The organism is Glycomyces sp. NPDC050141, assembly GCF_055586545.1.
The window spans coordinates 56787-111591 of sequence record NZ_JBVJHZ010000017.1 but is presented as its reverse complement, the minus strand read 5'-3'; the positions used below and the strand labels follow the sequence as shown (position 1 = coordinate 111591).

33 protein-coding genes are annotated in these 54805 nt (G+C 70.1%); 10 read left to right on the top strand and 23 right to left on the bottom strand.

The window, feature by feature from the left end; translation table 11 throughout:
• Positions 1-138 precede the first annotated feature (138 nt).
• From ACZ60M_RS12705 to ACZ60M_RS12625, 17 genes are all read right to left on the bottom strand, one after another.
• Positions 139-741: a hypothetical protein gene (locus tag ACZ60M_RS12705; protein WP_465417566.1), complete on the bottom strand. Its 603-nt coding sequence runs from the start codon at positions 739-741 to the stop codon at positions 139-141.
• Positions 742-870: 129 nt separating this feature from the next.
• Positions 871-5193, bottom strand: a complete 4323-nt coding sequence (locus ACZ60M_RS12700; protein ID WP_465417565.1) for a family 43 glycosylhydrolase — start codon at positions 5191-5193, stop codon at positions 871-873.
• Between the two features lie 122 nt (positions 5194-5315).
• Positions 5316-9437 carry a beta-L-arabinofuranosidase domain-containing protein gene (locus ACZ60M_RS12695; protein WP_465417563.1) on the bottom strand — a complete coding sequence of 1374 codons (4122 nt, stop codon included), beginning with the start codon at positions 9435-9437 and terminating at the stop codon, positions 5316-5318.
• Between the two features lie 33 nt (positions 9438-9470).
• Positions 9471-12353 carry an immunoglobulin-like domain-containing protein gene (locus ACZ60M_RS12690; RefSeq protein WP_465417561.1) on the bottom strand — a complete coding sequence of 961 codons (2883 nt, stop codon included), beginning with the start codon at positions 12351-12353 and terminating at the stop codon, positions 9471-9473.
• Between the two features lie 117 nt (positions 12354-12470).
• Positions 12471-13505 (bottom strand): ABC transporter permease, encoded by a 1035-nt coding sequence (locus ACZ60M_RS12685; RefSeq protein WP_465417559.1) that lies wholly within the window; start codon positions 13503-13505, stop codon positions 12471-12473.
• Entirely contained in the window at positions 13502-14569 is a 1068-nt protein-coding gene (locus ACZ60M_RS12680; protein WP_465417557.1) for an ABC transporter permease, read from the bottom strand. Before ACZ60M_RS12680 ends, ACZ60M_RS12685 begins: the two co-directional genes overlap by 4 nt.
• Positions 14566-16131 (bottom strand): sugar ABC transporter ATP-binding protein, encoded by a 1566-nt coding sequence (locus tag ACZ60M_RS12675; RefSeq protein WP_465417555.1) that lies wholly within the window; start codon positions 16129-16131, stop codon positions 14566-14568. The genes ACZ60M_RS12680 and ACZ60M_RS12675 overlap by 4 nt, the downstream gene beginning before the upstream one ends.
• Positions 16132-16231: 100 nt before the next feature.
• Positions 16232-17218, bottom strand: coding sequence for an ABC transporter substrate-binding protein (locus ACZ60M_RS12670; RefSeq protein WP_465417554.1), 987 nt, complete (start codon positions 17216-17218; stop codon positions 16232-16234).
• Between the two features lie 102 nt (positions 17219-17320).
• On the bottom strand, positions 17321-18919 hold the full coding sequence (locus tag ACZ60M_RS12665; RefSeq protein ID WP_465417552.1) for a sugar ABC transporter ATP-binding protein: 1599 nt from the start codon (positions 18917-18919) through the stop codon (positions 17321-17323).
• Positions 18916-19935, bottom strand: coding sequence for a LacI family DNA-binding transcriptional regulator (locus ACZ60M_RS12660; protein WP_465417550.1), 1020 nt, complete (start codon positions 19933-19935; stop codon positions 18916-18918). The genes ACZ60M_RS12665 and ACZ60M_RS12660 overlap by 4 nt, the downstream gene beginning before the upstream one ends.
• Positions 19936-20044: 109 nt before the next feature.
• A complete protein-coding gene (locus ACZ60M_RS12655) occupies positions 20045-23473 on the bottom strand; it encodes a family 43 glycosylhydrolase (RefSeq protein ID WP_465417548.1) in 3429 nt (1142 codons plus the stop codon).
• Positions 23474-23566: 93 nt separating this feature from the next.
• Complete coding sequence (locus ACZ60M_RS12650) at positions 23567-26209, bottom strand: immunoglobulin-like domain-containing protein (protein ID WP_465417546.1); 2643 nt, start codon at positions 26207-26209, stop codon at positions 23567-23569.
• Between the two features lie 224 nt (positions 26210-26433).
• Complete coding sequence (locus ACZ60M_RS12645; protein WP_465417544.1) at positions 26434-28038, bottom strand: CocE/NonD family hydrolase; 1605 nt, start codon at positions 28036-28038, stop codon at positions 26434-26436.
• Positions 28035-28655 carry a TetR/AcrR family transcriptional regulator gene (locus ACZ60M_RS12640; RefSeq protein ID WP_465417542.1) on the bottom strand — a complete coding sequence of 207 codons (621 nt, stop codon included), beginning with the start codon at positions 28653-28655 and terminating at the stop codon, positions 28035-28037. Before ACZ60M_RS12640 ends, ACZ60M_RS12645 begins: the two co-directional genes overlap by 4 nt.
• Before the next feature lie 67 nt (positions 28656-28722).
• A complete protein-coding gene (locus ACZ60M_RS12635) occupies positions 28723-29073 on the bottom strand; it encodes a zinc ribbon domain-containing protein YjdM (RefSeq protein WP_465417540.1) in 351 nt (116 codons plus the stop codon).
• A gap of 69 nt (positions 29074-29142) precedes the next feature.
• The gene (locus tag ACZ60M_RS12630) at positions 29143-30168 is read right to left on the bottom strand and encodes a cation diffusion facilitator family transporter (protein WP_465417538.1); all 1026 of its coding nucleotides are present in this window, start codon (positions 30166-30168) and stop codon (positions 29143-29145) included.
• Positions 30169-30292: 124 nt separating this feature from the next.
• Entirely contained in the window at positions 30293-31255 is a 963-nt protein-coding gene (locus ACZ60M_RS12625) for a GlxA family transcriptional regulator (RefSeq protein WP_465417536.1), read from the bottom strand.
• A 71-nt stretch (positions 31256-31326) separates the two neighbouring features.
• On the opposite strand from ACZ60M_RS12625, the gene ACZ60M_RS12620 reads away from it, so the two are divergent.
• On the top strand, positions 31327-32157 hold the full coding sequence (locus ACZ60M_RS12620; protein WP_465417534.1) for an alpha/beta fold hydrolase: 831 nt from the start codon (positions 31327-31329) through the stop codon (positions 32155-32157).
• A gap of 164 nt (positions 32158-32321) precedes the next feature.
• Here ACZ60M_RS12620 and ACZ60M_RS12615 read toward each other — a convergent pair whose 3' ends face one another.
• The 3 genes from ACZ60M_RS12615 to ACZ60M_RS12605 all read right to left on the bottom strand — a co-directional run bounded on the left by ACZ60M_RS12615 (position 32322) and on the right by ACZ60M_RS12605 (position 38140).
• The gene (locus ACZ60M_RS12615; protein ID WP_465417532.1) at positions 32322-34379 is read right to left on the bottom strand and encodes a cellulase family glycosylhydrolase; all 2058 of its coding nucleotides are present in this window, start codon (positions 34377-34379) and stop codon (positions 32322-32324) included.
• A 302-nt stretch (positions 34380-34681) separates the two neighbouring features.
• Entirely contained in the window at positions 34682-36790 is a 2109-nt protein-coding gene (locus ACZ60M_RS12610) for an alpha-galactosidase (protein WP_465417569.1), read from the bottom strand.
• Positions 36791-36985: 195 nt separating this feature from the next.
• On the bottom strand, positions 36986-38140 hold the full coding sequence (locus ACZ60M_RS12605) for an ROK family protein (RefSeq protein ID WP_465417530.1): 1155 nt from the start codon (positions 38138-38140) through the stop codon (positions 36986-36988).
• A 241-nt stretch (positions 38141-38381) separates the two neighbouring features.
• On the opposite strand from ACZ60M_RS12605, the gene ACZ60M_RS12600 reads away from it, so the two are divergent.
• The 5 genes from ACZ60M_RS12600 (at position 38382) to ACZ60M_RS12580 (ending at position 45894) form a co-directional block, all read left to right on the top strand.
• On the top strand, positions 38382-40070 hold the full coding sequence (locus ACZ60M_RS12600) for a type 2 periplasmic-binding domain-containing protein (protein ID WP_465417528.1): 1689 nt from the start codon (positions 38382-38384) through the stop codon (positions 40068-40070).
• A gap of 74 nt (positions 40071-40144) precedes the next feature.
• Positions 40145-41128: an ABC transporter permease gene (locus tag ACZ60M_RS12595; protein WP_465417526.1), complete on the top strand. Its 984-nt coding sequence runs from the start codon at positions 40145-40147 to the stop codon at positions 41126-41128.
• Positions 41125-42066 carry a carbohydrate ABC transporter permease gene (locus tag ACZ60M_RS12590; RefSeq protein ID WP_465417524.1) on the top strand — a complete coding sequence of 314 codons (942 nt, stop codon included), beginning with the start codon at positions 41125-41127 and terminating at the stop codon, positions 42064-42066. Before ACZ60M_RS12595 ends, ACZ60M_RS12590 begins: the two co-directional genes overlap by 4 nt.
• Before the next feature lie 122 nt (positions 42067-42188).
• Positions 42189-44564 (top strand): sialidase family protein, encoded by a 2376-nt coding sequence (locus tag ACZ60M_RS12585; RefSeq protein WP_465417522.1) that lies wholly within the window; start codon positions 42189-42191, stop codon positions 44562-44564.
• Positions 44565-44646: 82 nt separating this feature from the next.
• Positions 44647-45894, top strand: a complete 1248-nt coding sequence (locus ACZ60M_RS12580) for a glycoside hydrolase family 27 protein (protein ID WP_465417520.1) — start codon at positions 44647-44649, stop codon at positions 45892-45894.
• Positions 45895-45957: 63 nt separating this feature from the next.
• On the opposite strand, the gene ACZ60M_RS12575 is transcribed toward ACZ60M_RS12580, so the two are convergent.
• Entirely contained in the window at positions 45958-46779 is an 822-nt protein-coding gene (locus tag ACZ60M_RS12575; protein WP_465417518.1) for a helix-turn-helix domain-containing protein, read from the bottom strand.
• Between the two features lie 52 nt (positions 46780-46831).
• Here ACZ60M_RS12575 and ACZ60M_RS12570 point away from each other — a divergent pair, with 52 nt between their 5' ends.
• Entirely contained in the window at positions 46832-48085 is a 1254-nt protein-coding gene (locus ACZ60M_RS12570; protein WP_465417516.1) for a Gfo/Idh/MocA family protein, read from the top strand.
• A gap of 49 nt (positions 48086-48134) precedes the next feature.
• Here the strand turns inward: ACZ60M_RS12570 and ACZ60M_RS12565 are convergent, their stop codons facing one another.
• The gene (locus ACZ60M_RS12565) at positions 48135-49157 is read right to left on the bottom strand and encodes a LacI family DNA-binding transcriptional regulator (protein WP_465417515.1); all 1023 of its coding nucleotides are present in this window, start codon (positions 49155-49157) and stop codon (positions 48135-48137) included.
• 338 nt (positions 49158-49495) lie between these two features.
• Here ACZ60M_RS12565 and ACZ60M_RS12560 point away from each other — a divergent pair, with 338 nt between their 5' ends.
• From ACZ60M_RS12560 to ACZ60M_RS12550, 3 genes are read left to right on the top strand one after another with little or no spacing between them, the layout of a single operon-like run.
• Entirely contained in the window at positions 49496-51163 is a 1668-nt protein-coding gene (locus tag ACZ60M_RS12560; RefSeq protein ID WP_465417513.1) for a type 2 periplasmic-binding domain-containing protein, read from the top strand.
• Positions 51160-52146, top strand: coding sequence for an ABC transporter permease (locus ACZ60M_RS12555; protein WP_465417511.1), 987 nt, complete (start codon positions 51160-51162; stop codon positions 52144-52146). Before ACZ60M_RS12560 ends, ACZ60M_RS12555 begins: the two co-directional genes overlap by 4 nt.
• Complete coding sequence (locus tag ACZ60M_RS12550; protein WP_465417509.1) at positions 52146-53045, top strand: carbohydrate ABC transporter permease; 900 nt, start codon at positions 52146-52148, stop codon at positions 53043-53045. Before ACZ60M_RS12555 ends, ACZ60M_RS12550 begins: the two co-directional genes overlap by 1 nt.
• 53 nt (positions 53046-53098) lie before the next feature.
• Here ACZ60M_RS12550 and ACZ60M_RS12545 read toward each other — a convergent pair whose 3' ends face one another.
• Entirely contained in the window at positions 53099-54760 is a 1662-nt protein-coding gene (locus tag ACZ60M_RS12545; protein WP_465417507.1) for an RICIN domain-containing protein, read from the bottom strand.
• Between the last annotated feature and the right edge of the window lie 45 nt (positions 54761-54805).

The following is a 54805-nucleotide window of genomic DNA, read 5'->3' as shown; positions in this document are numbered from 1 at the left end:
GCCATTCCGGAAAGAAAAAAAAAACCCGGAAGGGGAGAAAAAAACCCCCCCGAGAGGGGAGAACGAGGACGCCCCCCCCCTCCCCCCCCCCCCCCCCCCCCGCCCCCCCCCCCCCCCCCCCCCCCCCCCCGACTCGTCCTATTCGAACAGGGAGAGCGTGATGGTGGAGGTGTAGGAGCCGGGCTCGACGTCGGCCGGGACCTGGAGGGTCAGGGTCGCCCCGGCCTGCCACGAGCCGATCGCCTCGTCGCTGGTGAGCGCCATGGCCAGGAGCTCCTGGCCTTGCAGGCCGACGTTGTTCGGGGCCTCGTCGGTGTCGAGCGCCGGGGCGACGTCCGGGCCCACGGCGACGGCGCCGGAGCCGTCGTCGGCGAGGGTCGGCGACCAGCCGAGGTTCTCCGAGCCGATCGGTTCCTGGCCCGCGTCGCCGGTGAAGCTCGACGCCGTGCCCTCGACCCACCAGAACGCGCCGTCGGGGATCTCTTCCGCGGTGCGCGTGTCGGTCACGGTGACCGTCGGCAGCTCGCCGGTGAACTGGCGCACCGCGCCCGCCGAGCCGTCTTCCACCAGGGTCGCGCTCGTGCCGTCCACGCTCATGGCGAGGACGCCGGGTTCGAGGTCCTCGATGACCACATTCACGTCCACATCGGAGCCGGTGCCGACCTGGTCCTGGGCGAACGCCGCGCCCGCGACGCCCGCGAGCATCGCGCCGCCGAACGCGGCCACGGACACCCGTTTCACTGTTCCACGATTCATCTTCAGGGGCCTCTCTTCGATCAGTAGCGGGGGGCGTCCGTCGCCCTCCGCGCCGCGCCGGTCAGGCACCGGTGCGGCGGTGGCGGCGGCCCGGGGGCCGCCGCCGTGCGCGCCTCAGCCGCAGCTCGCGGCTGCGAAGGCGGCTTCTCGTACTGCGGCGGTGCCGTCCGCTGCCGTCGCGGTCACGCTGAGCGTGCCCGCCGCGATCTGCGCCGCCCTGGTGGTGAACCCGCTGGTCGACGTGCCGCCCGCGGCGAGCGACCCGATCGTCTTGCTGCCGTAGGGGGTCGAGACGACGAGCGACACCGGTCCCGTGCTCTGGTTCGCGACCGACACGGTCAGGACGACCTTGCCTGCCACGCACCGCGATCCGAGCGCCACCGCGAACGCGGGCCCGATGGGCTGCGGGGCGACGCTCGTCAGCGTCGGAGTGACGGGCTGGAACAGGCCGTCCGCGCCGATCTCGAGCCGGTCGATCGTGGTCTCGCGGTGGGTGCCGTCGCCGCCGGAGAGCGCGAACCGGTGGTAGGCGATGTACCAGTCGTCCGTGCCGGGCACGTTGATGATCGAGCTGTGGCCCGTCGCCTTGATGCCGAGCGAGGTGTCCTTCTGGAGGATCACGCCGCGGTAGGTCCACGGCCCGTCGAGGCTCGTCGCGGTCGCGTAGCCGACGCGGTAGTTCTCCGAGCCGGTGTCGTCGATCGAGTAGGTCAGGTGGTACAGGCCGTCGCGGTAGTTGAGGAAGACGCCCTCGCGGAAGTCGGTCAGGCCCGAGATCCGCTTGTAGGTGCCGGCCTTGACCGAGACCATGTCGTCGTTCAGCTCCGCGATGACGGGACTGCCGTTGCCCCATGCGATGAAGTACTTGCCCGACACGGGGTCGTGGAAGGCCGCGGGGTCGATCGCCTGGCCCGAGGTGACCGCCTCGTTGTTGAGGATCATCGCGGTCGGCTGCGCCGTGAACGGGCCCTCGGGGCTGTCGGCGACGGCGACGCCGATGGTCTTGCGGTTCAGCGCCGTGTTGTGGCCGCTGAAGTAGAAGTAGTACTTGCCGTCGCGTTCGATGATCGTGGGCGCCCACGCGTTGCCGCTGGCCCAGGGGACGTCTCCGTTCGCGCCGTCCAGGGTCAGGATGGGTTCCTCGGAGCGCGTCCAGTCGACGAGGTCCTTCGAGGACCAGACGTAGAAGTCCTTGCCGCCCCAACCGGAGTACCCGTCCGTGGTCGCGTAGATGTAGTACGTGTCGCCGAAGACGGCGATGTTCGGGTCGGCGTAGAGCCCCGGCAGGACCGGGCTGCTGACGATCTGGGCCGAGAAGGTCCAGGTCGTAGTCTGGCCGTCGGCCGTCACCGTGTACTCGACGGGTTCGGTCAGGTCCACGACCGAGCCGGACGCGGGCGAGGCGGTGGCGCCCGTCGCCGTCGTGAAGGTCGGCGCGAGTGCCGAGACGTTGGTGCCCTTGACGACCGGGAGGACCACGGTGTGGGCCTCGGTGTCGATGAGCGGCGCCGTCGCGAGCGCGGCGGGGTCGGCGAGGGACACCTCGGTGACCGCGCCGGTCGCGCCCGCCGCGTCGAGCACCTCGCCCGAGCTCAGGGCCCGGTCGTAGACCGCGAACGACCGGAACTTGCCCTTGAAGCGGGCGTCCTGCTCGTAGAGCGAGCGGCCGAGGTAGTTCGCCCAGGTCTCGCCGCCGGAGATGTCGCCGGGGTCCGCAGTGACGCCGGCCTTGGTCGCGACGAGCACGCCGTCGAGGTACAGGCGGGCCGTCTCCCCTTGGAGCGTGTAGGTCAGGTGCGCCCAGCGTCCTCTGGGGAGCGCCGAACCGGAGCTCGCCGTCTGCTCCGCGGAGTACGTGCCGGTGGTGATGCTCGTGCGGTACGAGCCGTTGCCGGTGGTGAAGAGGTAGCCCCGCCCGGCGCCCGCGGCGTCGGTGTTGCCCATGCCCCAGATGAAATAGCTGCCGGACTGCGCGGTGTCGACCCACACGTCGGCGTCGACGGAGATGTCGGTGAGACCGGCCATCAGGTCGTCGGGCAGGTCGACGTAGTCGTCCGAGCCGTCGAAGGTCAGCGCATCGTCGGACCAGCTGGCGCCGTTGATCGTGGCGTCCCGGCCGTTGCCCGAGACGTCGTGGAGCGTCGTCCCCTCGCCTTCGGTGAAGTCGTAGCGGACGACCTCGCCGTCCTCATTGGAGGATATCGGGGCGCGGCCCTCGTAGAGCCCTGCGAGTTCGGCGGCCGTCACGGGGATCACGGTGCCGTGGCGCGGGCTCGCGGGGAGGTCGTAGTTCGCCGCGACGGTCCAGCCGCCCGCGGCGATGTCGTCGGTGACGAGCGGGATGTAGCCGCGCCCGCCGTACTCGTCGACGAACAGGTAGTGCTTGCCGCCGCCGTTCACGTCGCCCGGGTTCGACTTGAAGATCGAGGGGCCCTCGACCGCGCTCGTCCCGGCGTCGCGGCCGATGCACGAGTCGATCATGGTCCACTCGTCGAGCGGGGCGCGCAGCGAGGCCGAGGACTCCTGGATGATGTCGGAGCACCCGGTCGTCCCGGCGCCCTCGTCCTTCGTGAAGCGGTAGTAGACGCCGTCGTCCAGCGTGACCGTCGAGTCGATGCGCGACGTGCCGTCCTGCCAGATCTGCGGCTCGCTGAACGTGGTGAAGTCGCGGGTCGTCGCGTACAGCATCCGGTTGTAGGTGCTGCCCGCGTGGGCGGTGTCGCTCGACTCGTACAGCTTCGAGGCCCAGAACACGACGTACGCGCCGAGCTCGGTGTCGTAGTACGCCTCGGGCGCCCACGTGTTGCCCGCCGTCTCGGGCGAGACGAGCACGTGCCGCTGCGCCGACCAGTTCACGAGGTCGTGCGACTCCCACACTTCGAGGTACCGGCTGCCCTGGCGCTGGGACGCGTCCCAGGTGGTGCCCGAGCCGATCGAGAGGTCGGTCGCGATGAGGTAGAAGGTGTCGCCCTCGGGCGAGCGGATGATGAACGGGTCGCGCAGGCCCTGCTCGCCGTACTGCGAGGACAGGACGGGGAGCCCGCCGTTCAGCTCGTTCCAGGCGAGGGCGTTGTTGCCGTCGCTCGCGGCGAAGTGGATGTTCTCGCCCGCGACGGAGTTCCCGGTGAAGTACGCGAAGGCGTACCCCTCGTACTCCTGCTGCTCGTGGGCGGCCCGCACGGTGAGGGCGAACGCGCGGGTCAGGCCGCCGACCGTCGCGGTCAGGACGACCTGCTGGTCGGCGGTGCCGCGGGTGACGGCGCCGGGCGCGACCGCACCATTAACCGAAGTGGACACGATGCCCTCGGGAGAGGCGGTCCAGGTGATCGCGTTGCCGTGGACGGCGCCGGCCTGGGGCAGCTCGATGTTGCCGCGGATGTCGTCGGCGTTCGGGATGGCGATGGCGTCGAGGTCGGCCTGGAAGTCGGCTTCGCCGGTCGCGGGCACCGTCGCGGTGAAGTCGCGGGTCGCCGTCGCGGCACCCTTTGCGGCCGTTGCGGTGAGCGTGACCTGGGCGGTGCCGCTCGCGGGGCGCGTCACCTTGCCCGTGGCCGAGATGACCGAGGCGTCGCTGGTGGCCCAGGTGATCGAGGAGCCGTTCGGCGCGGCCGTGGGCAGCGCGAGGTCGGCGGTCACGTTCGCGAGGTCGCCGAGCGCGATCGCGTCGAGGTCCCGCTGCGCCTTGGTCTGGTCGGACGGCTGGAGCGCCGCGACCTCGGTTGCGGAGAGCGCCGTGTCGTAGACGCGGAAGTCGCGGACGCTCCCGGCGAGGTACCGGTCGGCCGCGTAGTTCGAGCGGCCGATGTAGTTCGCCGTGGTCGTACCGCCGCCGATCTGCGCGGGAGTGACCGTGACGCCGGTGTTCTGCGCGACCTGGACGCCGTCGAGGTAGACCGTGGCGGTGTCCGTCGCGTCGTCGAGCGTGTAGGTGATGGTCTTCCACACGCCGCGTGCGAGGTTCGCGCCGCTCGTCGTGTTCTGCTCGCCCGACCAGTTGCCGGTCGTGATGGCCGTGCGGTACGCGTTGCCCGTCGAGAACAGGTAGCCCGTGCCGGAGCTGGAGGTCGCGGGGTTGCCGAGGCCGTAGATGAAGTACGGCGTGCCCTGCTCGGCCCGCACGAGCACCTCGGTGCTCACCGTGATCGAGGCGAGCCCGGCGAGGAGGTTGTCCGGGAGCTTGACGTGGTCGTCACTGCCGTCGAGGCGGATGCCCTCGCCGCCGGTGAGCGTCGCGCCCCCAGAGATCTGGGCGTCGCGGCCGTGGCCGGAGCTGTCTGCGGCGACCGTCCCGCTCGTCTCGTCGAGCGCGTAGTGCGCCACGAGGTGGTCCTCGGCCGCGGCCTGCGCCGGGGCGGCCCCCACCGCCGCGAAACCGAGTGCCGTTGCGGCGGCGAGGAAGCGGAGCGTGAAGCGGCTCGCTTGGGATGGCGCGTCCATGCGCTCTCCTTTGACGGGACGTGGCAACAGCGTTGTTACCGGTATCAGATACTAACGGGAGTGATGCTCGTGAAACAAGAGGTGCGGCCCGGCCCCCTTGTCGGAGGCCGGGCAGCCGGGGTTCAGCCGCAGGTGAAGGCGGCGTACGACGCCCCGATGTCGACCGTGGCGGTGCCGCCGACGAGCCCGACGGTGGCGGTGACGGTGCCTCCGGCGATCGAGGCCGCCCGGGTCGCGAACGTCTGCGACGCGGAGGCTCCGGCCGCGATCGAGGCGACCGTCTTGTCCCCGTAGGGGGTCTTGACGACGACCGCCAGCGGCGCCTCGGACGTGTTGGTCACCGTGGTGACGAGCTGGACCCTGCCTGAGACGCAGCGCGGCACCGCGGTGATCGCCGCTGAGACAGGAGGCGCGTGCACGATATGCACTGTGTAGACCGCGGTCGTCGCATGGTCCTGCGCGTAGGCGGTGAGGGTGACGTCGGTCGTCCCCTCGCCCACGGCGATCGTGCGCGGCAGGGTGTCGTCGATGAGGACGTCCCCCACGAAGACGAGCCCGCTGGGCGTTCCCGGCGACACGTGGAGGACCGTCTCCGATGCACCGGCGGGCACGGTCACGGTGTACTCGCGCACCGCCGGGTCGAACGCCGGAGCGATCTGGCCGCCGTCGAACGACAGGCTGGCGAGGGCCGCGTCCGTGTCGTAGTGGTCCGACGCGGTCGTGTAGACCCCGTAGACCCCTCCGACCAGGCTCGCACCGGTCCCCTGGAACCGCACGGTGACGACCGGGATGCGGTTCCCCGCACCGTCGAGCACGTACGCGCCGTTCTGGTCCCGCTTCCAGCTGTCCGCGGCCGCGATGCCGTCGAGCACCGCGCGCGGGATCTCGTCGTACTGGACGTACCAGTCCGTCGCGCCCTGCGCGTTCGTGACGGTCTCGTGCTTGAGGAGCACGTCGTTGACGTAGACGTCGAACGTGCGCCCGCTGTCGCCGCCGTAGTACCGCACCCCGAGGTAGTTCGCCTCGAGGCCGGGGTCGACGATCATGTCGTACTGGAACCAGGCGTCGGCGGCCTTCTCCGCGTGCCGGAACGGCTCGCCGCGCCAGACGCCCACAGAGGACTTGTTGAACGCGTAGTTCTTGTCGGCCTCGGAGTTGTTGTTGTCGAAGGACGTCAGCGCGTCGATCGTCGTCTCGTCCTCGCGCAGCTGCTCCTTGTCGGCGCGGATGAGCGCCTGCGCCTCCGCCGAGTCCGGCTCGACGAGCGTCACGTACGTCGCGTACCGGGCGTCGTAGAGGCTGTAGTACGGCTCGAAGGTGAGCGCGGCGGCGGCGTCGTCGACGCCGTGCAGCTTGAACCGCATGGTGTCGAGCCCGTTCAGGTTCTCGCCGTCCTCGATGCGTACGAGGTGCTGCGCGATGTCCGCCTTCCACTGCTCGGCGTCGTCGACCACGACGTTGCCGTTCAGGGACGGGTCGGCGGTGCCCATCTGCACGAGTACGCCTGCGGTGTAGGAGGAGTCGACGTTCTCGCGGCTGAGCTCCGCCGCGAGCAGTACGGGGCCGTAGGTGAACGCGACCCAGTTCGCGTTCTCCGTGGTGTCCTCGACCTTCACCTCGGCGGGGAGGGTGTACACGATCTCGTCGCCCGCAGCGACTGCGAAGGACAGGTAGCCGTCGGCGGCCGCGACCTCCAGGGCCTCGCCGTTCACAGTGAGCTGGGGCGTGCCCGCGACCCAGTCCGGCACGCGCAGGCGGAGCGTCGTGCCCTCCGCGACCGCGCCGCCGTCGAGCCCGGCGACGCTCAGCCGCACGGTGTCGTCGCGCGGCACGTCCGCCACCTGCGTCAGGAGCAGGTTCCGGTCGGCGTGCTCCAGTACTGAGGAGCGGAACTGGTTGACGTAGACCGAGTCCTCGTCGCGGAAGTAGAACGCCGTGCCGAGCTTCGTGAAGCTCTCGACGCCCGTGCCGTGGTCGCACCAGAACTGGTCGAACTTCGTCCCGAACACCTTGGCGTACCCGGCGGTCTGCGGCTGGAAGTACGTGACCATGCCGGTCTCGGGGTTTTGCGAGGCGAGGATCGTGTTGGTGAACGTCGACTCGTAGAAGTCGGCGTACTTCACGTCCTTCGTGACCGCGAACAGCGCCTCGCTGAGCTTGAGCATGTTGTACTCGTTGCACCCCTCCGATGTGGAGTTCTCGCCGTAGCCGGTGGTGACGCCGTTGTTCGCGTGCTCGTACAGCGTGTCCGCGCCGTGGAAGTGCTCTGACTGGCTGTTGCCTCCGTTGGCGTAGGTGTGGTCGTCGACGACCATCTGCCAGAAGTTCTCGGCCGCCGTGCGGTACATGCCGAGACTCGACTTCTCGGTGTCCGTGAGCTGGGCGTACAGGTGCGGGTTCTCCGTGAAGACCGTGTAGCGCTTGAGGGCGCCGACGAGCTTGGGGATGGTCGTGTTGGCGTGCTTGCCGTTCAGCACGTCCTGGCCCGCGGCGAGCTGCTGGAAGAGCGCCACCTCGTCGAAGTACTCGGCCGCGCGCTTGTGCGCCGGGTCCTCGGTGATGCTGTAGAGCTCGTAGAGCGCCTCGTTCATCCCGCCGTACTCGGTGTTCAGGATGACCGAGGGGTTCGACAGCGACGCGGCGTAGTTCCGCGTCCAGGTCCCGAACTCGGACGCGACCGCGAGGGCCTCGGACGAGACCTCCTCGGGCGCGTACTCGTACGCGTCGAGGAGCCCGGCGAGCACCTTGTGCAGGTTGTAGAACGGCACGAGGAGCCCGTCGCCGCCGCTCGGGAGCACGCTCTGGGCGAACGGGGCCACGTAGCCCGCGCTCGACGGGTGCGCCGCCGCGTAGGCGTCCTGGCTGCGCGCCAGGCCGTCCACGGCTTCGGTGAGCTCCGCGAGCAGGAGTTCGCGCGTCGCTTCGTCCTCTGTGGTCGCATAGGCCTGCGACAGCGCGGAGATGTAGTGGCCGAAGAAGTGGCCCTGGAACCGCGTGCCGCTCGACCGCTCCCAGCCGCCGTAGCCCGAGGCGGTCGTCGGGGTGAGCCCGGCCGTCGTATAGAAGGAGTAGAGGAACTTCCCCGAGTCGAGTTCGAGCAGGTAATCGCTCGTCTTCGCGTTGGCGTTCTGGAGGTACGGGTCCTCCACTGCGACGTTCTCGAGCCCCGCGTCCAGCAGGTGCATGGCGGCCTCCTCGTCGATCGGTTCCACGGTGACGGCGAACTCGCGGGTCGCCGTGCCGCCGCCGTACGTGCCGGTGGCGGTGAGCCGCACCGTGGTGGAGCCCGACTCCGGCGCGGTGACGTCGGCCAGGCTCCCGTCGATGCGGATCACGGCGGGGTTCGAAGACGCCCACGAGATGCCCGTGCCGCTCGCGCCTTGGAGGGGCACCGCGAAGTCGTAGGACGCCGTCGCCGCGAGGGCGACCGCGTCGAGGTCGGCCTGGGCGACCGTAGCCGGGTCGAAGCCGGGGTCGTGCGCCTGCGTGAGCGCGATGACGTCGTCGACCGAGGCGGTCGCGCTGTACAGCGCGTAGTCGTCGAGCAGGCCCGTGACGTGCGATCCGTTGTAGCGAGGGCCGTTGTAGCCGAGGGTCTTCACCGTGGTCGACTCCGACCCGAGCACCCCGGTCGAGGTGCCGCTCACCGGGTACTTCACCGTCGAGGTCTGCCGGACGCCGTTGCGGTAGAAGGCGACCGCCTTCGTCTCGCTGTCGTAGGCGGCGACGACGTGCGTCCACTCCCCCACCGGGAAGAACGCCGCGCGGTCGGCGTCGACCGCGACCTTGTACGGCTGGCCGGTGGACGGCCCGACCGACAGGACGAGCGGCGACGAGGCGCTCTCCGAGGTCAGGTACCAGCCGTCGGCGTTGTAGGCGTCCTTGCTCCACGCGAAGACCTGCTCGCCCGCCATCGCGGCGGTCGGCTTGTACCAGAACGACACCGTGAGGTCTTGGGGCTGCAGGTAAGCGGCCGTGCCGAGCCGGATGGCGCTGGAGCCGTCGAACCGGAACGCCTGGCCGCCGTCGAGGCCCTCGGCGTACGCCTCGGTGCCCTGCTGCATCGTGACGGCGGCGGCGTTGGCGCTCGTGTCGGCGAGCGAGCCGTCGAAGCGGAGGTCGAGGACCTTGGCGTCCGCGAAGGAGGTCGCCTCCGCCGCGGCGGCGGGCGCGAGCCCCGGGACGATCATCGCCAGGGAGGCGGCAACGGCGAGGCCGACGCCTCCCGCGCGGCGTATTGACATGCGGCGCATGGGGGTTCCGTTCTCTGAGGGGGGTCAGCCGCAGCTGGTGGCGGGGTAGGCGGCTTCGAGGGTGGCGCCGTCCGCGGTCGCGAGGACCTTCCCGGCGGCGATGCCGGCCTGCCGTGTCGTGAACACGACCGACGAGGTCGCCCCGGCGTCGAGGCCGGTGATCGCCTTCGCGCCGAAGTCGGAGGTCAGCACGACGTCCACTTCGGCATCGCCGACGTTCTGGGTCTTGACGACCACGGTGGCCTTGCCCGCGACGCACCGCACGGAGGCGACCACCGTGAGCGGCGCGGTCACAGTGACCTGGGCCGTGACGGGAGCGCGCGAGTCGTCCTGCGCGACACCGGCAACGGTGAACGTGCCGGGCTGCGCGTACTGCGCCGCGGCGATCGCGTCCCACACCACGGCGACGTCCTGCTCGGAGCCGTCGGCCTTGGTGAGGTGCGCGCCCGGCAGGACCGGCGCGGTACCGGCCTGAGTGGACACGTTGATCGCGTCGGCGCTGGTCACCGCGAGGTCGGGTGCGAAGGCCGCGAGCACGGTCTCGTACTCGTCGCGGGTCACCGGGATGACGGTGCCGTGGCGGGGCTTGCCGCCGTCGGCGTTCTCCGGCAGGTTCTCGCGCAGGGTCGACCCGACCGGCTCCCACGCGCTTCCGTTGGCGATGTCGTCGGTCGCGAACGGGATGTAGTAGTTCGGTCCGGCGTGGTACGAGGGCTGGTCGATGAAGAGGTACCACTCGTAGCCGTTCACATCGCCCTCGTTGGCGGGGAAGATGCTCGGGCCCTCGCCCTGGGTGAAGGTGCCGCCCGGCTCGCCGTTCGGCAGGCCCGTGGCGACCTGGTCCTTCACGAGCGTCCACTCGTCGGCCGCGCCCGTGGTGCCCGGCAGCGTGCCGGTGACCGTGGCGAGGAGGTCGGTCGACCGCTCCTGGCGGATGGTCATCGACGCCTCGTCCTTGATGAACCGGTAGAAGGTGTCGTCCACGCGGGCGACGGTCGCGTCGATGGTGCCGCGGCCGGTGCCGCGCTTGACGTCGACCCAGGGCTGCGCCTCGGAGAAGTGGACGAAGTCGTCGGTCGTCGCGTACATCATCCGGTTGTAGGTGACGGCCGTGCGCGCGGAGGCGTCGGTCGTGTCGTAGAGGTTCGAGGCCCAGTAGACGACGTACGTGTCCAGCTCCTCGTCCCAGTACGCCTCGGGCGCCCAGGTGTTGCCCGCGAAGTCGCTCGAGACTTTGACGTGGCGCTGCTCGGACCAGTGCACGAGGTCGTTGGACTCCCAGACCTCCATGTAGAGCGACCCGGTGCGCTGGGCGGCGTCGAAGCCGCCCGCGAGACCGGCGACCTTGAGGTCGGTGGCGAGCATGTAGAACCGGTCGCCTTCGGCCGAGCGGATGATGAACGGGTCGCGCAGGCCTTCGGTGCCCTGGGTCGAGGTGAAGAGCGGCTGGCCGTCGTTGAGGGTGTTCCAGCTGAGGGCGTCGTTGCCGCGCGAGGCCGCGAGGCTCACCTGCTCGGCGCCGTCGCCTTCACCGGTGAAGAACGCCCAGACGTAGGCCTCTTCTTCGGCGCCGGCGGAAGGCAGCGGCTGGACGGCCAGCGCGAAGTCGCGCGTGCGGACGGCGTCGCCGATGCGGGCTGTGGCCGTGACGACCACGGTGACCGGGTCCTCGCCTGCGGCGGGGCGGTCGACCACGAGGGTCCGGGTGCCGTCGGCCGCGCCGTCGCGCAGTGTCAGCGGTGCGCCTGCGGGGACGGTCCATTCGATCGCGGCGCCGTTCGCGCCGGTCGTGGGCACGGAGATGTTGGTGCGCACGTCGTCGGCGCTGGCGATCGCGACCGCTGCGAGGTCGGCGTCGGCTTTCTCGGTGTCGGTGAGGTCTTCGGGGACGAGCACGGTGTACGTCCGGGTCCGCGTTTCGCCTGCGGCGGTGAAGAGCGCGGTCAGGGTGACGCTCGCGTCGCCGGTTCCGGAGGCGGGGCGCGTCACTGTCGCTGCGCCGCTGTCGATCGCGATGGCGTCGTTGTCGGAGGACCAGGTGATGGCCGCGCCGTAGGCCGAGGTCGGCAGCGTGAAGTCGGTGTCTGCTGTCGACGGCAGGGTCACGGACGCGACGGCGCGGTCGAGTGCGCCGTCGGTGTAGAGCGCCTGCGCTGCGGCGGCGTCGAGGGCCGTGCCGTAGACCGCGAGGTCGTCGAAGTCGCCTGCGAAGAACGCGTCCTTGTAGGTGGAGCGGCCGAGGTAGGCGACGAGGCTGGCGCCGAAGCTCGAGACGTTGCGGGCGATGGTGTGCTCGGTGGTCTTCACGCCGTTGACGTAGAGGGTGAGTTTCCCGTTGGTGCCGTCGATGACGGTGGTGTAGAGGGCCGTGCCTGACGGGGTCTGCACGCCCGCGGTGGGCGTTCCGGTTGCGCCGGCGCCGATCTCGGTGCTCCAGGGCGCCGAGGCGTTCGCGGTGTTCGTGACGACGGACTTGACGTAGCCGCTCGGGTTGGCGGGGTTGAGCAGCCAGTACCCGCTGGAGAAGGAGGCGCCGGAGGCGACGGGGGCGCCGATGAAGGCGGCCGCGACGTTGGCGGGGCCGGAGCGGTCGGCGACCCAGGCGGAGACCGTGAGGTCTTGCAGCCCTGCGAGGTCGGCGGTGGGGATCTCGACGTACGCGGCGGTGCTCGTGGAGGAGCCGCCGGGGAGGGAGAGGACGCCGTCCGCGAACTGGGCGCCGGACTGGCGGAGGACGCCGTCGTTGCCGTTGCCGGATTCGTCCGCGATCGTGATGCCGTCGGCGGGCGCCTGGTCGAAGGAGTAGTGGAGGAGCGGGGCCGTGTCGGCGGCGTATGCGGGGGGCGTCGTGGCGAGGCCCAGGGCCAGGGCGGCGGTGACGCCTGCGGCGGCGAAGCGGAGTTTCACGGGGGGGGTGCCTCTCGTCGTTGAGATGGGCGGGGTCGGCGCGGGGCGCCGGGTGGTCGGTGATGGCCGCCGACACCTCACCCTGAGCCGGGTCGGGTGAGGCGTCGGCGGGTGCCGCTATTCGCGGCGTCGGGCGAGGACGGCGCGCTGGAGCAGCACGAACACCAGGAGGATGCCTCCGGTGATGATGGTGGTCGCCTCGGGCGGGATGCCGCCGTCGCGGGTGATGAGGACGTTCATGAGGCCGAGCACGAGGGCGCCGACGACCGAGCCGAGGACGAACCCGGCGCCGCCGGTGAGGAGGGTGCCGCCGATGACGGTGGCGGCGATGGCGTCGAGCTCCCAGCCGATACCGGTGATGTTCTGGGCGCTGCCGAGGCGGGCGGTGTAGACGACCGCGGCGAGGCCCGAGAGGGTGCCGCTGATGATGTAGACCCACATCTTCGTGGCCGCGACGGGCAGGCCCATGAGGGCCGCGGACTGCTCGGAGCCGCCGATCGCGTAGACGGTGCGGCCGGTGCGGGTGCGGTGGAGGACGAAGAACGCCAGCGCGACCACGGCGACGGCGATGATCACGCCGGGCGTGATGACGATGTCGTCGACTTTCGGTCCGTCGTAGATCTCGATCTGGGTGCCGAGGGAGCGCAGCGGCGAGTCGTCGGCGAGGCGTTCGGGCACGGTGCTGAGGATCGAGGCGAGGCCGCGTCCCAGGAACATCATGGCGAGGGTCGCGATGAACGGCTGCACGTGGAAGTACTGGACGAGGATGCCCGAGACGGTGCCGAACGCGGTGCCGATGAGGACCATGAGCGCCATGGCGAGCCAGGGGTTCCAGCCCGCGTTGACGAGCATGACGCCCGCGACGCTGCTGAAGGCGATGACCGCGCCGACCGAGAGGTCGATGCCGCCGGTGAGGATCACGAAGGTGAGGCCCACGGCGAGGATGATCAAGTGCGCGTTGTTGATGAGCAGGTTCGACAGGGTGTTGAACTGCACGATCCGCCCGTACGCGGCCTCGCCGTAGATGATCATGCCGATGAAGATGACGACGGCGGCCGCGGTGGGCAGCGTGTCGAGGTGCAGCGACAGGCGTTTGGCGAGGGCGCGGACGCCGGTGGGCCGGGTCGCGGGGTTGTGGGTGAGCGCGCTCATGCGGCGACGACCTCTCGCTCGGCCGGGCGGGCGGGGCGTGCCGCGCGGCGCTGACGGAACATGCGCCGCACCCGCTCCGACTGCAGGAGGCAGAGCACGACGATGACTACGGCTTTGAATGCGGGCGTCGCCGACGACGAGATGCCGAGGAAGACGACGGTCTTGTCGAGGGTCGCGATGAGGATTGCTCCGACGACGGCGCCGGTGATGTTGAACTTGCCGCCCGCGAGCGAGGTACCGCCGATGACGACGGCGAGGATCGCGTCGAGTTCGAGCTGGTAGCCGGTGCGGGAGACGTCGACGGTCATGACGCTCGCCGTCGCGAACACGCCCGCGAACCCGGCGAGGACGCCGCTGAGGATGTAGACGGTGAACAGGAGCGCGCGGCGGTTGACGCCCGCGAGCCGGGCGGCCTTGGCGTCCATGCCGATCGCCTCGAGCATGAGCCCGAGGGCGCTGCGCCGCACGAGGAGGCCCATGGCGAGGGCGAGGAGCAGGGCGAGGAGGAACACGACGGGGAGGCCGAGGACGTAGCCGTTGGCGATCCACCGGAACGTCTCGTTCACGGCGGTGGTGTTCTGCCCGCCGGTGATGACCTTCGCGAGGCCGCGCCCGGCGAGCATGATCACGAGCGTGCTGATGAAGGGCTGGAGTCCGACGACCGAGACGAGGACGCCGTTGACGGCGCCGAGGGCCGCGCTCACGATGATGACGAGCCCGATCGCGGCGAGGCCGGAGCCGGGCGTGTCGGGGGCGCCGTTGAGGAACTCCATCGACACGGCCCCGGCGACGGCCATGACGGACCCGACCGAGAGGTCGATGCCGCCGGTGGAGACGACGAGGCACATGCCGACGGCGATGAGGATGATGGGCGCGGCGGCGCGCAGGATGTCGATGACGTTGCCCGCGAGGTTGCCGGAGGGGCCGATGGAGACCGCCAGGTAGCCGGGGTCCTTGACCAGGTTGACGAGGAGCAGCAGCGCGATGGCCACGATGCCCCAGAAGTACTGGCGCCGGACGAGGCCTTTCAGCGCCTCGGACGGGCCGTGCGCGTTCGCGCTCATGTGGTGACCTCCTCGCGGACCGCAGCGTCCGCGCTTGCGTCGCCGAGGCCGTCCTCGGCGATGACTGTGACGATGGAATCGGCGGACACGCCTTGCCCGCCTTCGAGTTCGGCGATCTTGCGGTGGTCCTTGAGGACGATGATGCGGTCGCTCTGGCGGACGACCTCCTCGATCTCGGAGGAGATGAAGAGTACCGAGAGGCCGTCGTCGGCGAGGCCTGCGACGTACTCCTGGATCTCGGCCTTCGCACCGACGTCGATGCCGCGCGTGGGCTCGTCGAGGATGAGGAGGTCGGGTTCGGTCGCGAGCCAGCGGCCGAGGAGGACCTTCTGCTGGTTGCCGCCCGAGAGCAGGCGGATGGGCCGCTCGGGGTCGGCGGGGCGCACGCCGAGCGCCGAGACGTACTTCTCGACGATGGCGTCCTGCTCGCGGCGCGGCAGGGGGCGGGCCCAGCCGCGGCGGGCCTGCACGGCCAGGACCAGGTTCTCGCGGACGCTGAGGTCGCGGATGATGCCCTCGTCCCGGCGGTTCTCGCTGGAGAAGGCGATGCGCCGGGCGAGCGCCTTCGCCGGCGTGGAGATCTCGGCCTTCTCGCCGTCCAGGGTCACGTCGCCCGTGTCGGGGCGGTCGGCGCCGTAGATGAGGCGCGCGAGCTCGGTGCGGCCGGAGCCGAGGAGGCCCGCGAGGCCGACGACCTCGCCGCGGTGGAGCTCGATGTCAGTGGGGTCGATGGCGCCCTTGCGGCCGATGCCCTTCGCCGCGTACAGCGGCGCGTCGTCGGAGCGGACGCGGCGGGAGGCCTTCGCGTCGAGGGACTTGAGCGTCGCGATGTCCTTGCCGATCATCTTGGAGATGAGCTGGGCCCGGTCGATCTCGCCGATGGGGTACTCGCCTTCGAACCGGCCGTTGCGCAGCACGGTGAGGCGGTCGCTGATCGCGTACACCTGGTCGAGGAAGTGCGAGACGAAGAGGATGGCGACGCCCTGGTCGCGCAGGCTCCGGATGACGGTGAAGAGCTGCTCGACCTCGTTGGCGTCGAGGCTGGAGGTCGGCTCGTCGAGGATGAGCACCTTGCACTGCGCCACCATGGAGCGGCTGATCGCGACGAGCTGCTGGATGGCCAGCGGCAGCGTCGAGAGCGGCTGCTTCGGGTTGAGGTGGCCGAGCCCGAGCTTCTTCAGGGTCTCGCCCGCCGCCCGGTGGGTCGCGCGCCAGTTGATGCCCGAGACGCCCCTGACCTCGTGGCCGAGCATGACGTTCTCGCCGATGGTGAGGTTGGTGCAGAGGTTGACCTCTTGGTACACGGTGGAGATGCCCGCGTGCTGGGCGTCGGCCGTCCCGCCGAGGCGCCGCGGCTCGCCCGCGATCCGGATCTCGCCCTCGTCGATCTTGTAGACGCCGGTGAGCGCCTTGATGAGCGTCGACTTCCCGGCGCCGTTCTCGCCCATGAGGGTGTGCACCTCGCCGGGGAAGAGCCTGAGGCCCACCTCGTCGAGTGCTTTCACGCCGGGGAACGAGATCGAGATGCCGGCCATCTCGACGATCGGAAGCGATTCTGACATCGCGTGCTCCACATGCTGTCGCCGCGGCCGCGCCGCGGGGGGTGGTCTGGTGCGGGGCCCCCGGAGGGACCCCGCACCAAGGGGGGAATGCCGCTCCGGATTAGAACTTGCGGTCGGGAAGCGCGGTCTCGGCCGCCTCGGGCGAGTCGAAGGTCGCGCTCGGCACGACGATGCTGGACTCGACCTCGTCACCGGCGAGGACCTTCTCGACGACCTCGAGGGCGGTCTCGCCGAAGAGCGGGTTGTACTCGGCGACGAAGCTCAGCTCGCCCGCGGCGAGCGCGGTCAGGGCGTTCTTGGTGCCGTCGATCGTGGCGATCTTGACGTCCACGCCGGGGGTCAGGCCGGCCTCCTGGACGGCCTGGACGGCGCCGAGGCCCATCTCGTCGTTCTGGGCGAAGATGAACTGCACGTCGTTGTTGTTGGACTTCAGGACGGTCTCGACGACGCCCTTGGCCTCTTCAGTCGACCAGTTCGCGGTCTGCGCGCCGACCTTGACCAGGCTCGGCTGGGCGCCGGCGACGGCGTCGAAGCCCTCGTTGCGCTCGTTCACGACCGAGACGCCCGCGGGGCCCTCGAGCACGAAGTAGTTCGCGCCGTCCGGGAACGCCGAGACGGCCCAGTCGGCGACGGCCGTGGAGACCTCGATGTTGTCGGGGGCGATGCGGGTGACGTAGAGGTCGGTGTCGTTGGGCTCGATGCCGCGGTCGAGGAGGATCACGGGGATCTCCGCCTCCTGCGCGCGCTTGAGCGAGTCCTCCCAGCCGGTGGCCTCGGTGGCCGAGAGCAGGATGACGTCGACGCCTTCGTCGACGAACGACGTGAACGCGTCGATCTGCGACTTCTGGTCGAGGTTGGTCGCGGGGGCGTACTTGAGCTCGTAGCCCGCTTCCTCGGTGAAGGTGTCCTGGATGTTGGTCTCGTTCGCTTCGCGCCAGGCGCCCTCGGGGCCGACCGCGACGAAGCCGATGGTGGTCACGCCGTCGTCTTCAGACTCGCCGCCGCCGCCGCAGGCGGCGAGGCCGAGCGCGAGGGTGCCGACGGCCGTCATTCCGATCGCCTGGGCAAGGCGCTGCTTTGCAGACATGGTTCTCCTCCTTGAGATGCCGGACGCAAGGACCGCCCGGCGGTCCGGACCGCGGGGTCCGCTGCCGATCGCAGTGGAGCAGGGGTGCGTTCCGGATTCTTGTTACCGGGAACAATTTAGCGTGAACTGTTTCACGGAAGCAAGGCCCGTGTCACAATCGTGACCGAATAACTCCTCGGACTCCCCGTCCAGGTCCGCCGCGATCATCTCCACGATCGTGTCGACGGTGACGCCGGGACCGTTGCTGAGCTCGCCGATCTTCTCGCGGTCCTTGAGCACCACGATCCGGTCGCTCAGCCGCACGACCTCCTCCAGCTGCGAGGAGATGAACACGACCGCGACCCCTTCGCCAGCCAGCCGCGCCACGCGCCGCTGGATGTCGAGCTTCGCGCCGATGTCGATCCCGCGCGTCGGCTCGTCCAGGATGAGCACGTGCGGGCGCGTCGCCAAGAGGCGCGCGAGCAGGATCTTCTGCTGCGTCCCGCCCGACAGCTCCTCCACCGGGCGGTCGATATCGCCCGCGTCGATATGGAGCGCGTCCAGGTACGTCTCGATCAGCGCCGACTGCTCGCCGCGCGAGAGCGGCCGCGACCACCCGCGCATCGCCTGCAGGGCGAGCACGATGTTCTCCCGGGCCGTGAGCCCGCGGATGACCCCCTCCTCGCGGAGGTTCTCGGTCGACAGCGCGATCCGCCGGTGGAGCGCCGCCCCCGGGCTGCGCAGCTGCACGCGGGCGCCGTCCATCCAGATCTCGCCGCTGTCGGCCCGCTCGGCGCCGCCCATGAGCCGCGCCAGCTCGGTCCGGCCCGAGCCGTTCAGCCCCGCGAAGCCCACGACCTCGCCGCCCGAGAGCTCGATGTCCGTCGGGTCCAGCGTCCCGCGCCGCCCCAGCGCCGAGGCCTTCAGCGTCGGCTCGCCCGAGGCCGAGTAGTGGTGCGCCAGCCGCTCCGACCGCAGCGCCTTCAGCGCCTCGATGTCCTCGCCGATCATCTTCGAGATGAGCTCGGCGCGGTCGAGGTCGCCCGACAGGTACTCCCCCACGAAGCGGCCGCCCCGCAGCACCGTCATCCGGTCGGCCACGTCGAAGACCTGCTCGATGAAGTGCGAGACGAAGAGGATCGCGACCCCGCGGTCGCGCAGGCCCCGCACCACCCGCAGGAGCGTGTGCACCTCGGCCGCGTCGAGGCTCGACGTCGGCTCGTCGAGGACGAGCACGCGCGGCTCCAACACGAGCGCCCTGGCCACCGCCACCAGCTGCTTCACCGCGGGCGACAGCGCCGACAGCGGACTGCGCGGGTCGAGGTCGTCGAGCCCCAGCCGCGCCAGCACCTCGGCGGCGCGGGCCCGGTTCGACTTCCAGTCGATGCCGAACCTCCCGCGCACCTCGTTGCCGATCATCACGTTCTCGGCCACCGTCAGGTGCGGGCTCAGGTGCGTCTCCTGGAACACCGTCGCGATGCCCTCGGCGCGGCTGCGCGCCACACCAGCGGGCATCCGCTCCTCGCCCTCGATGCGCACCTCGCCCGAGAGGATCGGGACAGTCCCCGTCAAAGCGCCGATCAGCGTCGACTTCCCGGCGCCGTTCTCCCCCATGAGCGCGTGGACCTCGCCCGGGTACAGCGCCAGGTCCACGCCGTCGAGCACGCGCACGCCGGAGAACTCCACGGTGATCGCCGACATCGCCACCACGGGAATGTTCATGACGCCCCCCTCGGAGCCGCGGTCGAGGACCGCACCAGCAGCTCGGCCGGAATCCTCGTCACGCGCGGGATCTCGCGCTCCTCGATGGCGGCACGCAGCAGGTCCACGATAGCGGTGCCCAGCGCGCGGAAGTTCTGCCGCACCGTGGTGAGCGGCGGCAGCACGTGCGCGGCCAGCGGCACGTCGTCGAACCCGACCACGCTGATGTCGCCCGGCACGGAGAACCCGCGCTCGTACAGGCCGTGGACGAGCCCCACCGCCATGTCGTCGTTCGCGGCGAACACCGCCGTGTAGTCGGGCATCTCCTGGATGCCGCGCGCGAAGTCGTAGGCGAAGTCGGCGCTCCAGTCGCCCACCACGATCGGCCGCTCCCGCACGCCCCAGGACTTGGCGCGCGAGTGGAACGCGCGCTCGCGGGCCCGCGCGTCGAGCCAGTCCAGGGGCCCGGCCAGGTGCAGGATGTCGCGGTGCCCGAGCGAGACGAGGTGGTCGACGGCGAGCGTCGTCCCCTCCTTCTGGTCGAGCGAGACGCTGAGGAACGTCGGGTCCTTGTCGGGCTTGACGACCAAGACGGGGACGCCGATCGAGATCTTGCGCAGGGCCGCGATCGACGACGAGCGCGGCGCGACCACGCACAGCGCGTCGACGCCCTGCGTCGTGAGGTTGTCGACGGCCTCCTGCGGCGAGATCCCGTCGCCGTCGCCGAGGGCGATCGAGGTGACGGCGTACCCGGCGGCGCGCGCCGTGGACTCCAGCGCGCGGAGCGTGCTCGTCGGGCCGAACTCGACGGCGCTCTCGACGATGACGCCGATGCGCTGGCTCTTCTGGGTCGCGAGCGCCCGCGCGGCCATGTTGGGGCGGTAGTCGAGCTCCTCGATGACCTCCAGGACGCGGCGCCTGGTCGCCTCCTTGATGTGCGGGTAGTCGTTGAGCACCCGCGACACCGTCATGTGGGAGACCCCGGCGAGCAGCGCGACCTGCCTGATGTTCGGCTTGTCAGCGCTCGTGTTCGCCACGCACGTCCTCCAAAACGCTCATCTCCATCGGTCCGTCCTTCGCGGTGGGGGCGCCGTGCGGCCATGACGCACGACACTCCCAGCCTACCGATCGCTGGTAACGGGAACATCATCCGCATGATCCGGCACCATAGGCCGCCGCTCCCGCGTACTCCCCTGAGGCCGAGGTGCCGCTCACCGCGGCCTCACCGGCCGGGACGGCGGCCTGGCGCGTCGTGAACACGACGGAGGCCGTGCCTCCCGGGGCGAGCCCGGTGACGCTCTTCGACCCGTACGGGGTCGTGACCTCGACATCGGCGGGCACGTCATCCGCATTGCGGACGCTGACGACGACGAGGACCTTCCCTGCCACACAGCGCGTCGACGCGACCGCCTCCAAGGCGAGCGACGGCAAGGCCACGGTCACCGTCATCGTCACCGTGCGGTTCGCTTCGGCGAGCCATTCGGCGTCGGTCATGTCGAGGATCGGGGTGCCGTCGGTGCGGAAGTAGACCATCCGCACCCCGGCCGTCCTGGCGCCCGTCGCGGTCGGCTTGGCGTGGAACACGTTGAGCAGGTTGCCGTCGCCGTCGAGGACGTAGGCGTTGTGCCCGGGGCCCCAGTTGTTCGCGATCGGCCCTTCGTAGCTCCAGATCGGATAGCTGCGCTTGCTCCAGGACGCCGGGTCGGTGAGGTCGGATGCGGCTGAGGCTTCGAGGAGCCCGACGGCGTACGTCTCGTCGACGCCCGATCCCGAGAACGTGATCATGACCCTGCCGTCGCGCTGGATGACGAACGGCCCTTCGTCGACCGGCGCCGTGTTGTAGTCCCAGCCGAGGTTCGGGATGGAGAGGATGACCGGGGCGGTGGTGATCCGCCATGCGCCCGTGGCGGACACGTCGGCCTTCGCGATCTTGACGACCGCCGGGGCCCAGGCGCCGGTGGTCGAGGGCTGCCCGTTCGCGTCGTACTTCGTGCGCTGGTTCCACACGAGGTAGTCCTGGTCGCCCGCGCGCATGTGCGTCATGTCGATGGTGAGGGTCAGGCCCGCGGCGGCGAGGGGGCCGCCGTCGGTGCCCTGCACGCGCTGCGGGGTCTCCCAGCTCGCGGCGAGGAGCGGGTCCTGGCCGGGCTTCAGGCGCATGGTGTGGGCCTGGATGTTGAACAGGTCGCCGCCGCTCGCGACGTTGCCCGCGAAGGTGAGGTAGAGGTCGCCGTCGATCTCGTGGAACTCGGGGGCCCACAGCTGGCCGCCGCTCCCGTAGAGGCCCGAGCCGAGGATTCGGTTGTCGGCGGCGGCCTTGATGCCTTCCACTGTGGAGGCTTCGCGGACGAAGAGCTCGTCCTGGCCGTTCTCGTCGGTGGAGATGAAGAGCCAGGTCTGCTCGTCGGTGGCCGGGTCGGTGTACCGGTGCATGTGCGGGTCGGCGCGGCCGGAGACGAGCGGGAAGACCTGCGGCTGCCAGCGGGGCGTGCCCGTGACGGTGTAGGTGCCGGGGGTCGAGGTGTCGACGGCCGCGAGCTGGTCGGCGTTCCACGTGACGCCGAGGTCGTAGGTCTGGCCGTCGGAGTACGCCGCGGCGACCTGCTCGGGCGCGGTGAACTCGCCGCCTTGCGCGACTTCGATGGCGGGGCTCTCGATGCCGGTGTTCGCGACGCGCCCGAGGAGCCGCGCGAGCGCGGAGGCCTCCTCGCCGGTGAGCGGGATGAGGGACGCGTTGGCGGCGTTGGGGACTGCGATGGTTGAAAGCCGGCCCTCGTAGGCGCGGGCGGCGGTCGCGGGGGTGAGCGTCGTCCAGTCCGTTGTGGTCGCAGCGTTCACCGCGCCGTCCGCCTGGCGCCAGACGATGCGGTAGGCCCCGGCCTGGGCGTCCCATTCGGCGGCGGCGCGGGTCACCGCGGCCGCGTCGCTCAGCGGGAGGAAGCCGGCTTCGGTGAAGTGCACGAGGTCCGGGGTGGTGAAGAGGATCGCGCCGCGCGAGTCGGCGACGGTCTGCGTGCCGTCGGTGCTGATGCGGCGCGCGATGACGCCGAATCCGTCGTCGCCCGCGAGCCGGAAGACGTGCGGGTCGGCGAGACCGCGCTTGACGCCGTTCGCGGACTCGCTCTGCCCTTCGGCGGCGGCGTACACGACACCGGCGCCGGAGTTGAGGGCCGTGTACGAGGCACCGTCGCCGCTCAGGGCCAGGTGCACCGAGGTCTCCAGTTCGGGGTCGTCGGTGCCGCGCGTGGTCTTGGTGGTCGTGTAGGCGGCGAGGGTCGCGTTGCCCTCCTCGATCACGCGGACGCCGATGTCGCGCTGGGCCGCAGTGTCTCCGGTGCCGATGGTGGCGCGGAGTACCGCGTCGGCGAGCCCGTCGGCGGGGCCGGAGGCGATGGCGCCGTTGACGATGCTCGTGGGGCCGGAGACGACGGTCCAGGCGATGTCGCGCCCGGCGATCGCAGCGGGAAGCGCGTCGCCGGACGCGAGCACCGAAGGCAGGACGACGGCGGCGGCCGCGTCCCGGTTCGCGCCTGCGGGATCGGGGTGGGCCGGGACCGTGAACTCGTAGGTCGCGTGCTGCGTGACCGTGCCGCGTTTGAAGGTCGCGGTGAGCTGGCCTGTGGTGTCCGCGTCGAGACGGTTGACCTCGCCCGTGTCGCCCACGGCGGCGGGCGCCGAGCTCGACCAGCTGACGGCGACCTCGCCGTCGGCGCTCTTCGTCGGGAGCGCGAGATCGGCGACGAGCGCAGAGAGATCGCCGAGGTCGACCGCTGCGACGGCGCTCGCCACGAATGCGCCGCTGTAGGTGTCGTACACCGATGCCACCTGCGCCCCGGTCAGGGCCTCGGACCACACGGTCAGGTCGTCGACCGCGCCGTCGAAGTACGGGTCGACCGTGAAGGGCGACTTCGAGAGCCAGCCCGAGGTGCCTGAGGTCGCGATGCTGGAGGCGGTGTATCCCGTGGCGGCGGAGCCGACGAGGGCACCGTCCATATAGAACGCGAACGAGGTCCCGCCGTCGAGCACGATCGCGATGTCGGTCCAGTCGTCTTCGGGGAGTACCGCGTTCTGCTTCGTCACGGCCGTGGAGCCGCTCTTCATCTCGGCCCGCCCGCACCCGGCGAGGTAGGAGAGGTATTTCGTGGAGGAGTCGCCGAGGGTGAAGGGGTACCGGCAGCCGGTGGCGGTGTTCTCCCAGCGCACGCGCGCCGTGATGGTGACGTCCTGCTGGCCGGAGGCGATCGCGCCGTTCGGGATGACGGCGTAGGGGGCCGCCGATCCCGCTGCGCCGCCGGGGAAGCGCAGCGCGCTGCCGCCGTGCGTGTCGTCGACGACGGTGGCCCCGTTGTTCACCATGGACGCGTTCAGTGCCGCGCCGAGGCTGCCGGTGTTCAGGATCGTGGTCCCGGACGAAGCGGCCGTCAGCTCGTCGAAGGTGTACTGGAGTGCGGGGGTGGGCAGGTCCGCGGCTGCGGCGGGGACGACCGACGCGAGCGCCGCTACCGCCAGCCCGACCGCGCCCACCGCCGCGCGCACGGCGCCTCGGCGCCCGCCCGCTCTCGATTGCGACCTCATCGTCGACCTCTTCCTCTCATCGCGACGGCTCGGTCGCGGACGTCGTTATGGAGACGGGGCTCCCGCCGCTGCGGCGGGAGCCCCGGGTGCCGATCAGTTGCAGGAAGCGGCCGCGTACGACGCTGCGAGTTCGGACTCGCCGTTGACATCGGTGCCGGTCACGGTGACCGTGCCAGCGCCGATCGAGGCCGTGCGCGTCGTGAAGACCGCCGAGACGGTGCTCCCGGGCGCTACGGCCGCAAGCGTCTTGGTGCCGTAGGGCGTCGAGACGACGATGTCGGCGGCGGTGTCACCGGCGTTGCGCATGGACGCCACGAGCAGTACCTTGCCTGCCGCGCAGCGCGTCGAGGCGGTCGCGTCGAGCGTGGGGCCCGCGTCGGGGTCCTCGCCGATTCCGGCGTAGTGGTACATGACGCGTTCGTACTCGCGCTGCGTGATCGGGAGGATCGCGCCGTGGCGCTTCTTGAGGACGCCGAAGTCCACATCGGTCGCCTTGCTCCAGTCGGCGGCGGCGGTCGAGCCCGGGTCGGTCGTGCGGAACGGCAGGTAACCCCGGCCGGTCGCGTACTGGTCGGTCATGAGGCCGTACAGCTCCTGCGCGGCGGTCCGGTCGTCCTCGTTGTAGCGGAAGAACTCCGCGCCTTCGAGGCAGTTGCCCGAGTAGTTGCGGCCGGTGCTGCAGGCCTCGGTCGTGCCGCCGAAGATGGACTGGAGCGTGCCGACGAGCACCCACTCGTTCTCGGTGCCCGTGGTCGCGGCGGTCGCCGAGATCCGCGGGACGTCGATGGACTTGGACTTCTCGATCGTGATCTGGCCGTCACCCGAGGCGCGGTAGTACCAGTCGCCGACCTTGAACATGGTCGTGTCGATGATGGAGATCTGCCGGTCGATCCACACGTGCGGCGTCGAGAAGGTGACGAAGTCGCGGGTGGTGGCGATGTACATGTTCACGGGGTCGCCGAAGGTGTTCTGCTCGACGGACCTGGTCGCCCAGTACACGTAGTACTGCTGCGTCTCCTCGTCCCAGAACGCCTCGGGCGCCCACATCATCCCGGCGCCGGGGATCGATCCGGCGAGCTCGGTGAGGCGCGGCTCGCTCCAGTTCACCAGGTCGTCGGACTCCCAGACGACGATCTTCGTGGAGCCGGTCGTCGTCGCCTGCGAAGGGCCCCAACCGCCTCGGTGGTAGATGCTGAGGTCGGTGGCGATCAGGTAGAAGCGGTCGCCTTCGGGGGAGCGCACGAGGAACGGGTCGCGGACGCCGCCGTCGCCCTCGTCGGGGGCGAGCGAGAGCACCGGGGAGCCGCTGGGGCGCGTGTCGGTGAAGGTCGCGCCGTCCTGGCTCGTGGCGAAGTAGATCTGCTCGTCGGTGTGGCTGTCTTCGGTGCCGGTGAAGTGCGCGAAGAGGTAGTCGGTCGTCTCGGGCATGACGTAGGCCTTGCGGACGAGGAGTTCGATCTCGCGCGTCTCGACAGCGCCGCCGTTGGTCGCGGTCGCGGTGAGGAGCACCGCGGTGTCGGCGGCAGGCCGGGTCACGACGCCGGGCGCGATGCCGCCGTCGCGGGTGACGGCGACGATCTCGGGGTGGTCGGTCGACCAGGTGAGCGCCGATCCGTACCGGGTGCCGGTCTCGGGGAGGGCGATGCTGCTGCGGATGTCGTCCGCGTCGGGAATCGCCACGGCGGCAAGGTCTTTCTGCGCCTGCTCGGCCGCGCTCGGGGCGTGCAGCACCGTGACGGCGAAGGTGCGCGAGGCGGTCTGCCCGCGCACATCGGCTGTGGCCGTGAGGGTCACGTCCGTGTCGGCGACCGGCTGGGTGACCGTGCCGTCGGCGGCGATGACGCCTGCGGGCTCGGCCGACCAGCTCACGCCGCCCGCCGAGGGCAGCACGAGGTCCGCTTCGATCTGCGAGAGGTCCTGCTCGTTGAGGGCGTCGAGGTCGATGGCGGCCACGGTCTCCGCCGCGGCGGCCGGGGCGTCGACAGCGGCGATGTCGCCGAGTTGCGTTGCAGTGAGGGCGGTGTCGTATACACGGAACGACGACACCTTGCCGCGGTAGAGCGCGTCGGCCGTGTAGGCGCTCTTCCCGATGTAGTTGAGGGTGTGGGCGGTGAGGTCGGCGAGGTTGACCGTGGAGTCGGTCTTCTCCGCCCACAGTTCACCGTCGACATAGAGACGCAGCGTCGAGGTCGTGCCGGTGCCGTTGCGCGCGATGGTCGCCGCGACCGACTGCCACTCGTTCAGCGCGAGCTTGCTCGTCGCGGTCGCCGTCTGCTCCCCCGACCAGTTCGTCTTCGAGATCGACAGGCGCGGCGCGACGGGCTGGATGAAGAACTGGCCGGTCCCGGCGTTGCCCGATCCGCCGATGTTCCAAAGGAACTGGGCCCCGGTGAGGTTCTCGGGGCTCGTCTCGATGACGATGGTCGCGGCGTCCTTGCCCTGCAGGATGCCGTCGGGCAGCTTCACGTGGTTGGCCCCGCCGAACTGCATGTACCCGCCATGCCAGTCCTCGCCGCCGACGACCGCCGCGTCCCGTCCCGCACCGGAACCGTCGTGCAGCACCGTGCCCGAGGACTCCGAGAAGTCGTACGAGGCAAGCAGACCCGCCGTCGGAACCTCCGCCGCGACCGCCGGTGCACCGGCGAGCATCGCGCCGACGACCGCCAGCCCCAGGGCCCCTGACAGCGCACGCGCGGCGCGCGGCCGCGCCCTCCCGCGGGCATTCCGAACACCCATACCGATCTCCTTTGATCCTCGCCGCAACGGCGGCACGACCGCGTTGGACTGACGCGACCAGCAGATGTTACCGGGAACAATTCAGCCCGGTCAAGACCCGAAACACAACGAGGCATGTAACTACCTGACAACGCTGGCCACCGCACCGGCGGGCGGGATGGCGGTCTTGGAGCGGTAGAACTTGAGCGGGCTGCTGGAGACGGCCTCCTTCCCGGACCGCGCGTCTAGTCCGGCCTGACCGGGAGGATCAGTGCCGAGGGGTGCTCCGGTCCGCAGTAGACCTCCTGGTCGGCGGCCTTGAGCTCCACGGCGGTCGCGAGCGGCTCGCCCGTGCCGTGGTTGCGGGCGTAGCGCGGGAACGCGCCGCTGGAGACCTGCACGCGGATGCGGTGGCCGCGCTTGAAGCGGTACGCGGTCGGCCACAGTCGCACCTCGACGGTCTGCTCCTCGTCCGCGCCGGTGACGCTGGTCAGGCCGTCGCAGACGTTGTGCGAGCGGCCCTGCTCGTCCACGTCGCAGAGGCGGACGAACACGTCGGCGAAGGGCAGGCTGGAGCGGAAACGGATCTCGGCCGCGACCTCGCCGACGACCTCGGCATCGGCGTCCAGGACGTCGGTGGTGTAGGAGAGGACGTCGGCCCTCGCTTCGAGCTCGGCGTTGTCGACCCTCCCGGCGTGGCTGATGCCGATGCCTCCGGCGGCGGGGGTCGGGTCGGCCGGGTCGTAGCGGTACCGGTCGGCGCCAGGGGCTTCCGGCGCCTCGGTGGACAGTCCTCCGCCCGTGCGCAGATGGAACCGCTGGGGCTCGTAGCCCTTGGGCGGCCAGGAGCCGAAGTCGCGCCAGGCCTCCTCCCCCATCACGTACAGGCGCACCGGGGCCCGCTCGGCGGGCGCCTCGCCTCGCGCGTGTGCGAGGCCGAAGTCGAGGGCCTCGGTCACCCCGATGCTCGTGAACTCGGCGTGGGTCCAGGGCCCGACGGTGAGCCGGGCGGGCTTGCCCGCGTCCTGCAGGACCCGGAAGTCGCGGAGCTGACCGGGCAGGAAGATGTCGTACCAGCCGCCGATGGCGCTGACGGGGACGACGGTGGCCGCGACCCGGTGGCGGTGGTCCAGTCGCTCCCAGAACGGGTCGTCGCCGTCGTGCGCGAACACGTCCTGGATGTACTGCGAGCGCCCGCCGATGGCCTTGACGTCGGCGTCCTTCAAGGGCAGGGACCGCAGTGCGGCGGCGGTCTTCCTGGCCTGGGACTTCTGGCGCAGCATCGCGAAACCGCGCTCCTGGGTCGCGATCTGCACGCCCCATTCGAAGGGCAGTTCCAGGGAGACGCCGTCGGGCCGCATGAACTCCTTGGTCAGGGCCGACTCGGTCACCTGCGGGATCATGGCCTTCACCTGCGGCGGCAGGCTGTCGGCCACGGCCCACTGCACGAAGCCCATGTAGCTGACGCCGACCAGGACCATCGCGTCGCCGAACCACGGCTGCGCGACGACCCAGTCCAGTGTGTCCAGTCCGTCCTCGCGCTCCTGGCGCAGCGCGTCCATGACGCCGCCGGAGCCGAATCCGCCGCGGGTGGACTCGACGAGCACCTGGTAGCCGCGTTCGGCCAGCGGGCGGGCCATGAACGAGCCGAACATGCCGGCCCGGCCGTACGGCGTGCGGATGAGCGCGGTCGGCAGCCCTTCGGGGCCGTCCTTGGGGGCCCAGCGGTCGGCGAGGAGGTCGACGCCGTCGCGCATCGGCACGCGGAGGTCCCGTTCGACGAGCACCCGCCGGGTGGGCGGGTCGTCGAGTCTGAGCTGTCGCTGGACGAGGCGGCTGGGCAGTTTCATCGGTGGGTCTCCTTGCTCGTGGCGGTGCCTCTGAAGGCGGCTGCCACCAGGTCGGACAGGTCGGCGAGGCGTTCGGCGAACGCTTCGGGGTCGAGTTCGGCCCCGCCGCCGACCACCCAGGCGTTGACGACGGCGGCCCCGCCGCCGGTGATGAACACGGCCAGGTCTTCGGCCCGGCGTTCGCCCAGACCGGGGAGGCGGGCCTCGATCATCTGGCGGTTGGCCCCCATGATCAGGCCGCTGAGCGCCTGGTTGAGCGCGAAGGCGCTGGGGCTGTTGAACATCGCGCGGTAGAAGGCGCGGTGGGCGGCGAAGTGCCGGGCGGCGATCTGCGCCCGCTCCCGGCCGGTGGTCTCGGATTCGCGGCCGGACCAGGGTCCGACGAGCTCGCGGCGGGCCAGATCGAGCGCGGCCTCCAGCAGCAGCGTGTCGCGGTCCCCGTAGTGCTGGTACAGCAGCTGCCGGCTCACCCCGGCGGCCTCGGTGATGTCGGAGACGGGGACCGCGGCCGTGCCCCGCTCGGCTACCAGGGTGTAGGCGGCGTCGATGAGGGCTGCGCGGGAGCGGCGCACTCGGCGGTCTTTGGCCTGCGGAGCGGTCGGCGGTACGGAGTCCATACCACGATAGTAGACACGTGTTTATTAAATGACAAGTGTTGTCAAATTTTGCCGCCGCTTGCGGCCGTCAGGCCTTCTTGACGACGCTGGACTTGAGCTGCATCGCGCCGATGCCGGGGACCTTGCAGTCGATGTCGTGCCCGTCCACGCCGTCGACAAGACGGATGTTCTTGACCTTCGTGCCGGACTTGATACCGGTGGGGCTGCCCTTGACCTTGAGGTCCTTGACGACAGTGACGTCATCGCCGTCGGCCAGGACGTTCCCGACCGCGTCCTTGATCGCCCGCTGCCCCTCGGCGGCAGCGGGCGCCGCGGCCGGGTTCCACTCGTGCCCGCACTCGGGGCACACCGCCAGGTCCCCCATCGGATAGGTGTACTCGCAGGAGCATTCGGGGCACGGCGGCAGGTTCTCGTCCATGCGCGCAGTGTAAACGGCGGCCCTGGTCAGTGACGCGGCCTGACGACCCGAAGTGAACGCGGCCTCGCATCACCGGTGGTGGGCGAGGGCCTGGTGGGCGGCGGGCTGGTCGGCGGGGTCGGTGTGGACGGTGGCGCGCGTCAGACGCGGGACGGCGTGGATGAGGCGGTGCTCGGCGTCGACGGCGATGGCATGGGCCTCGGCCACGGTCAGGGCGGCGTCGACGGCGATGTCGGTCTCGGCGTGCAGCTGGTGGCCGACCCAGCGCATCCGCACGGCGCCGACACCCGATACGCCGGGAGTCTCCGTCAGGACGGCTTCGGCCCGGTCGACCGTGGCGGGGTCGACGGCGTCCATCAGGCGCCGGTAGATCTGGCGGGCGGCGTCCTTGAGCACCAAGGCGATCATGGCCGTGATCGCCAGCCCCACGACCGGGTCGGCCCAGCCCCATCCGAGGGCGACCCCTCCGGCGCCGAGCAGGACCGCGAGGGAGGTGAAGCCGTCGGTGCGCGCGTGCAGGCCGTCGGCGACCAGCGCGGCCGAGCCGATCCGCCTGCCCACGGTGATCCGGTAGCGGGCCACCAGCTCGTTGCCGATGAACCCGATCAGTCCGGCGGCCGCGACCGCCCAGAGGTGCTCGACCTCCTGGGGGTGGCGGAGCCGGTCGATCGCCGCGGCCCCGGCGGCGACGGCCGAGGCGGCGATGACGACCACGATGACGATCCCGGCGAGGTCCTCGGCGCGGCCGAACCCGTACGTGTAGCGGCGGGTGGCGGCGCGGCGCCCGAGGAGGAACGCGATCCCCAGCGGGATCGCCGTGAGCGCGTCGGCGACGTTGTGGAGCGTGTCGCCCAGCAGCGCGACCGAGCCGGTGAAGACCACGACCACCGCCTGCGCGGCGGCCGTCGCACCCAGGGCGACCAGGGAGATCCACAGCGCCCGCAGTCCTTCGCGGCTCGACTCCATCGCCCGGTCGACCTTGTCGGCGCTGTCGTGGGAGTGCGGTGCGACCGCGTGCTTCAAGCGGTGGACCCACCCGTGGCCGTGATGGTGGCCGTCCTCGTGGACGTGGTGCGGGTGGTGGTGGGCGGCCATGCGGGTCTCCTCGGCTCCGGCGCTGCCGATGCAGCGAACCCTTTATTATATGCCGATCTACCAGGCAAAACACCCGCACTTGCCCGATCTTGGCAACAGCCGCCCACCCGCACGCAGCAGGCGCTTACGGAGTGCGGGCGGTTTCGCCGAACGCGCGGCGGTAGGCGCCCGGGGTGGTGCCCAGGCGGTCCCGGAAGCGGCGGCGGAGGTTGACCGCCGAGGCGAGCCCGACGCGCGCGGCCACCGACTCGACCGGCAGGTCGGTCTGCTCCAGCAGGACCCGGGCCGCGTCGAGGCGCTGGGCGATCAGCCACTGTCCGGGGCTGACGCCGAGCTGCTCGGTGAACCGGCGGGCGAGCGTCCGGCTCGACAGCCCGGCCTGCCGGGCCAGGAGGTCGAGCGTCAGCCGCGAGTCGAGCCGGGCCGCGGCCCATGCCAGGAGCGGCGCCAGCGACTCGTCGGCCCGCGACGGCGCGGGCACCGTCGCGTACTGGAGCTGGCTGCCCTCGCGGTGCGGCGGCAGGACCATGTTCCGGGCGATCTCGGCGGCGTACGCGGCCCCGTGGTCGGACCTGGCGAGGTGCAGGCACAGGTCGATCCCGGCACCGGTGCCCGCGCTGGTCGCCACGTCCCCGTGGTCGACGAACAAGACGTCCGGATCGACTTGCACCCCAGGGTAGGCGGCGGCGAGCCGGTCGGCGTGGCGCCAATGCGTAGCGGCACGGCGGCCCTCCAGCAGCCCGGCCTCCGCGAGGACGAACGCCCCGGTGCAGATCGCGACGATCCGCGCCCCGCGCGCGTGGGCGGCCCGCAGCGCGGCGGCCACCGCCGCCGGGACCGGAGCGCCGTGCGGCTGCCAACCGGGCACGACGACCGTGTCCGCCTCCTCGAGCGCCTCCAGGCCCGCCGCTACGACCATTGCGAAACCCGCGGTCGTCGCCACCGTTCCGGGGCGCTCGGCGCAGGTCCCGAACCGGTACCGGGCGGGGACACCGGTCTTCTCGGTGCCGAACACCTCAGCGGCGCAAGCGAGTTCGAAGGGCGACTGCGGACCGTTGACCAGCGCCGTGACCTGATGGAGCCTCATGGCAGGAATATACCTGCAGGTGTCTTTCGAGACTCTGGGCGCTGACCCCGAACCACGGGAGAGTGGTCGCCATGAACGACACACGAGTGATCCGGACCGAAATCAAAGTCGACGGCGAAGCGGCCAGCTTCCTCACGGTGGAGCAGGACGGCCCGCCCGTCCTGCTCCTGCACGGCACCTACTGGAGCCGGGTCTGGCTCCCGGTCCTGGACGGCCTCGCCGAAGCGGGCCTGCGGCCCATCGCCGTCGACCTGCCCGGCCTGGGCCGGTCGGGCGGCGAACTCGACCTGGACACGGGCACCGTTCCCGCCCTGGCGGACTGGGTCGTCCGCTTCGCCACCGCGCTGCGGCTCGACGGTCCGGTCGGCGTCGCCGGTCATGACATCGGCGGCGCCGTCGCCCAGCACCTCCTCGTCCGCGGCGGCCTCGCGGTTTCGCAACTGGCCCTGGTCAACTCCGTCACCTACGACTCCTGGCCGGTGTCCAACGTGGCCCGCTTCCGCGACCCCGAGTCCGTCGCCGCGATCACCGCCGAGGAACTGCTCGCCGCCCGCCGACAGGCGGTGACGACCGCGCTGGCCGGTGCCGCCGACGAAGCGCTGATCACCGAGTACCTGGAACCGTGGACGGACGCGCGCGTCCGCCGCTCCTGGATGGCCCTGGCGGGCGCGGCCGACCACCGCTACACCCGCGAACTCGTTCCCGCGCTTGAGCAGTCGACCGTGCCGAAGCTGCTGGTCTGGGGCGAGGACGACGGCTTCCAGAAGATCGCCTACGCCGAGCGCTTCGCGGCCGAGATCCCGCACACGAGGCTCGTCCGCATCCCCGGCGCGGGCCACATCCCGACCGAGAACGCACCCGGCACGGTCGCCCGCGCCCTCGCCGGATGCTTCACCGAGTAGCGACCGCGCCTCGCGGGGCCGCCCAGACCGACGACCGCGGGTGGGAGTTCGCGCCGACGACGAGGTCGGGCAAGACGCCCTGGTCGCGAGCGGGCGGATGCCCGGCGGCAGGTCGTGCTGCCGCCGGGCCCCGGCCGCTTCGCGTTCGGCGAGCGCTGCAGTGGTTAAGAGGCGGTTCCGGTCACAGTGGCGCCGTTCTTGGTGACCGTGTAGTCGACCGAGTCGCCTCCCCAGAAGTGGTACGTGATCGTGACGGGCTCGCCGTCCCTGATCGCGTTGACGAACGAGGTCGGAACGGTGATCGTGCCGCCGCTGTAGTTCGGCAGCCAGCTCACGTTGGACTCCTGGTACGGCGTCCAGGAGGCGGGGCCGGCGTTGGAGCCGTCCGCGTAGTGGGCCTCCATCTGCTCGATGTGGTCGCCCTTGAACTGCGTCGGGATGACGAGCGAGTTCGTCCCGGTCGCGTCCGAGAGCACGGGCTGGTCGAAGGTGATGATGTTGATGCGCCACGGGACGCCCGCGGAGAAGCGGGCCTCGACGGTGGCGTTGGTGCCGTAGGCGCGGTCGCCCGCGAGTCGGGTCAGGGCGGCGGCCTTGAGGGTGAGCGTGTCGCCCGAGACCGTGTAGTCGGTGCCTTCAGCGAGCTCCGTGCCGCCGTGCCACAGGCCCTCGAATTCGAGGCCGTTGCGGTTCAGCGTCTGCGTCACGTCGCCGACCGTCCCGGCCTTCTCGAGGTAGATCCGGTCGAACGAGGTGGAGCCCGAGCGGGTCGTCCAACTGGAGGAGATCCGGTCGAAGAGGTACTGGTCGTGCCACTCCAGGGTGTTGCGGTTGAGGAACTGGATCGCGTCCCAGATCATCGTCGTGAAGTGGTACTCACGGGCCTGGAACTGCAGGTCCTCGAAGAACTTCAGCATCTCCCCGTACTCGACCACCTCGGGACCGGTCACGCCGTAGTTCAGGATCGCCCACTCGCCCACGATGACCGGGATGCCGTTCGCCGTGAAGGTGTCGTGCGTCCGCTGGAACGAGCCCGCAAGGTCCGCCTGGGATTGCGCATCGTAGGTCGGGAACCCGGCGATGTTCACGGAGAACGGCCAGAACCCGTAGTAGTGGATGGTCGCGGCGACCATGTCGTCGTCAAGGCTGTCGATCATGGCCTTGACCGGGTCCAGGCGCTCCTGCGCGGCGTTGGTGTTCAGCGTCGGCAGGACCAGGAGCCGGTCGGCGTTGCCGCCGCCGGAGCCGCGGACGATGTCGTAGAAGGCGCGGTTGAGCTCTTCGTTGTACGGGTCGCCCGCGTCGCCTTCGGCGCCCGCGAACTGCGGCTCGTTGTTGCTCTCGAAGGACAGCCCTTCGGGGTAGTCCTTGAACCGCTCGGCGATCTGCGTCCACATCGCCTCGAACTTGGCCATGACGTTGTCGTGGTCGTTCGGCAGCTCGTCGAGCCACATCCACGAGTCGTGGTGGAGGTTGACCATGACCTGGAGGTCGTTCGCCAAGGCCCAGTCGACGACTTGCGCGACGCGCTCCATGCGCTCGGGCGCGATCGTGTAGTCCGGACCCGGGCCGGTGAACTCGTCCCAGGTCACGGGAAGCCGGATCGAGTTGTACCCTTCGGCCTTGTAGGTCTGGAGCAGTTCCTCGGTGATCATCGGGTTGCCCCAGGCGGTCTCGCCGCCCAGCGCGTCGAGCGTGTTGCCGATGTTCGTGCTCGGCTCCATGGCCGCGACCTGCTCGGTGGCGTTGTCCCATTCGGAGGGTCCGCCCGTGGGCGTCTCGGTGGGTTCGCCGGTGGTGCCGTCGCAGAGGCGGCCGTTGAGGCGGAACCCGGTCGGGTCGGTGTTCGCGCCGGACCAGGAGCCGGTGAAGCCGAAGGCGGCCGAGTCGCCGGTGGCGATCTTCTTGTTGTAGCCGTAGCTCTCGGCCTTCGCGGTCTCGCCCGCGGCGGTGTGCTTCGCGTTCCACATGCTCGTGACGCGCTGTCCGTCGGGCCAGGTCCATTCGAGGCTCCAGCCGTCGACCGGCTCGCCGAGGTTGGCGACCTCGACGTCGGCGATGAAGCCGCCCGGCCATTCGCCGGTGACCTCGTAGTCGACTTCGCAGCCTTGGGCCGCTTGGGCGCTGACCGCGCCGAGGAGGCCCGCAGTCAGGGCGGCGACGGCGGCTCCGGCTAGCACGCCTAGGCGCAGCCGTCTCCGGTGCGCGGTGGATGGACTCATCGCAGGACTCCTGTCAGGAGGGAGGGTTGTCATGAAGGGCCACGAATCTAAGCGCATAGATAGATGCGTATCCATGGCCCGTGAAGCACCGTAGGCCCCCGCACTCATCTTTGTCAATACATGAAACTAAGTAGGCACGTTGGGCGTCGACAATTCAGGACATTCGACTGGGGATCGGTGTGCGGCGCAGACTGAACAGCGGCGGTCGCGGGTGGCGACCGCCGCTGGAGGCGTCTGTTCGCAACCGGTTGGTTCCCGATGCTTACAAAGCGATGTGAGACAGGAAGGGCCGCTGCCGGTCGTCACCGCAGGGCGGTGATCTCCAGGACGAGCGCCTCGCCGGGGGCGAGCAGGGGGAGCTGGAATCCGACGTCGGCGAGCACCGAGCCGGGCAGGCGCAGGCCGCCTTGCGTCAGCCAAGGCGGGGGCACCTCGTCGAGTCCTTGCGGCACCGGCAGTTCGGGCACGGGCGCGACCCGGTACCTGGTGTCCGGGTCGAGGCCCGGCACCCGGAGCGCCGTGGCGAGCGCGCGGCCGCCGGTGGTGTGCCTGGCGGCGCGCACCACCGCGCGGGTGCGGTCGTCGCTGACGACGGCGGTCGCGGCCAATCCGTCGTCGCCGGTGGCGAGGTGACTGAGGGCGCCGGTGTGGAGGAGGCCGCGGAGGCGGCGGTAGCAGGCGATGCCGCCGCGCAGCAGATCCAGTTCGGCCGGGGTGCAGGCGGTGATGTCCCATTCGATGCCCGCGGAGCCGAGCAGCGCCGTCGCGATCCGGAAGTCCAGGCTCGACGCCCGGCGGGTGGTGTGGGCGGTCGGCGGTCCGATGTGGGCGCCGATGAGTTCGAGGGGCAGCAGCAGCTCGGTCCAGCGCTGGATCGCCAGGCGCTCAATCGGGTCGTTGGTGTCCGAGGCCCACACCCGGTCGGTCCGTTCGAGGATGCCGAGGTCGACGCGGGCGCCGCCGGAGGCGCACGACTCGATCTCCAGTGACGGGTGCCGGGCCCGCAGCCGGTCCAGGAGCCGGTAGACGGCCTCGGTGTGCCGGTGGACGTTCGCCCTCCCGGCGTGCACGGCCTCGATGAGGTCGCGGTTCTGGTCCCACTTGATGTAGTCGAGGCCGTATTCGGCGACGAGCGCGGAGATCGATTCGAGGAGGTGGTCGAACGCGTCCGGGTTCGACACGTCGAGCGCGTACTGGCCGCGCCAGGCGCGGGCCGAAGCGGGCTGGAGCAGCCATTCGGGATGCGCGCGTGCGAGATCGGAGTCCGGGTTGACCATCTCCGGCTCGAACCACAGGCCGAACTGCATGCCCAGGGAGCGGACGGTGCGCACGATCGGGTGCAGGCCCTCGGGCCAGACCTCCGGGTCGACGGTCCAGTCGCCGAGCCCGGCGCGGTCGTCGCGCCTGGCGGGGAACCAGCCGTCGTCGAGCACGAACCGCTCGACGCCGATCGAGGCGGCCGTGCGCGCCAGCGCTTCGAGGCGGTCGAGGTCGTGCTCGAAGTAGACGGCCTCCCAGGTGTTGAGGACGACGGGGCGGGGGCCGCGCGGGTGCGAGGGCCGGGCGCGCAGCGAGCGGTGGAACCGGTCGCCGAGGCCGTCGAGTCCCCGGTCGCTCCAGACGAACACGGCGTCGGGGGTGCGGAACGACTCGCCCGGGGCGAGCTCGATCTCTCCAGGGCGCAGCAGCGGTCCCGCGCCGAGGAGGGTCCGCGCTTCGGGGAGGGCGTCGTGGCGGTAGACCGCGTCGCCGCTCCAGGCGAGGTGGACCGCCCAGAGTTCGCCTGCGGCGGCGTCGAACCCGGGCGTGCCGAGGACGAGCGCGAATGGGGCGTCGTGGCCGGTGCGCCCGCGCCGGGTCTCCCGCACGCGGCTGCCCTGGAAGAGGGGCCCGTGCTGCGGGCTGCGCTCGCGGGTCCACCGGCCGGTGAAGTCGAGTGCTTCTGCGGCGCGGTCGTCGACCGGCAGGACCGCTTCGAGCGAGGCGAGGCTCAGCGGTGTCGCCGACGTGTTGGCGATCTCGTGCGCGATGCGCAGGACGCCGGCGTCGTCGAGGTGGAGTTCGCTGCGCAGGAGCAGGCCGGGGGCTTCGGCGCGGACGTGGAGCGTCCCGGTCTCGACGTCGGTCTCGAAGCCCTCGTCGGCGACTGTCCACTCAGGATATTGGGCCTGTCCGGCGCGGTGCGCGGCGAAGCCGGGGCGGCCCTCCCAGCCGTCGTGCTCGCCTGGCACGAGGGTGAGGGGCCACGGGGCGTCGAGCGCGCTGGGCGAGACGGGGCGGACGCGGGCCCGGTGCAGCTGCTCGAAGTCGCCATGGCTGAGGTCGCCGAGGTCGCGGCCCCAGTGCAGCACTTCGGGGAGCCCCCGCTCGGGCAGGTGCACGACCACGGACACGCCTCCGGCCCAGAGCATCCGGGTCTTCCCGCCGCTCTCGGGGCCGTCGGGGGCGTGCGGGGCGGCCCGGTCCGGCGCCGTGACGTGCTGCCGGAGCGGCGGCGGTTCGGCGACGGTTCGCGGTTCGGACATGGGGACTCCTCGGTGGACTGGCTGGGGCCGCCCAAGTATCGACAAGTCGCCCTTGTTTGTCAACTCATGAAACTAACCATTTCAGAACCGGAGGTGGTCGCGGATGGCGAGCACGGCCCCGGCCCGCGCCCATTCGGCGAACTCGAACGGCTGGATGTCGAGGGCGACCGGGGCCTCGTCGGGGCCCCGGAGCATCGCGATCGCGGCGTCGATCTCGTCGCGGGCCAGCTCGGTCACCGCGATGCCGTCGCCGGTGATGACGATCTTCTCGGGGTCGAGGGTGTTCGCGAGCATCCCGGACAGGACCCCGAGCGCGTGCCCGGCGTCGCGGAAGGCCTGCCTGGCGGCGGGGTCGCCGCCGCGCGCGAGCTCGAGGACGTTCGCGTAGTCGAGCCCGGGGGTGCGCAGCGCGGCGACGATCGCCGCGTTCGGGAGGTACGAGGCCACGCAGCCGCGGTGGCCGCGCTCGCAGCGCGGGCCGCCCGGGTCGACCGGCAGGTGCTCGACGCTCCCGGCCCGGCCGCTGGCACCGGTGACGACCTTGCCGTCGACGACGATGCCGACCCCGACGCCGGTGCCGACGGTCACGAGGACCATCGACTCGTATCCGGCGCCGACCCCGAACCAGTGCTCGGCCGCGGTCAGGGCGCGGACGTCGTTCTCGGTCGCGACGGGCACGCCCACCCGCTCGCCCACGAGGTCGGCGAGCGGCACCTCGCCCCAGCCGAGGAACGGCGACTGCAGCACGGTCTGGCGGTCGCCCTTCACCACGACGTCCCCGGCGAGGCCGATGCCGACCGCGGCGATGCCGGGGTGGTCGGCGGACAGGCGGGCGTAGACGCCGGCGATCTGCGCGACGGCGTCTTCGACCGACCGCGAGGCGAGGGGCTCGCTGTACTCGGCCAGCGCCTGCGCCGCGAGGTCGGTCACGACGGCGAAGAGGCGCTCGCCGGTGAGCTTGACGCCGAGGAACCGGCGGCCCTCGGGCCGGATGCGCAGGACCTCGCTGGGCCTGCCGGTGGCGCCGCGCAGTTCGAGGGGGCCCTCGGCGACCAGGCCCTGCTCGATGAGCGTGCGCGTGACGCGCGTGAGGCTCGCCCGCGACATGCCGAGCTCCCGGGCGATCTCCGCCCGCGACTTCGGCCCGTGGACCAGCAGCTCCCGCAGGGTGCTGCGCTCCAGGCCGCTCAGCGGGGCCGCGGGCGGGCGGTCGTCGGCCGCCGGTGTCTGCTCCATTGCGTTCTCCTCGGTTTGTTCAAGGCCAACGGTATCGGGAGGCGACCGGGCGGCACGATGCCCCTGGTTGAGGCTTTTACGGGTGTATGTCGGGCGGCCTTTGCAAACAAGTTGGTTTCATTAGTTGACAAAGTCGATGGCGTCTGCGTACGGTACAGCGCACCAGGTCAGGCATACACATACCTCGATACGCCCGATCTGCGTCACTCCTTATCCCTTCGCGACAACGAGGTTCAGCGACATGACCACTCCCTCAGACCGGGCGCCCTTCCGACGCCGCTCCCTCTTCAAGGCCGCGGGGCTCGGGGCCGCGGGGGCCGCGGGCCTCCCGGTCATCGCCGCCTGCTCCGACATCCAGGGCAGCACCGGCTCCACCCAGACGAGCGAAGGCTTCGACTTCCTCCCCACCCACGAGGACTGGCCGCTGCCGGTCCAGCCGGACCTGGTCGGCGAGCCGCCGCACCACCCCTCCGCGTTCACCTCGTACCCCGCTCCGGTCCAGGCCATCACCGACCTGCCTTCCGGCAAGGGCACCTACGAGATCAGCATCCCGTGCTGGGGCACCCCGCCCGCGCAGGACGACCCCTACTTCGCGAAGGTCGCCGAAACCTGGGGCGGCACCACGGTCAAGATCCGCCAAGGCGACGGCATGACCTACGGCGACACGGCCGTCCAGTGGGTCAAGGCCAACGAGTACGGCGACGGCATCCAGCTGTTCAACTACATGACCGGCTCCTTCGCCAACTTCCAGGAAACGGTCGTCAACTCCTTCTACGACCTCACCGAGATCGTGCAGGGCGACATCGCCGAGCGCTGGCCGCTCCTCGCCGCCCTCCCGTCCGACTCGTGGGGCCAGGCCGTGTGGTCCAAGGACCCGAACGACCCCGAGACCGCGGGCATCTACGCCATCCCCATGACCTACAGCGGCGGCCAGGGCAACGGCATCCTCGCCCGCACCGACCTCCTGGAGGCCGAGGGCCTGGCGATGCCGACCACGGTCGAAGAGCTCCTCGAGGTCTCCCGCGCCTGGACCACCGACTCGCGGTGGGCTTTCGTGGGCCTCGACTGGTTCATCGGCCAGTGGTTCAACCTCGGCGGCGTCGACGGCTGGAACTGGGACCCCGACCAGAAGAAGATGATCAACAACATCGAGAAGCCCGAGTTCACCGAACTCATGGAGTTCCGCCGCACGCTCTGGGACGAAGGGCTCATCCACCCCGACGCTCCGACCGGGACCCTCGACGCCGCCGCGATGCAGGAGGCCGGGCAGGTCATGTTCACCCAGGACAACCTGGTCCGCTGGAACGACTACAACCTCAAGGTCAAGAACGGCCAGGCCGAAGGCGCGGTCGCCCCGCTCCCGCCGCTCGCCGCGAAGGGCCGCGCCCCCATCGTGCCGCTGTCCGCCGGCATCGGCGGTTGGACCTTCCTCAACAAGGACCTCTCCAAGGAGCAGGTCGAGGAGATCCTGGACGTCGCGAACTGGTGCGCCGCCCCGTACGGCACCACGGAGTACCAACTGCTCAACTACGGCGTCGAAGGCGAGCACTTCGAGCTCGACGCCAGCGGCAACCCCACGTACATCGGGGCGGGCCCCGAGGTCGTCCAGGGCCCGGTGAACTTCAAGGCGTTCGCCCAGGTCGACACGTTCCTCACCGGCGACCCCGACATGGTCACCGCGCGCTTCGAGTACAACGCCTCGATCCAGCAGTACGTCGTGGAGCCCCCCTTCCAGGGCATCCGCATCGAGGCCCCCGCCGCCGCGAAGGCCGCTGGCACCACCCTCTGGGACCAGCAGTCGGACATCGCCTACGGGCGCGCCGACCTCTCCTCCATCCCGGAGATGGTCGAGACGTACTTCAAGAACGGCGGCGAAGACGCCCGCAAGCACTACACCGACGCGTACCTGGCCGTCTACGGCGACGAGTAGCACACCCGGTCGGGCGGTCCCGCGGCCGCCCGACCGCCGCCCGTACCGGAACTACACGACTGGAATCTGAAGCGATGGCAACTCTCCAGAGCACCGCACCACCGGAAGCAGGCGAGGCTTCCCGCCCGACGGCGGTCAGGCGCAAGCGCACCGTGGCGCAGCGGCTGCGGCACGACTGGCCGCTGCTGGTGCTGGCCCTGCCCGTGGTCGCGCACCTCATGGTGTTCCACTACTGGCCCTCGGCCTGGAACATCATCGCGTTCATGGACTACAGCCCCTACCGGCCCTTCTGGGAGAACCCCTTCGTCGGGTTCGCGTGGTTCGAACGGCTCTTCAACGACCCGTACTTCACCCCGGCGCTGCTCAACACCCTGAAGTTCGCGGCGCTGAACCTGCTGTGCATGTTCCCGCTGTCGGTCGTCCTGGCCCTGGCCATGAACTCGATCATCTCCCTCAAGGTCCGCTCCACGTTCCAGTCGGTGGTCTACCTGCCCCACTTCTTCTCCTGGGTGCTGGTCGTGACCGTGTTCGTCCAGGTCCTCGGCGCCGACGGCCTGATCTCGAACTGGCTCATGGACGGAGGCGGCGAACGGCTGCACTTCACCTCGAACCCCGACACGTTCATGTTCCTGGTGTGGATGCAGTGGGCGTGGAAGGACGCGGGCTGGGGGATGATCATCTTCCTCGCCGCCCTGGCGTCGATCAACCCGAGCCTCTACGAGGCCGCGGCCTCGGACGGCGCGGGACGCTGGCGCCGCATGTGGCACATCACCCTGCCCGGCATCAGGCCGGTCATCATCCTCCTGCTCATCCTCCAGATCGGCGGGATCCTCTCCGTCGGCTTCGAGCAGTACCAGCTCCAACGCCAGGCCGTCGGCTACCAGGCCACCGAAGTGCTCGACACGTACGTGTACTACCAGTCGATCGTCGGCAACCAGGGCGAGTCCTTCGGCACCGCCGCGGGCCTGTTCAAGGGCGTCATCGGACTGATCCTCATCCTCGTCGCCAACAAGATCGCGCACCGCCTCGGAGAGCAAGGGATCTACCAGAAGTCATGACCGCCATCAACGTCAAACCCCAGCGCCGCAACAAGAACCGGCCCATCTGGGACGAAGAGCCCTCGCTCGCCGGCAAAGCCGTCAAGTTCCTGTTCATGGTCTGCTACGCCGCCGCGATCGTCCTCCCGATCTGGGCCGTCGTCGCCACCAGCTTCGCCAGCGAAGACGCCCTCAACCGCGCCGGCGGATCCCTGCTCGTCCTGCCCACCGAAGTCTCGGTGCAGGCCTACCGCGAGATCTTCTCCGGCGGCGCGCTCACCGACTCACTGCTCCTGACCCTGACCCTGACCTTCGTCGGCACCGCGATCAGCGTGGTGCTGACCATCTGCGGCGCTTATGCGCTCTCGCGGACCGGGTCGCTGCTGCACCGCCCGATCCTCTGGCTCATCCTGCTGACGTTCCTGTTCGGACCAGGCATGTACCCCTCGTTCCTGGTCGTGCAGCAACTGGGCCTGTTCAACTCCTACTGGTCGCTCATCCTGCCCGGCGCGGTCGGCACGTTCAACATCATCATCCTGCGCGCGTTCTTCATGAACTCCATCCCCGGGGAACTGCTGGACGCGGCACGCATCGACGGCGCCGGCGAGTTCCGCATCCTCCTCACCATCGTCCTGCCGATGTCCAAGGCGATCCTCGCCGTCATCGCCCTGTTCTACGCGGTCGGCTACTGGAACATGTACTTCCAGGCCGTGCTCTACACACCGGGTCTGGAGACCCAGCCGATCCAGGTCGTCCTGCAGCGCATGCTCATGTCCACCCAGGGCCTGCCCGAAGGCGCCCAGGCCACGGCCCAGTACCAGGCCCGAGGGGAATCCGCGCCGACCGCTGCGCTGAAGATGGCCGTCGTCGTCTGCACCATCGTCCCGATCGTGATCATGTACCCCTTCATCCAGAAGCACTTCACGAAGGCCGTCATCACCGGCGCCGTGAAGGGATAACCCGCGGCTGTGAGGGTCCGCGAGGGAAGGGCGTCCGGACTTTTGCCGGGCCCGGACGCCCGCTACCCCTAGTCCCCCAGCCCCTTGACGCAAGTTCCCCAATCAACGCAAAGGAGCAACACGTGCGACGACGCACATTTGCCGCCACCGCAGGCGCTGCCGTGGTCGGGGCAGGCGCCCTGTCCATCCCCCTCATCGCCGGAGCCGAACAGCGCGACCGGCAGGGCGGCGACACCTACACCTGGAAGAACGTCGCCATCAACGGCGGCGGCTTCGTCCCCGGCATCGTCTTCAACGAGACCGAGGCGGACCTCATCTACGCCCGCACCGACATCGGCGGCTGCTACCGCTGGCAGGAGGACACCCGCACCTGGAAGCCGCTGCTCGACTGGGTCGGGCGCGACAAGTGGGGCTACTCGGGCGTGGTCTCCATGGCCACCGACCCGGTCGACACGAACCGCGTCTACGCAGCCGTCGGCACCTACACGATCGACTGGGACCCCAACAACGGCGCGGTCCTCTACTCCGACGACAAGGGCGAGAACTGGGGCATCGCCGAACTGCCGTTCAAGCAGGGCGGCAACATGCCCGGACGCGGCATGGGCGAACGCCTCGCGGTCAACCCCGCCGACAACGCCGAGGTCTACCTGGGCACCCCCAACGGGAACGGCCTGTGGCGCTCCAAGGACTACGGCCGCACCTGGGCCAAGGTCGAGGAGTTCCCCAACCCCGGCAACTTCGTCATCGACCCGAACAACATCACCCAGGCCGACAACCAGGGCGTCATCTGGATCGACTTCGACCAGATCGGCGGCAAGACCTATGTGGGCGTGGCCGACCCGGCCGACCCGCTGTACGTCTCCGAGGACGGCGGGGCGACCTGGCAGCCCGTCCCCGGCGCGGCCGAGATCCTCGGCGACGCCGGCGGCAACCGCACCTTCCCGCAGCAGTCCGCTGTGGACAACACCAACGGCTACCTCTACATGGTCACCAGCCACGACCCCGGCCCCTACAACGGCGCGCCTGCTTCCGGCAACGGCGGCAAGATCGTCCGCCTGGCGACCCAGACCGGCGAGTGGACCGACGTCACCCCGGCCTACAACCCGCGCGGCGTGATCCCCGGCTTCGGCGGGATCACCGTCGACCGCCAGAACCCCGGCACTCTCATGGCGGCCACGCGCAACAACTGGTGGCCCGACGAGATCCTCTACCGCTCCACGGACTCCGGCGCGACCTGGTCCCTCAGCTGGGACTACGCCGAAGGCCAGGACCGGCACGACCGGTTCGACATGGACAACTCCGGCAGCCCCTGGCTGTCATGGGGCGGCACCGACAGCGGCCCCGCGTACGCGGTCAAGCACGGCTGGATGATCGACGCGCTCGCCATCGACCCGCACGACTCCGGCCGCATCATGTGGGGCACCGGCGCCACCATCTGGGGCACCGAGGAACTGACGCAGTGGGACTCGCAGGGCGAGCTCATCGGCGAGAACGAGGCGGGCCAGCGCGTCGGCCTGCCCGTCGAGAAGTTCACGGTCGGCGTCCGCGCCGAAGGCGTCGAGGAGTGCGCGAGCCTCGACCTCGCCGCGATCGGCGGGACGCTCGTCTCCGCCGTCGGCGACGTCGGCGGCTTCGTCCACACCGACCTCGGCCGGGCCGAGCTGATGATCCCCACCGGCTGGTCCACCGGCACCAGCGTCGACTTCGCCGAGAAGGCCCGGGACATCGTGGTCGGCACCGGCAACGTGCACGGCAACGAGAAGGGCCACGTCGGGGTCTCGACCGACCGCGGCAAGACCTGGCGCAACGCCGCGCCCGTCGCGGGCGTCCCCGGCGACGGCCACGGCGGCACCGTCGCGGTCAACGCTGACGGGACCGTGATCCTGTGGACTCCCGGCGACTCCGAGGTCGCCCCGGTGTACAGCACCGACCTCGGCCAGTCGTGGAACCCGGTCGAAGGGCTCCCGGCCGGGGCGAAGATTCGCTCTGACCGCGTTCAGGCCTCGGTCCTGTACGCCTTCTCCGGCGGCACCTTCTACCGCAGTACCGATAGCGGCAAGACCTTCGCCGACACCGGCGCCCAAGGCCTTCCGACCGCGGGTGTGGACGTCTTCCGGGCCGTTCCCGGCCGCAAGAACCACGTCTGGCTCGCCGGGCGCGGCGACGACAAGGAAGGCGTCCCGGGCGGTATGTGGCAGTCCAAGGACGGCGGCACGACCTGGAAGCAGATCACGGTGTTCGAGACGGCCGATTCTATCGGCTTCGGCAAGGCCGCCAAGCGATCCGGCTACCCCGTGATCTTCACGTCGGCGCTGAAGGACGGCAAGGCCGCGATCTACCGCTCGACCGACGGCGGCGTCCGCTGGCGCCGCATCAACGACGACGAGCACCAGTGGGCCTACTCCGGTTCCGCGATCACCGGAGACCCGCAGATCTACGGCCGCGTCTACCTGACGACCAACGGCCGCGGCATCATCTACGGCGACATCAACGCCTGACGCAGTCGAGCCGCCCCGCACCCCGCGGGGCGGCTTTACCGGTATACGCTCCGATCTCCCCGTATGCAAGGAGAGCACTATCGTGAAACCTCTCGCCGCCACCCCGCCGATGGGCTGGAACTCCTGGGACGTGTTCGGCAGTTCGGTGACCGAGGCCGAGACGCGCGCGAACGCGGCGTTCATCGCCGAGCACATGGCCGAGCACGGCTGGGAGTACGTGGTCGTCGACATCCAGTGGTACGAGCCGAAAGCCCGCGCGGGCGGCTACAACCCCGGAGCCGAACTGGTCCTCGACGAGTACGGTCTCCCCCAGCCCGCGCCGAACCGCTTCCCCTCAGCGGCGGACGGTGCCGGGTTCAAACCGCTGGCCGACTACGTGCACTCGCTCAGCCTGAAGTTCGGCGTCCACATCCTGCGCGGCATCCCCCGCCAAGCCGTCGCCGCCGACGCGCCGATCAAGGACACCGGCTACACGGCCGCGCAGATCGCCGACAAGGACCGCCCCTGCGCGTGGAACGACGACAACTGGGGCATCGACCACTCCCACCCCGGCGGGCAGGCGTACTACGACGCGCTGGTGCGCCAGTTCGCCGACTGGGGCGTGGACTTCATCAAGGCCGACGACATGATCGGCCCGTACTGGGACGACGAGATCGAGGCGTTCAAGCGCGCGATCGACCGCTCCGGACGCGACATCGTCTTCAGCCTCTCGCCCGGCGTGGGGCTTTCGATCGACCACGCCGAGCACCTCAAGGCCCACTCGCACATGTGGCGGGTCTCGGGCGACCTGTGGGACCGCTGGCGGGACGTGGACGCCCAGTTCGACCTGCTCCGCGACTGGGCGCCGCACGCCGGCCCGGGCCACTGGCCCGACGCCGACATGCTCCCCTTGGGCCGCATGGGTCTCCGCGCCGAGGTCGGCGAGCCGCGCGACAGCCTGCTCACGCCCGACGAGCAGCGGACGATGCTCACCCTGTGGTGTGTCGCCCGGTCCCCGCTCATGGTCGGCGCGGACCTGCCGAGCTCCAGCCCGGAGACGATCGAACTGCTCACCAACCCTGAAGTCCTTGCCGCCGTGCGCCATCCCGTCGGCGCCCGCGAAGTCTGGCGCGAAGGCGAACTCCTCGCCTGGGTCTCCGAGGACGGCACCTTCGCGGCCGCCTTCAACCGGGGCGACACCGCGGTGAAGCTGATGCTCCCGTGGTCGTCCCTGGGTGTCCCCGAACCCGAGCGGATCCGCGACTGCTGGAACCGCGTCGACCTCGACTCCCCGGACCACCTCGCCGTCAAGCTCGAACCGCACGGCTCGGCGCTGCTCCGCCTGCGCTGAGCACCCGAACCTGAAGCGCGGCATGGCAGGCGGGCCGGGACGGTGTCCCGGCCCGCCTTCGCGTCACTGGTGCCGCCTGCGGTAAGCGGCGGGCGGGAGGCCGCATTCGGCCTTGAACGCGGCGTAGAAGCGGCTGACCGAGCTGAATCCCGACTCGGCGGCGACGTCGGCGATCGGCAGGTCGGTCGTGATGAGCAGGCGGCGGCCCTCGGCGAGGCGGCATCCGAGGAGGTACTCCCAGATCGTCGTGCGCACGATCTTGCGGAAGTGGGCCATCGCGTAGTTGGGGTGGAGGTTCGCGGCGGCGGCGACGTCGGCCACGGTCAGCGGCTCGCGGAAGTGCTCGGCGAGGTGGCGCACCATGGCGACGACGTGGCGCAGCGCGGGGTCGCCGCCGGTGTACGGGGCCGCGGGCTCCCCCGGCGCGTCCAGCGCGAGGCGGCGGACGCGCGCTTCGACTTCGAGGAGCAGGATGCGGCGGCGCTCGGGCTGCCCGCCCGCCAGGTCGGCGGCCCACTGCGTGAAGTTCGCGGGGTCCGACGGCATCGCGGTCGAGGGCGGGGCGATGAGCGGCTTCCCCGACAGCAGGCGGCCTACGAGCGCGGCGGGCAGGCCCCAGCCCAGGAACGTCGCGAACGGAACGTGCACCCAGTGCGCCCGGGTCGCGGTGTTGGCGACGAGCTGGTGCGGCACCGCCGCCCAGAAGGCCGCGACCGAGCCGGGCGCGATCTCGACGGGCTCGCCACCGAACAGGTAGAGCATCGTGCCGCCCTCGGCCACGAAGTTGATCTCCAGGTCGTCGTGCTGGTGGGCGGCGTCCATGAGGACGGGGCGCCCGGCCCACCCGAGCAGTTCGGGCGGCTGGATCGCGATCTGAGTATCCAAGAAACACCCGCTCGTATCGATGAAGACTTCTCGGATCGAAACTAATACGGTCATGGCGGCGTCCGGCACCGGCCGTTCGGCCATTCACCTGAAACGAAGGAGCTTCCCCGTGTTCGCTATCGGTATCGTCGGGGCCGGGCAGTTCGCCGGCGGCTTCGCGAAGCTGTTCGACGCCCACCCCGGCGTCTCCCGCGTCACCGTCACCGACGTCATCGCCGAGCGCGCTACGACCCTCGCCGCCGAGCTCGGCCTGGCCGGGACGGAGGACGACTTCGACGCGATGCTCGCCTCCGATGTGGACGCCGTCGCGATCTTCACCCAGCGCTGGACCCACGGCCCGCTCGTCGTCAAGGCGCTGCGCGCGGGCAAGCACGTCTACTCCGCCGTCCCGATGGCGTTCACAGTGGACGAGATCGGCGCGATCATCGACGCCGTCAAGGAGACCGGACTCACCTACATGATGGGCGAGACCAGCCAGTACAACCCCACCACGGTGCTCGCCCGCCAGAAGGCCGCCGAGGGCGCGTTCGGGCGCCTCTTCTACGCCGAGGGCGACTACGTCCACGACATGGACCACGGCTTCTACGCCGCCTACCAGTACAGCGGCGGCGCCGACTGGAAGAAGACCGCCAGCTTCCCGCCCATGAAGTACCCGACTCACGCCATCGGCGGCGTCCTCGGCGCCTGGGACACCCACGCCGTCAGCGTCAGCGCCATCGGCGTCCCCGACCAGCGCGGCGACGGCGTCTTCGACAAGGCCGTGAGCATGTTCGACAACGACTTCTCGAACGCGACCGCCCTGTTCGAGACCGCCGACGGCTCCAGCTTCCGCACCAACGAGTTCCGCCGCGTCGGCCTCGCCCACTGGATCCCCGAGTCCCGCTTCACCTTCTACGGCACCGAGGGCATCCTCGAGCAGAACTCCCGCGCCACCTTCTGGCACGGGCGGTCCGAGCCCCTGGAGGACGTGACCGAGCTGGTCCAGCCCGGCTGGGCCACCGGCGCCGACGACCCGGTCCTCGCCAAGGTCGACCCTGCGCTGCACGACTCGTTCATCTCCGGGCACGCGCCCGTCCACGACACCTCCGCGCTCCCGGTCGAGTTCAAGGGGCTCGGCAACGGCCACATGGGCAGCCACCACCTCCTCGTGCACGACTTCGTGACCGCCGTCAACGAGCAGACCCTGCCGAGCGTGAACGCCTGGGTGGCCGCGCGGTACACGCTCCCCGGCATCATGGCCCACGAGTCCGCCCTGCGCGGCGGCGAGCGCCTCCGCATCGACGACTTCGGCGACGCGCCGCAGTAGCGTCCCGCTGCGTCCGAACGCCCGGAGGCGACTCCGGGCGTTCGCCGTGTCAGCCGCGCGGCGGCGCGGTCGACTCGCGGACCACGAGCTGCGGTTTGACCACTGAGGACTTGAGGTCGGTCTTGCCTTGGAGCTGCTGCGAGAGCAGGTCGAATGCGCGCGCTCCCAGATCCTCGAAGTCCTGTTCGACCGTGGTCAGCGAAGGGCGCCAGAGCGAGACGAGCGGCTGGCCGTCGAAACCGGCGACGGAGACGTCGCGAGGGACGTCGAGGCCGCGGTCGGCCAAGGCCCGCATGACGCCCAACGCGATCTCGTCGTTCCCGCAGAACACGGCGGTCACGTCGTCGCGGCCCGCTATCCGCTCCCCCCAGCGGTAGCCGGACAGGGCGTCCCACTCCGAGTGCATCACGGTGGGGACCTCGGCTCCGGCGTCCTGCAGCGCGTTCCGCCAGCCCTCGGTGCGGCCCGAGGCCTTGCCGCCGGTGGGCCCGGCGATGTGGTGCACCGTGCGATGCCCTTGCCGCAGCAGGTATTCGGTCACCTGGCGCCCGCCCGCCGCCTCGTCGATGAGCGCCGCCAGTGAGCCGTCCGTGCGCTCCGACGCGCCCCCGGCCCCGACGACCGGGAGGGACTCGGGGAGCGCTTTCGAGACCTTCATGCCCGCGGCCCGGAACTCCAGGACGATCGCGCCGCCGATGGGCTGCGACAAGGCGAGGTCGACCGCCCGCGCCACCGCGTCGTCGTCATCTGACGAAAGGATGGTTATCGACACGGACATGCCCGCCTGCTGCGCGGCCATCTCGACGCCGCGCAGCGTGTTCGCGTAGCCGTAGCTCGAGGTCGTGGCCTCCGCGATGATCGAGATGAGGTTCGACTGGCTCAGCCGCAGGGAGCGGGCGGCGCTGTTGGGCCGGTAGCCGAGCTCCTTCACCGCCGCGTTGACCCGCGCGACCAGCTCCGGGGCGACGTTCTTGGTGCCGTTGAGCACGCGGGAGACGGTCGGGACCGAGACGCCCGCCGCCTTCGCTACATCGGCGAGGACGGGGGCGCGGTACGACTTCGGGGAGGCCATGCCATTGAGGATACGAGACGGTCTGCGCGAACCGCGCCCGGGATGCCACGGTGAGATAATCGTTATCTCAGATGTCGAGCCGAGCACGAATCAATTTCAAAGCTCCGACTGTGGCAGAGTAACTCGGTTGAGCAGGCATTTCATCACTGCCACAAGCGAATCTCATCGGGGCTCAGAAAGCCCTTGCCATCTCGATCATTGACCGACATCGATCATCTTGATAACCTTCTCTCGGCGATGGGCAGCGCAGGCCGACCCTTCCGGCACCTCGGGGCCCCGCTCCCGCACGTCGAACCGAAACCGTCAACCTCAGGGACATCACTAGGAGGACCCCTCTCATGGTCGAATTCTCACGCCGCAAGCTCCTCGGCGCCGCAGGTGCCGCAGCCGCGACCGCCGCGGTCGGCGCCGGCACCGCCGGATGCTCCGAGAACGCGGGCGGCACGGCGGGCGGCGACTACGACATGCCCGCATACCAGCCCGCACCCGAGCTGGACGTCCAGCCGTTCTACGCGACTGAGACCGAAGGCATGCTTGACGTCTACACCGAGCCGGTGCAGACCTACTTCAAATCAGTCAACCGCGAGCCCGGCTCCGGCGGCAAGGTCACGAGCTTCCAGCTCACCTGGGGCGACCCGTCGAAACCCCTGGACGAGAACCCGTACTGGCAGGAGCTGAACGAGCGCCTGGGCGTGAGCTTCGAGCCGCAGTTCGTGCCGCAGCCGGTCTTCGACCAGAAGTTCGCGACGATGCTCGCCTCCGGCGAGGTCCCCGACCTGGTCTTCGTCAACGACCAGTCCGCGGTGAACCTCCAGGGCATCCGCGACGGCGCGTTCGCCGACCTCTCCGAGGTGTTCTCGGGCGACAACATCCTCAAGTGGCCGAACCTGGCCGCACGTCAAGAGGAGATCTGGCAGGCGAGCCTCAAGGACGGGCGGATCTACCAGGTCCCCTCAGGGTCATGGGCGCTCACCAACCTGCCGGTGATGCGCGCCGACCTGGTCGACCAGACCTCGATCGGCCGCGCACCGAAGGACGCCGACGAGCTGTTTACCATGCTCAAGGAGGTCTCGGCGCTCGGTTCGGGCCCTGGCGGGCAGAAGGTGTACGGGCTCAACAAGTACGACGCCCACCCCGGTACTGCTTCGATGTTCCAGCGGCTGTTCAAGACCGGTCCCGAATGGCAGCTCGACGGCAACGGCGACCTCGTCCACATCACCCAGACCGCGAACTACAAGGCGATGCTGGAATGGCTCGCGCGCGCCTGGGCCGAGGGGATCTTCGACCCGGTCTCCATGTCCCCCACACCCACCGACATCGTCTCCGGCGCGGCCCTGCGCTACGACGCAGTCGGCGCCGCGATCGGCGCGGCAGGGCTCTCCCAGTGGGAGGCCGACCTGCCGGGCGCGAAGTTCGACTTCTTCGACATGCCGGGGTTCGACGGTTCCGCCCAGGTCGTCGTCCGCAACATCCCCTACGGCAAGTCGACCTGCATCTCCGCGGCCGCCGCCGAGGACGAGGACCGCCTCACCGAGATCCTCAACGTCCTCGACTACTTCTCGGCCCCGTACGGATCCGAGGAGCACCTCTTCGTCTACTCAGGGCAGGAGGGCCGCCACTTCGACTTCGACGAGCACGGTATCCCGATCCCCAACGCGGAGTATGCGACCGAGCTCGGCGTGCAGTACGTGGGCATCCCCGGCGGCGTCAGCTCATACTTCGTGCATCCCAACGCCGCCCCGTGGGTCGACTCCTTCGTGACGGTCATGGAAGCCATGGCCCAGAACTCTATCGCGCGCCCCCTCGAAGGATACGAATCTGCCTCGCAGACGTTCATCGCCAAGGGCGCGCAGCTGAAGCAGCTGTGGACCGACTTCGAGAACGGCGTCATCACCGGCCGCGAGAGCGTCGACGACCTCGAGTCCTTCGTCTCCAACTACATGTCGCAGGGCGGCACGCAGGTCAAGGACGAGTACACCCAGGCCCTCAAGGACGCCGGCAAGTGAGCGTGAGCGTCACCGACAACCCCGGGACCCGCACCGAGCGGGCCCCGGGGCCACCCGCAACCACGGCGAAGCGCCGCCCCAGAGGCTCACTGCGCCAACGTATCTGGCGCGAACGCTGGACGTACACGTTCATCATCCCGGGCGCGCTCTTCTTCGTGGTCTTCGCGTACGTGCCGATGCTCGGCAACGTCATCGCGTTCCAGCAGTACTCCCCCTTCAGGGGCATCGAAGGCTCCCCCTGGGTGGGGCTGGCGAACTTCAACGCGATCTGGACCGACCCCGAGATCCTGCAGGCCCTGCGCAACACGCTCATCATCGCGGTGTTGCAGCTGGTCTTCGCGTTCCCGGCCCCGATCGCCCTCGCACTGCTGTTGAACTCGCTCATCTCAGACCGCGTGAAACGCATGGTGCAGACGGTCGTGTACCTGCCGTACTTCCTGTCCTGGGTCATCGTGATCTCGGTGTGGCAGCAGGTCCTCGGCGGCGGCGGGCTCGTCGCGGGGATCCTCGACGCCTGGGGGATGTCTGGGTTCGACGCGATGACGAACGCCGACACGTTCAAGATCCTGGCTGTCCTCCAAGGGATCTGGAAGGACTGCGGCTGGGGCACGATCATCTTCTTCGCGGCGATCGCGGGCATTCCTTCGGACCGTTATGAGGCGGCCGCGATCGACGGCGCGACCGGCTGGCAGCGCACCTGGCACATCACGCTCCCGGCACTTGTCCCGGTCGCGACGCTCCTGCTCATCCTCAACATCGGCTCGATCCTCACCGTCGGCTTCGAGCAGCTGCTACTTCAACAGCCCATGGTCGGCGCCGAAGCCGCCCAGGTACTCGACACGTTCGTCTACTTCCGCGGCGTCATGGGCGGGCAGTGGGGCGTGGCTACGGCGGCGGGCCTGCTCAAAGGGGTCATCGGGACCATTCTCGTCCTGTCGGCCAACCGTTTCGCGAAGAAGCTCGGCGGAGAGGGGATCTTCTGATGACCGCCATCGCAAAGCCCACCGGCCGTCCGCCGTGGATGGACGCCGCGCCGGTCTGGGTCCGGGCCGCCAAAGCCCTGGTGATCACCCTGATCGTGACCACCATGATCTACCCGCTCGTGTACGTGATCGCGATGAGCTTCGCGGCACCGTCCCAAGCCCGCGCCGGAGTCATCTTCCCGACCGAGTTCTCCCTGGACGCCTACCGCGCGATCTTCAACGGCGGCACCGTCACCCAAGGCCTCACGAACTCGCTCTTCATCACCGTCGTCGGCACCCTGCTCTCCCTCGCCGCGACCTCGATGCTCGCCTGGGGCCTGGCACGCACCCGCCAAGTCCCCGGCGCCAAGATCGTGCTCGTCATGGTCCTCGCGACCATGTTCTTCTCGGCCGGCATCATCCCCAACTTCATGCTCATCAAATACCTCGGGCTCCTGGACTCCACCTGGTCCCTGATCATCCCCGGCCTCATCTCGGCCTTCAACATGATCGTCATCAGGAACTTCTTCCAAAGCCTCCCAGAAGAACTCATCGAAGCCGCCAGGATCGACGGCGCAGGCGAATGGAGGATCTTCCTGCAAATAGTCCTGCCCCTCTCCAAACCCGTCCTAGCGGTCATGGGCCTGTTCTACGCCGTCGGCTACTGGAACACCTACTTCAATGCCTTGCTGTACATCAACGACGCCGAGAAGTGGCCCATCCAAGTCGTCCTGCAGCAGTACGTCCTCGCCGGAGTCCAGATCCCGGGGGCGATCGTCTCGCCGGACCAGCCCCCGCCTCCCGGCGTGACGCTGCAGATGGCGGTCATCGTCCTCGCCACCGTCCCCATCCTCATCGTCTACCCGTTCCTCCAGCGCTACTTCACCTCCGGCGTCCTCACCGGCGCCGTTAAGGGTTGAGAACCATGAAGGGGCCGAGCGCTGTCGCGCTCGGCCCCTTCACCCTCCCCAGGTCAGGCGGCGCGGATCAGACGCCAGCGCTGCGTCACGGCGTTCTTGTCGGACCACTGGATCGCGGGCTCGCCGTCGACCTCCTTGTTGCCGTTGTCGAGCACCATGCCGGAGCGTTCGCAGGTGAGCTTGACGGCGCCGCCGCCGACGTCGGTGATCTTCCACCGCTGCGGGGCCGTGCCGTTCTCGGTCCACTGCTTGACCTGCGCGCCTTCGGCAGTGGAGTTGCCGTTGTCGAGGGCTTTGCCGGAGTGCTCGCACACCAGCTTGTGGTAGCCGCCGCCGACGTCGGTGATCTTCCACCGCTGCTGCGCGCCCCCGTTCTCGGCCCATTGGATCGCCGCGCGTCCGTCTACCGTGGATCTGGCGTTCTCGAGGACCTTCCCGGAGCGCTCGCACATGAGGAGGTAGGTCGCGCCTGACTCGACGGCCGGGGTGGAGCGCATGTGCGCCAACGTGCCCCAGCCGAGGGCATCGAACCCGCCGGAGTTGCCGCCGTAGTCGCCGCCGCCGCCTTCGGGCCGGGCGAGCGCGGCCATGCGCGCGACGTGGGGCACGCGCATCCCGCGCCGGACGCTGTAGTGGTTGTAGACGAGTTCCCACACGGGCCGGATCTGGCCGCGCGCGCCTTCGGAGACGACGGTGTGCTCGACGCCGTCGCAGTTGCGGTAGGTCGTGAACGGCACGTCGTAGCCGAGGTTGTAGCGGGCGACGTACTCGGCGGCCTTCGCGAAGGCGTTGTCGCGCGCGGAGTACAGGTCGAGGCCCTGGCTCCAGGCCATCTCCATGAAGGTGCCCATGAGGCCGATGCCCATGATGGAGTGCGCCTGGTCGCGGCCGGACTCCTGCCACTGGGCGAGGTCGCCGTGGATGAACGGGATCGCGTTGGTGATCGATCCGGCGCCCGCGCCCTTGTGGAAGTAGTCCACCGCTTCGTCGATCTTGGCCTGGTCGTCGCAGAGGATGCCGATGGCGAGCATCGAGGCCATGTTGCACAGGTCCCAGTTGGCCCAGTAGTGGGTGTCGCAGGTGCCGTTGTGGCGCACCAGGAAGTCGGCGTTGAGTTCGTAGAAGACCGTCTTCATCATCTGCTGGAACCGGCCCAGTTCGAAGCCGGGGGCGCCGCGGACCAGCTCCCCCGCGTTGGCGAACTGGTAGCCGTAGATCCCTGACGCGAGGCGGGAGTCCGAGGGCGGCCAGTAGATCGACTTGAGCGTCGCCGACCATGCGTTGCAGATGCGGACGGCCGCGTCGCGGTGGGCGGTGTCGCCGCTGACGCGCCAGCGCAGGGCGTTCTGGTAGGCGGCGTGCGCGTCGTTGTAGAGCAGCCAGTAGTTCTGGGGTTTGTCGGTGTTGCCGCGGACGATCTCTTCGACGGGCTGGGGCGTCCAGGTGCTCGCCGAGTGGCCGTTGGCGACCAGCTTGTCCCAGCCCTGCTTCCAGGGCTGGGCTCCGGTGTCGACTTTGGCCTTCATGCGGTCGAAGTCGGCTTGGAGGTGCAGCATCCCGGGGTGGGCGAGCGCTTGTGTGCCGACCTCCTGCTGCTGGGCTCTGGCGACGGCGAGTCCGCCGGTTCCGGCTGCGGCGACGGCGGTGGCGGCGACCGCGCCTCTGAGGAGGTGCCGCCGTTTGAAGCGGGCGCTGCCGGTGCGGTTGTCGGTCATGGTGCTCCTTCGGCTGTCGTTGGCGAGGGGGCTGGGGGGTACGCG

What these genes read in the sequence shown, in the direction of transcription:
- ACZ60M_RS12700 (WP_465417565.1), bottom strand. Translation starts at nt 5,193, where the DNA reads ATGGACGCGCCATCCCAAGCGAGCCGCTTCACGCTCCGCTTCCTCGCC.
- ACZ60M_RS12695 (WP_465417563.1), bottom strand. Translation starts at nt 9,437, where the DNA reads ATGTCAATACGCCGCGCGGGAGGCGTCGGCCTCGCCGTTGCCGCCTCC.
- ACZ60M_RS12685 (WP_465417559.1), bottom strand. Translation starts at nt 13,505, where the DNA reads ATGAGCGCGCTCACCCACAACCCCGCGACCCGGCCCACCGGCGTCCGC.
- ACZ60M_RS12680 (WP_465417557.1), bottom strand. Translation starts at nt 14,569, where the DNA reads ATGAGCGCGAACGCGCACGGCCCGTCCGAGGCGCTGAAAGGCCTCGTC.
- ACZ60M_RS12675 (WP_465417555.1), bottom strand. Translation starts at nt 16,131, where the DNA reads ATGTCAGAATCGCTTCCGATCGTCGAGATGGCCGGCATCTCGATCTCG.
- ACZ60M_RS12670 (WP_465417554.1), bottom strand. Translation starts at nt 17,218, where the DNA reads ATGTCTGCAAAGCAGCGCCTTGCCCAGGCGATCGGAATGACGGCCGTC.
- ACZ60M_RS12665 (WP_465417552.1), bottom strand. Translation starts at nt 18,919, where the DNA reads ATGAACATTCCCGTGGTGGCGATGTCGGCGATCACCGTGGAGTTCTCC.
- ACZ60M_RS12655 (WP_465417548.1), bottom strand. Translation starts at nt 23,473, where the DNA reads ATGAGGTCGCAATCGAGAGCGGGCGGGCGCCGAGGCGCCGTGCGCGCG.
- ACZ60M_RS12650 (WP_465417546.1), bottom strand. Translation starts at nt 26,209, where the DNA reads ATGGGTGTTCGGAATGCCCGCGGGAGGGCGCGGCCGCGCGCCGCGCGT.
- ACZ60M_RS12645 (WP_465417544.1), bottom strand. Translation starts at nt 28,038, where the DNA reads ATGAAACTGCCCAGCCGCCTCGTCCAGCGACAGCTCAGACTCGACGAC.
- ACZ60M_RS12640 (WP_465417542.1), bottom strand. Translation starts at nt 28,655, where the DNA reads ATGGACTCCGTACCGCCGACCGCTCCGCAGGCCAAAGACCGCCGAGTG.
- ACZ60M_RS12635 (WP_465417540.1), bottom strand. Translation starts at nt 29,073, where the DNA reads ATGGACGAGAACCTGCCGCCGTGCCCCGAATGCTCCTGCGAGTACACC.
- ACZ60M_RS12630 (WP_465417538.1), bottom strand. Translation starts at nt 30,168, where the DNA reads ATGGCCGCCCACCACCACCCGCACCACGTCCACGAGGACGGCCACCAT.
- ACZ60M_RS12625 (WP_465417536.1), bottom strand. Translation starts at nt 31,255, where the DNA reads ATGAGGCTCCATCAGGTCACGGCGCTGGTCAACGGTCCGCAGTCGCCC.
- ACZ60M_RS12620 (WP_465417534.1), top strand. Translation starts at nt 31,327, where the DNA reads ATGAACGACACACGAGTGATCCGGACCGAAATCAAAGTCGACGGCGAA.
- ACZ60M_RS12615 (WP_465417532.1), bottom strand. Translation starts at nt 34,379, where the DNA reads ATGAGTCCATCCACCGCGCACCGGAGACGGCTGCGCCTAGGCGTGCTA.
- ACZ60M_RS12610 (WP_465417569.1), bottom strand. Translation starts at nt 36,790, where the DNA reads ATGCTCTGGGCCGGAGGCGTGTCCGTGGTCGTGCACCTGCCCGAGCGG.
- ACZ60M_RS12605 (WP_465417530.1), bottom strand. Translation starts at nt 38,140, where the DNA reads ATGGAGCAGACACCGGCGGCCGACGACCGCCCGCCCGCGGCCCCGCTG.
- ACZ60M_RS12600 (WP_465417528.1), top strand. Translation starts at nt 38,382, where the DNA reads ATGACCACTCCCTCAGACCGGGCGCCCTTCCGACGCCGCTCCCTCTTC.
- ACZ60M_RS12595 (WP_465417526.1), top strand. Translation starts at nt 40,145, where the DNA reads ATGGCAACTCTCCAGAGCACCGCACCACCGGAAGCAGGCGAGGCTTCC.
- ACZ60M_RS12590 (WP_465417524.1), top strand. Translation starts at nt 41,125, where the DNA reads ATGACCGCCATCAACGTCAAACCCCAGCGCCGCAACAAGAACCGGCCC.
- ACZ60M_RS12570 (WP_465417516.1), top strand. Translation starts at nt 46,832, where the DNA reads ATGGCGGCGTCCGGCACCGGCCGTTCGGCCATTCACCTGAAACGAAGG.
- ACZ60M_RS12565 (WP_465417515.1), bottom strand. Translation starts at nt 49,157, where the DNA reads ATGGCCTCCCCGAAGTCGTACCGCGCCCCCGTCCTCGCCGATGTAGCG.
- ACZ60M_RS12560 (WP_465417513.1), top strand. Translation starts at nt 49,496, where the DNA reads ATGGTCGAATTCTCACGCCGCAAGCTCCTCGGCGCCGCAGGTGCCGCA.
- ACZ60M_RS12550 (WP_465417509.1), top strand. Translation starts at nt 52,146, where the DNA reads ATGACCGCCATCGCAAAGCCCACCGGCCGTCCGCCGTGGATGGACGCC.
- ACZ60M_RS12545 (WP_465417507.1), bottom strand. Translation starts at nt 54,760, where the DNA reads ATGACCGACAACCGCACCGGCAGCGCCCGCTTCAAACGGCGGCACCTC.